Origin of the sequence: Snodgrassella sp. B3837 (genome assembly GCF_026535955.1) — a bacterium.
Taxonomy (GTDB): domain Bacteria; phylum Pseudomonadota; class Gammaproteobacteria; order Burkholderiales; family Neisseriaceae; genus Snodgrassella; species Snodgrassella alvi_E.
In genome coordinates this window covers 1-43,566 of record NZ_JAFNPI010000032.1, presented here as the reverse complement: position 1 = coordinate 43,566, position 43,566 = coordinate 1, and the positions used below count along the sequence as shown (strand labels likewise).

The following is a 43,566-nucleotide window of genomic DNA, read 5'->3' as shown; positions in this document are numbered from 1 at the left end:
CCGGTAATATCAATAATGGTGGTTCCGGTAGCATTACTTTAGATAATGAAGGTAATTCCAGCAGTAATCAGATTAACAATAACGGTACCGGTTTGATTACTATCAATAATAAAGACACTGGTGTAATTGATAGTGCGATTAGTAACTCTTCCACCGGTGCTATTAAGATTGTTAATGATAATGTTCTGGGCGGCACTATTACGAATACTGGGGCTAAAGGGCTTTCTGATACTAATAATATTAATATTATTAATAACAGAAAAATTACCGGCAATATCACTAACCAAGGAACGGGTAGTATTGAGGTTACCAATAGTACTGATGGTGAGCTAGATGGTGATATTTCTAATGAAAGTTCCGGAATGATTTCTCTGATAAACAACGGAAATATTGATAACAAAGCTACAGGAGTCAGCAGCAGTACCGGAAAAATTAACAATTTGAATAACGGCACTTTAAAGATTACCAATAACAATACTATGAGCAGAGCATTTGATAATAATGGTACCGGTACGCTTATAGTAGAAAATAATGGTCAAATGAATGGAAATAAGATTACTAACAATGATGAAGGTACTATAGAAATTCATAATAATCTGAGTGGTCATCTTGATAGCGAAATTACGAATACCAAAAAAGGTAATATCCAAATTACAAACGATGATGTTTTAGGTGGTTTAATAGCTAATTTGGGTGAACGCAAAGGATCAGATGAAAATAATATTGAGATTATCAATAGAAAGACACTAACAAGTACTATCCGTAACGATGCTTCAGGGGCAATCAAAATCAGCAATGAAAGCTCAGGTAATCTCAGCAGTAATATTATTAATAACCGCTCTGGTAAGATCAGTTTTATCAATCAGGGGGTAAGCTCTCCTGCACAGATTACCAACTCTGGAACTGGTGAAGTTTCGGTCATCAATAATCATATACTTCGAACAGATGTAACTAATGATGCAACTAGTTCCGGTTTGATATCATTTAGTAACACCGCTGATTTTGATGGTAATCTTATCAATGCCAATTCTGGTTCAATTATAGGCGTAAACACTGGAAACTTTACCGGTACCACCAGTAATTCAGGTTTTGCCAAAAACGGAAAAATTGATCTTGATAACCAGGGTATTTGGACAAATACCGGCAATTCTGTGCTTACCAATCTGACAAACAGCAAAGGAACGATTAAATTTCCAGAGATTCCTTCAGTAGATGCTGCTGATAAAGATAAATACCATAGCATAACAGTAAAAGGTGACTATACGGGTGGTGGTCAGATGTACGTTAATACGTTCTGGAATAAGGATGGCACCACTTACAGTGACCGTGTAGACATTGCTGGAAATGTAATCGGGAATAAACCGACAACTGTACATACAGCCAATAAAAATGGAATCTATGGTGATGTAACGCAGAAAGAAATACCTATCCATTCTGCTGTCGTTGTACACGTAGACGGACAAACAACAGGAAGTGACTTTACAGGTAAAGCTCCAACTACAAATGCCGGTGAAGCACAGCTTGAAAAAATCAACACCACCCGTGCGGATGGTTCAGCAGGAACAGATTATGCATGGACTTTAAAAGCTAAGGGCAAAACTGCTCCAGACAAACCCAATCCACCTGAAGTATCCATTTATGCAGAACCGGTATCAGGCTATGTACAAATGCCTACAGCAGATATGGAACTAGGCTTTACTACGATCGGTACATTGCATGAACGTCGTAGTGAAAATCAGACTTACAATATCAACGGTACCAATAATACGGCTCTAGGTGAAGACCAACAGCAAACTTGGGCCAGAGTAGTTGTAAAACATCTGGATAAAGATGGTAAGAAACGTTTGGATACTGCCGGAAATCAGTCTGTTCTTCAAATTGGTCACGATTTTATATTGGATGAAAACGATAAAAATGGTACACGCCGACATGTAGGTGGCTATGTAGCTTATGGTCATAATGAAAATGACTTCCGAGATCAATATCGCGCAGAAAACGGTAGAGTTGTAGATGACCACTACAATGGTAAAGGCCGTACGGATGCTGTAAGTGTTGGTGGCTATGGTACATTCTACGGTATTAATGGTGGCTATGTAGATCTTGTAGGCCAGGTAACTTATCTACGTAATAAATATAGTGCACGCTCTAATGAGTCCGAGCATCAAAATGGCTGGGGTGCAGCATTATCCGCTGAAACTGGAAAATCCTTCATTGTTTATGGTAACAACTGGTTTATCGAACCACAGGCTCAGTTGGTTTATCAGTATTTGTCTCTGGATGATTTTAATGACCGTATTCGCCATGTTGATCAGCACGACCCATCTGCATTGCGCGGTCGTGTAGGTATGCGCTTTGGCTATAACGGTGATGTAACGGATAATTTACCACCTTCATCATTCTATGGCGTTGCGAATATCTGGCATGATTTTGTTAATCCAAAATCTGTTGATATTGGCCGCGATAGCTTGAAAGAAGAATATGCTAAAACCTGGGGAGAGCTCGGTTTGGGTATTCAACTGCCAATTACCAAACAGAGTGATTTTTACGGAGATGTACGTTACGAGAAAAACTTCGGTAGCGACAAACGTAAAGGTTTCAAGGGCACAATGGGTTATAAATATACCTGGTTATAAACCTGTAATTGCAAAATTGACAGTATGATGCAATAAGAGGTTCGCAACAGGACAAAACTGCAAAAGGTTTTGTCCTGTTTTTTTAATTTCAGAAAAAATTTTGGCAGAATAGCTTGACCTTACCTACACGTAAAGGTTTAAGCTATTTATTTTTATAGAGGAATTATCATGAACAGACGTGATTTTCTCAGATATTCCACATTATTAGGAGCAGCAGCCGGCCTGCCATGGCCGGCTTTTGCCAAGGGAAATGCAGCCTTACCGAAGCTGATAATCCCGCCTTTGCTGGACACTGCCAAACAAACTAAAATTCAACTTACGGTACAGCAAGGCCAAAGCCAGTTTGGCAAAAATCTGATTACCACATGGGGCTACAATGGTGCTTTACTTGGGCCTGTAATTCGCTTGTACCGAAACAAACCTGTGCAGATTACAGTACATAACCGTCTTAACGAAGCCACTACAGTACACTGGCATGGAATGGAAATATCAGGTATCGCTGATGGTGGGCCACAAGCAAGCATTGAAGCCGGACAAACACGGCAAATCAACCTTACTTCAATACAACAGGCTGCAACCTGCTGGTATCATCCGCATCCGCATATGCATTCTGGAAAACAAGTAGCCATGGGGCTGGCCGGTATGCTTTTGCTAGAAGATGCCAACAGCACCAGCTTGCCATTACCTAAAAACTGGGGAATAGATGATATTCCGCTGATAATTCAGGATAAAAAATTTGATGAGAATGGGCAGATTGATTATCAGCTTAATGTACTAAGTGCTGCTGTGGGCTGGTTTGGCGATACTCTGCTGTGTAATGGGCAGCTGTATCCTCAACATTATGCGCCACGTGGCTGGCTACGACTGCGTCTGCTCAACGGCTGTAACGCCAGAAGCCTGAATCTGGCATGCAGTGATCACCGGCCGATGTATGTTATTGCCAGTGATGGAGGCTTTCTGCCTGAACCGGTAGCAGTGCAGAATCTGTATATGTTGCCGGCTGAACGTTTTGAAGTACTGATTGATACAAGCAACGCACAGGCATTTGACCTACTGACATTGCCAGTAAAGCAAATGGGAATGAATCTAGCTCCTTTTGATCAGCCCTACCCAATTATCCAAATGGCCACCGTATCTACTCGGAACAACGCCACTTTGCCGGAACAGCTTAACAATAAGCTACCTGCCATCCCTTCTGTAGCTCTTCTCACTAATAGACAATTTAAATTGTCTATGGATTCACAGCTGGACACTCTTGGCATGCAGGCTTTACAGCAACTTTCCGGCGACTCATCCATGCATCAAATGCCTGCAAACCACGGAAATATGGCTGTGATGCATCATAATATGCAGGCAAACATGGCTGATTTAGATTTGATGCATGCAAATCGGATTAACGGACAGACTTTTGATATCCACACACCAGCCTTTAAAGCTAACAAAGGACAGTATGAATGCTGGGAAATATCCGGAGTAGGCGATATGATGCTACACCCCTTCCATATACACGGTACTCAATTCAGGATCTTAAGTGAAAACGGTAAAATTCCGCCAGCTCATCGTGCAGGGTGGAAAGATATAGTCAGTGTAGAAGGTGCTGTAAGCAAAGTATTGGTCAAATTCAACAACCCTGCTCCATCTAGTTTTCCCTACATGGCACATTGTCATATACTCGAACATGAGGATACTGGCATGATGCTAAGTTTTACAGTATGAATCAAATAATAAGTTCAAAAAATGGAACAATTTGTACTAGAGTAGAAACGAAAGAACACACAGCTGATAAATATTATTATATCCTCGCTACTCAGTTGCACATACGAGAATAGATTTATTACTGCTGCGATTTTTTCAACAAGGTTTGTTGAATACTCTCGGAAAGCTGCAGGCAATCCGAAACAATTTTTATTTGGTTAGAATAGAAATATCCCTCAAAACAGCAAATTTTGAGGGATAAATAATAAAAAACAGTTATTGTGGTGCACTGGTGCGAATTAGATAATCAAAAGCACTTAAGGCTGCTTTTGCCCCCTCACCGGCAGCAATAATAATTTGTTTATAAGGTACATTAGTGCAATCACCGGCAGCAAAGACACCGGGTACGCTCGTTTTACCATAGCGGTCAATTGCAATTTCATGCATGGGTTCAGTTAACTCAACGGTACCCTGCAAAAAGCTGGTATTGGGCAGCAGACCAATCTGAACAAAAATACCCTCTAAAGCTAAATGATGAGCTGTATTGGTAGTTCTGTCCTGATAATTCAAACCATTAACCTTACCTTCAGCACCGGTAACTTCAGTTGTCTGGGCATTTAAGATAACTTTTACATTGGGCAAACTGTTTAGTTTATGCTGCAAAACTTCATCTGCACGCATTTTATCGGAAAATTCGAGCAAGGTGACGCTCTTCACCACACCAGCCAGATCAATCGCAGCTTCTACTCCAGAATTACCACCGCCTATTACAGCTACATCTTTACCCTTAAATAACGGGCCATCGCAATGCGGACAATAGGTAACACCTTTAGTTCGGTACTCCTGTTCACCCGGTACATTCATCGAACGCCAGTGAGCACCTGTAGAAAGAATTACTGTACGAGATTTCAGCACAGCACCACTTTCGGTATGTACTTCAATCAGGCCACCTTCAGTTTTAGCCGGTACCAGTGCACTGACTTTTTGCAGATTCATAATATCGACATCATAACTGCGGACATGGCTTTCCAGATCACGAGCAAACCGCGGACCATCTGTTGTCAATACCGAAATATAATTTTCAATCTCAAGCGTATCCAGTACCTGCCCACCAAAACGTTCTGCCACTATTCCTGTACGGATACCCTTACGTGCAGCATATACTCCAGCTGCTGCACCCGCTGGTCCGCCACCAACAATCAACACATCAAAGGGTGCCTTGGCATTCAATTCATTTACAACATCACTGGCGGCATTGCTATCCAGTTTAGCTACTATTTCAGCAAGCTCCATCCGCCCCTGACCAAAGGATTCGCCATTCAGAAAAACAGCCGGCACACCCATAATCTGTTTGGCTTCAATTTCATCCTGAAACAGAGCTCCGTCAATTGCTGTATGCGTGATATTCGGATTAAGAATAGTCATCAGATTCAGCGCCTGAATTACATCTGGACAATTATGACATGTAATTGAATAATAAGTTTCAAAGTGATAGTTGCCTTGCAGATTTTTAATCTGCTGCTGCAAAGATTCTGCTTCTTTAGAAGGATGTCCGCCTACCTGTAATAAGGCCAGCACCAGTGAACTAAACTCATGCCCCATCGGGTTACCGGCAAATATCAGTCCGGTATGTGTACCCGGATTGGTAATTTCAAAACTGGGCTTACGTTCAGACTCACCATCAGTGCGTAAGGTAACTTTATCACTAAGTGCTTCAACATCTTGTAACAGTGCCAGCATGTCGCGAGCACCTGCACTTTCATCCAGAGTTGCTATGATTTCAACCGGTCTGGTTACATATTCTAAATAAGCTTTTAATTGGCTTTTCAGGGTGTCGTCTAACATATTACTGCTCCATTACATTAAAAATAACAATCGATATTCTATTTTTGATAGCCTGTATATTTATTTTACTAAAAAGCCCAGATACCGCAGCCGGTATCCGGACTGAATGGCTGCTAATTAACAGCAGATAAGATGTGTGTGTTTAAGTGCTTAAATTTTACCAACCAGTTCCAAAGAAGGAGCCAGTGTTTTATCGCCTTCTTTCCATTTAGCCGGACATACTTCACCCGGATGAGATGCTACATATTGAGCAGCTTTAACTTTACGTACCAAATCAGATGCTTCACGTCCGATGCCTTCAGCAGTTACTTCCACACTCTGAATGATACCTTGAGGGTCAACCAAGAAAGTAGCACGGTCAGCAGAACCTTGACCTTCGCGCATTACACCAAAATTGGTAGCCAGCGTACCATTACGGTCGCCCAGCATAAAATATTTGATTTTAGCAATAGTATCAGAAGTATCATGCCAAGCTTTATGAGTGAAATGTGTATCGGTAGATACAGAGTAAACTTCCACACCCATTTTTTGCAATTCATCATAATGATCGGCTAGATCACCTAATTCAGTAGGGCAAACAAAAGTAAAGTCAGCTGGGTAGAAAAAGAAAACAGACCATTTACCTTTCACATCAGCATCACTGATATCAACAAATTTACCATTATGAAAAGCAGTGGTATTAAAAGGTTTAATTTCGGTATTTACATTAGCAACCATAAGTATCTCCTTAAAAAAAGGTTGAATTAATTAATGAACGTATAGTACACAAAATTCTTTAATAAATATAATCAAATGATTTTATGTAAGCGATAGTTTTTTTTATTTATAAAAATCAAATATTTGGTTTTTTAACACCTGATAATTATTAAAAAGCATTGAGAAAATCATTATTCAATCCATTCTACTGAGCAGATAATGAAAACTGAAACTAAGACGACTTTTGAAATCATTGTTTCTCTGAGTATTTCATTTACAATTAAAACCAGACTATAATAATTAAATCAAGCCTATATATTTGATTACATATTGAAATCTAAGTTTTGATTTCTATTATTACGGGACAGATTTGACTGTACATCCTAACCAGTCATATGCAGGGGCTGAAACCTATGAAAAGTCATATTCTGCAATTAGCCTTATTCCTAGTAGTTTTAGTATGGTCTGGCTATCAGCCACATGACTATCCCACTTGGGGGCTAGAAGTATTTCCGGCTTTGATAGGTGTTGCAATACTTATATGTACCTATTCCCGTTTCCGCTTCAGTGAATTGATGTACTGGGTCGTACTGATTCATGCATTAATTTTATTGATCGGGGGCCATTACACCTATGCACAGGAACCAGTATTTAATTACCTGCGCAGCTTGCTTGGTTGGTCACGAAATAATTACGATAAATTAGGCCATTTTTTTCAGGGTTTCTCGCCAGCCATTATCGCCAGCGAATTACTCTGGGGCTTGCACATCGTACGCCAACGTAGTTGGGTAGTCTTTCTAAGTGGCTGTGTATGTATGGCTATCAGTGCCATTTATGAGCTATTCGAATGGATGGTAGCAGAAATCAGTAATCAGGAAGCTGTCGCTTTTCTGGGTACACAAGGCGATGTATGGGATACTCAGAAAGATATGCTATGGTGTCTAATCGGCGCCAGCAGCATGCTGATTTATCTCTACTTCAGTAAACATCATTTACAGCCAGAGAACGAAGAAAAAACCTTTCACTCCATGCATCAGAGTAAATAATGTTTATTTATCCTAAAATAGTTTATGCCCTATTTTGTTCAAATAAGAGTACAGAAGCAATATCCACTAATCAAAAAAAGTCAAATATTAACTGATGCACTTTTTTCCAGCTTGATTTTGATTTCTTTGATATCTTCTTCAAAAATCATAATCACACCCAGATAAGCCATACCAAACATCATCGCTGTGATAAATGAACTGGCTATAGCCATAACATTCATCCACACCAAACCCAAAGCAAAAACGATAAAGCATAAAGCAAAAATTGCATTAAAATAAAATTTTACCCGTTTAAATTTTTGTTCTTTATGCGTCAGCTGTTCACTTAAATCCTTACCAACTGCAGCAGATTCAGTAGTTTGGTTCATAAGTTCAAACTCCAGTACATGTAAAGCAGAGGAAATCAATTGTAAAATTTAATTACTTAATGGTACTTATTCTAACCTATATTACTTTTACAATGAAGTATCATTCATTTAAATATGATTTTAAAAACAGGCAATAATATATATTTTACTTCCTCATACTGATGATTAAAAATTGTAATAAAAACAGCCTACAAAAATACTAGTTGCTTGAAATCAAAATGTTTAGTATTAATTGATTTGATTGTGATTGTAAAAAATTTATTAAAAATAAATTTATTTCTGATTGCTTGGATATTTTTGAGTAATTAGAGTGTAACACTTGCTGGAAAAAACATTTGAATATAAAAATCAAAAAAGGCTGAAATTAATCCATTTCAGCCTTTTGCATCTGATAGTCTCAAAAATTAGTAAATAAATTCATTTATTTGACAATTTTTAGCCCTTTTTTCCCGCCAGACTGATTACTTTCAGCAGCCGGATTTTTTTCGGAGCTATTTTCCGTATCAAAAGTCTCTTCGGATGTAGAAATCGATGCTTTTTCATCAGTAAGCGGCTCTAATTCGAAACCCATTCCCTCACCAGTTTCCCGAGCAAACAGACTAATAACATGTCCAACTGGAATCCAGATATCATGTGATATACCGTTGAAACGAGCTGCAAAGCTTACCCACTCATTATCAATATTCAGATTATGCGCTGCCACAGCACCGATATTGAGCACAATCTCATTATCTCGAACATACTGAAGAGGGACTTGGGTTTTATCATTTACCCATGCAACAATGTGCGGTGTATAACCACTGTCCAGCGCCCACTCGTACAGAGCGCGTAGAATGTAAGGTTTAGTACTCAGTTTGCTCATTGTGTTCTCCCTTTATCAAGAATGCTTAACGACGCATGGCCTTCTCTGCCGGTGTTAATGCATCAATGAAAGCTTCACGCTGGAAAATACGTTCTGCATATTTCAGCAAAGGTGCTGCCGATTTTGGCAACTTAATGTCGTAGTGATCCAAACGCCATAACAACGGTGCCAGTGCCACATCAATCATGGAAAAATCATCACCAATAATGTATTTATTCTTGCTAAATGCCGGTGCCAGCATAGTCAGCCCCTGTGTAATGGCTTCGCGGGCTTTATTCATTTCTTTATTACTGGATTCTGGATTTTCCAATACCAGTACATGGCTGAACAGTTCCTTTTCCAGCCGATACAAAACCAGACGGCCGCGGCCGCGCATAACCGGATCTGCCGGCATCAGCTGCGGATGAGGAAAACGTTCATCAATGTATTCATTAATAATATTGGATTCATACAGAATCAGGTCACGCTCCACTAGCACGGGTACCTGATTATAAGGGTTCATCACAGCCAAATCTTCAGGCTTATTGTAAACGTCTACATCTTTTATTTCAAAATCCATGCCCTTTTCATACAGGACAAAGCTGCAACGCTGACTAAACGGGCAGGTAATACCCGCATATAATGTCATCATGATTAATTTCCCAGAATTACCGTATAATATCAATACAGTGTGGTGTCAAAAAATTATCTAATTATAGACAAATGACTCTATTTTTACCAGAAAAATAGCTTAAGTTTATGTTTATTAAAATTTTTTCTAAAAAAACTTACTTCTGTACAACTACAACACCTATGCAGGATTGGGTTCATCAAAAAACTGTTGGTGGATGTTAAACTCTGCTGCCAAAGCCTGTGCCAGAGCCTGAATACCATAGCGTTCAGTTGCATGATGCCCGGCAGCGATAAACACAACACCGCACTCCTGTGCCAGATGGTATTGTGGTTCGGATACTTCACCGGTGATATAAGCATCTACACCTGTATCAATGGCCTGCTGAAAAAAACTTTGACCCCCACCAGTGCACCAGCCCAGTTTACTAATCTGCTGTTGTGGCCTGGTACTTAACAGTAACGGTTTTCGACCAAGATTTTGTGCCAGCTGCTCAGCAAGCTCTACCGGAGTTTGTGGATGAGTCAGAGTGCCGAATTGCAGCAGGTTCTGTTCCCCACCACACCCGTCAAGCTGCCAGCCCAAACGCGACCCCAACTGCACGTTATTACCCCAGCGTTGGTGTGCATCCAGTGGCAAATGATAGCCAGCAAGATTAATATCATGGCATAACAGCGTCTGAATGCGACGTTTTTTCCAGCCTGTAATAACCACATTTTCGTTTTTCCAAAACATACCGTGATGTACCAGTAGCATATCTGCTTGCTGAGCGACGGCAAAATCAATCGCAGCCTGACTGGCAGTGACTGCACAGACGATCCTATTCACCTCATTTTTGCCCTCTATCTGCAGTCCATTGGGGCAAAAATCACGAAACTGGTTAATATCAAGTTGCGTAGCACACCAGTCTAAAATCTCATTTCTATTAGCCATGAATTACCTTATATCAATATGAATACGACTTTTTCTTAATTATATATACTAGATTAAACAATTGATTGAATTAAAACCTAATAGCGCTGGCTGGCTATATTGTTCATTTTATAAATTGTACAAACAAATTTCATGTATTAATTTTTAAAATCATGTTTCGAATAACAATTAAATAAATTTCAATACATAGATCTAAAAATACAATTTAAAAAATTCTTGTTTAAAAGGAAATGTAATGGGGTGCATAAATTTTATTTACTTAATAAGTTAAATAATAGCAGTAGCACAGTGCGAAAAAAAAATACTACTGGATAAACTTACTGTGACAGATACCACAACAATTACTATCTACACCTTTTAAACAGTTACAAAAAACTTGCTCTCATTTTGCCTCAATGTTTTTAAGGAAAAACTACTGATTTAAATTTTTGAGTTTTTTATAAAACAAACATATTAGGAAAGTTCGGATTAAACTAGTATGAAAATACATTTAAAAGCGTATTTATAATTAAAAGAAAACACACTGAACACTGTAATCATTTCCTGCTGCAAATCTGGTAAAACAGTTGACCTGACAATAGTATATAAGTCTACCGGTAATTTCGAAAATTCAAACTTGCATGTACAAGCCAATCTTATACATCATGCAGCATTGACAAAAGCATACATAAAAGCTTATTTCAATTAATACATACAAAGCTTTTTCTAGCATTTAAATGCTTTATATATTATGAGAGCTAATTTATTAATTGAACACAAAATAAACCAATATAAATTGGATATGTATAACTTATATTTAAAAGCCATTAACTGTTATAAATACAGCTAATGGCCTTATTCTTTATAAAAAATTATCTGAAATTATGATTTATTTAACACGTTGATGCAGATTCTGAATGCTGTACACTTGGGTATGAGACAACTGGCTGACACCTTCGCTCATGGCCAGCGCGCCTGCAATAGTAGTATACAGAGGCACGCGCATATTGAGTGCACTGCGGCGGATCGAGTGGCTGTCTTGGATGGATTGCATATCACTGCTAACAGTGTTTACTACCAGTGCAATTTCGCCATTTTTGATGGCATCGACTATATGCGGTCTGCCTTCGGTAACTTTGTTAACTACCTGTACATTAATCCCATGTTGTGCCAGAAAAGCTGCAGTACCGCGCGTGGCACAAAGGCCATAGCCGAGTGACTGAAAATTAGTGGCTACCTGCACGACAGAGGACTTGTCTTCATCCCGTACAGCTAAGAAAACTTTGCCGATGGCCGGCATACGTTCACCAGCACCAAGCTGTGCTTTCAGATAAGCTTCGGCAAAAGTTTCACCTACGCCCATCACTTCACCAGTTGAACGCATTTCTGGCCCCAGAATGGTATCGACACCGGGGAATTTAATGAATGGGAAAACGGCTTCTTTAACTGCATAGAATTCTGGAATAATTTCCTGCGTGAAGCCCTGCTCTGCAAATGATATGCCAGCCATAACCCGTGCACCGATTTTAGCCAGTGGTACGCTGGTGGCTTTGGATACAAAGGGTACGGTACGTGAAGCACGCGGGTTGACTTCTAAAACGTAGACCACATCATCCTGTACCGCAAATTGCACGTTCATCAGCCCAACAACTTTTAATTCTTTAGCCATAGCTGCTGTTTGGCGACGAATTTCATCCTGAATGGCAGGCGACAAAGAATATGGCGGAATGGAGCAGGCAGAATCACCACTATGTACGCCAGCCTGTTCTACGTGCTGCATAATGCCGCCAATTACCACCTGCTTCCCATCGCAGACACAATCTACGTCTACTTCGATGGCATGACTGAGGAAATAATCGAGTAATACCGGACTGTCGTTGGATACCTGCACAGCTTCGCGCATATAGGTTTGTAGTTCGGTAGCTGAATGTACCACCTGCATGGCACGGCCACCAAGTACGTAAGAAGGACGTACCACCAACGGATAACCAACTTCTTCTGCTAGCTGCAATGCTTCGCCTTCAGTACGTGCGGTACGGTTTTCCGGCTGACGCAATTTCAAAGTATACAAAATCTTCTGGAAACGTTCTCTGTCTTCCGCTGCATCAATGGCATCTGCCGAAGTTCCGATGATGTTTACACCATTGGCTACTAGTTCATTCGCCAGTTTAAGGGGCGTTTGACCACCATAATGTACAATCAGGCCGTCTGGTTGCTCAGTATGGCAAATTTCGAGCACATCTTCGAGTGTGAGTGGTTCGAAATACAGACGATCGGAAGTATCGTAATCTGTAGACACAGTTTCAGGATTACAGTTAACCATGATGGTTTCAAAACCAGATTCACGCAAAGCCAAAGCGGCATGCACACAGCAATAATCAAATTCGATACCCTGCCCAATACGGTTTGGTCCACCACCCAGAATCATGATTTTTTTTCGCTGACTCGGCTCAGCCTCACACTCTTCTTCATATGTGGAATACAGATAGGCAGTGTCGGTAGCAAATTCAGCTGCACAGGTATCAACACGTTTGTATACCGGATGGAGCTTCAGCTGATGCCGATGCTGTCGCACACTAGTTTCATCAGAACCCAGCAACTGAGCCAGACGTTTATCTGAAAAACCTTTGCGCTTCAGCCTACGCAAGCTGGCGTAATCAATGTTATCAAGCTTCTGGCCAGATAGTTGCTGCTCTTCTGTAATTAAATCAGCAATTTGAGCCAGAAACCATGGATCAATAGCGCATATCTGCTGGATTTCGGTAAGAGAAAAACCGGCTCGGAAGGCGTCGGCGACATACAGAATACGTTCTGGGCCAGGATTAGCCAATTCACGCTGAATCACTGCCCTATCACTACTGCGGCTGGTAAAACCGCTCAAACCTACTTCTAGACCGCGTAAAGCCTTATGAATAGATTCCTGAAAAGTACGGCCGATGGCCATAACTTCACCTACTGATTTCATCTGAGTAGTCAGACGATCATCTGCTGCAGGAAATTTTTCAAAAGCAAAACGCGGCACTTTGGTCACAACATAATCAATTGCTGGCTCAAAGGAAGCAGGAGTTCGGCCACCGGTGATGTCGTTCTGTAATTCATGCAGGGTATAGCCAACAGCTAATTTGGCAGCAATTTTGGCAATTGGGAAACCCGTGGCTTTAGAAGCGAGCGCTGATGAACGGCTAACACGCGGATTCATTTCAATCACTATCATCTCGCCATTATTCGGATTAATGGCAAACTGGACGTTAGAACCTCCTGTATCGACCCCTATTTCACGTAATACAGCCAACGATGCATCACGCATAAGCTGGTATTCTTTGTCGGTAAGAGTCTGTGCCGGCGCCACAGTAATAGAATCTCCGGTATGGACTCCACATGGATCAAAGTTTTCAATCGAGCAAATGATGATGCAATTGTCGGCACGGTCGCGCACGACTTCCATCTCATACTCTTTCCACCCCAGTACGGACTGTTCGACCAACAGTTCATGTGTAGGTGAAGCATCAAAACCGCGTTCACAGATGCTGATAAATTCATCTTTGTTATAAGCGATACCGCCGCCGCTGCCACCCATAGTGAAAGATGGCCGAATGAGTGCCGGAAATCCCACTTGTGTTTGCGCGTCTAGTGCCTGCTCCATACTGTGGCAGATAAAGGATTTCGGTGTATTCAAACCGATTTTATTCATAGCCTCTTTGAAACGGCCACGGTCTTCTGCTTTATCGATCGCATCCTCTGAAGCACCAATCAACTCTACCTGATATTGTTTCAGGATACCATGGTGCGCTAAGTCTAGCGCACAGTTGAGTGCTGTTTGCCCACCCATGGTTGGCAAGATGGCATCCGGACGTTCTTTTTCGATAATTTTTGCGACCGTTTGCCACATAATGGGCTCTATATAAGTAACATCGGCCATGTCCGGATCGGTCATGATAGTGGCTGGATTGGAGTTCACAAGGATGACTTTATAACCTTCTTCGCGTAATGCTTTGCATGCTTGTGCACCGGAATAGTCAAACTCACATGCCTGACCGATTACAATGGGGCCGGCACCAATAATAAGAATAGATTTTAGGTCTGTGCGCTTGGGCATATTGATACCTTTATCAATGATTATCTGTTTAATTTAGCAGTACGGCAGCATTTTTTACTGATAGAGTGCTTCAGTCTATGCTGGCCATCCATAATTTCAGTGCAAACGCCATAAATAACAGTCCGATGCTGGCTACTGCACCCGCAGCCAGTCGCTGATAATGACGAAACCATTTAACCAATGACAATCCGCTGAAAATAAGCATGCTCAGATAGGTCATACTGCATAGCTGCAGAATGATTGCCAGCAGCAGAAAGCTGATTGCAGGATAAGCGTAATGCGGGTCAACAAACTGGACAAAGAAAGCCAAAAAAAACAGTATGGCTTTCGGATTTAACAAGCTCAACAACAGTGCATGCTGAAATACATAGCGTGCTGATGGCGAGGGTTCCGTACAGGTTGATTCATACAATGATTCTCTGAAAGCCGTGGCAGCCTGCCGACGGTGGTGCCATTGTCTGAGTGCCGAACGTAAAAGCTGACACCCCAAATAAAACAAATACACACCACCAACCAGCTTCAGCAACATAAACAAGACAGGAATGGTTTTAATGATGGACGCTGCACCGGTAGCTGAAAGCAGCATAAGCACGCTGTCGCCTAAAAATATACCGGCGACGGCACAATATGCTGTTCTCACGCCATATTTTCCAGCCATGGCCAAACAATACATTGAATTAGGACCAGGAAGCAAAATGATGGCAACAGCACCAACTATGTACGTTCCCAGCTCAGTAATACCAAACACGGGTGTTCCTGTCTATTTATACTAATTATCAATTTTGTAACGAATGAAATTAAATTATTTGCTCTGTCTGGCTGTCTGCATGTGTTCGATAAAACGGTCAAATAAGTAGGAAACATCATGCGGTCCGGGGCTTGCTTCAGGATGCCCCTGAAAAGAAAACGCCGGCTGGTTAATCAGGCTGATGCCCTGCAGGGAACCATCAAACAATGATTTATGGGTGATGCGAACATTGTCCGGTAAGGTAGCAGCATCTACTTCGAAGCCATGGTTCTGGCTAGTAATCACTACACGCCCTGTATCCATATCCTGTACAGGATGGTTGGCACCATGATGACCAAAAGGCATTTTACGCGTCTGAGCACCCAGTGCCAGGCCAAGAAGCTGATGTCCCAAACAAATACCAAATAGCGGCAGTTTATGAACCAATATCTCTTGCACGGCATTGATAGCATAATCACAGGGCTCTGGGTCGCCGGGGCCATTAGAGAGAAATACGCCATCCGGATTCAACGCCAGCACCTCTGCTGCCGGTGTGGTTGCAGGTACAACAGTTAATCGGCATCCACGTTCACTCAACATGCGCAGGATATTAGTTTTAACCCCAAAATCATAAGCAACCACATGAAACTTAGCTGCCGGCGGCTGTGTAAAACCCTGTCCAAGCTGCCATTCTCCCTGTGTAAATTCATACTGAGTAGTGCAGCTTACTTGTTGCGCTAAATCTTTACCTGCCATGCTGCCGAAAGTTCGTGCTAGCTCCAGTGCTTGGTCAATGCTGGTATCATTACCAGTTATAATACAGCCGGCTTGAGTACCTTTATCACGCAGCATACGAGTAAGACGACGTGTATCAATATCGGCAATTGCCACAGTGTTATGACGTTTTAAATAATCAGCCAAACTTTCTTCAGCACGGAAATTACTGTGCAGAAGAGGTAAATCACGAACAATCAAACCAGCAGCATAAATTTGTTTGCTTTCTGTATCTTCACTGTTCACACCGGTATTACCAATATGCGGATAAGTGAGCGTTACCATCTGCTGAGTATAAGACGGGTCAGTGAGAATTTCCTGATAGCCAGTCATGCTGGTGTTGAAGACAACTTCACCAACTGCCTGCCCTGCTGCACCAATGCTGACACCATGAAATACGGAACCATCAGCCAACACCAAAATTGCGTTTGTAGTCATGGATGAGTCCTTTGGTTTAATCAGACTGTTGCCATAGCGACAGTCAGTTTTTATGGGTAATGAATTGTGCTTTCCTTTACCATTTGCAGGCAAAAAAAAACACGCCACTTCACGCAAAAATACGTGAGCTACGTGCTTGAATATGACAGCAGAATCTGCTTCTTACACTGCCATGAAAGCAATGCATTTTAGCTAATCCTTCCTGCTTTGGCAATGCAGGTATCAATAATAAAAGAGAAAATATTTATTAAGTTGCCGGACAGCCCGAAAGCTGTCCTTTACACGAGTATCAAATCTTACAACAATTTGTCAGCGAACATGGTAATTCGGAGCTTCTTTGGTAATCTGTACATCATGTACATGCGATTCGCTCATACCAGCAGCGGTAATTTCCACAAATTCCGCTTTCTCATGCATATCATGAATAGTTTTACATCCTAGATAACCCATGCTTGAACGTAATCCACCTACCAATTGATGGATAATCTGGCTGATAGGCCCTTTATAAGGAACTCGCCCTTCTATACCTTCCGGCACATATTTGTCTGCACTGGATACATTATCTTGAAAATAGCGGTCAGAAGAACCCTGACTCATAGCACCCATTGAACCCATACCGCGGTAAGATTTATAAGAGCGTCCTTGATACAGCTCTATCTCACCAGGGGCTTCTTCAGTACCGGCAAACATACCACCAAGCATCACAGACGATGCTCCAGCAGCTAGAGCTTTGGCCAAATCACCAGAAAAACGGATACCACCATCAGCAATTAGCGGCACTCCCGTTCCGGCCAGCGCAGTGGCCACATTATGAATAGCAGTCAATTGCGGCACACCCACACCGGCTACAATGCGTGTGGTACAGATAGAACCGGGGCCGATACCTACTTTTACTGCATCCGCTCCTGCTGCCACGAGATCGCGTGCAGCGGCAGCGGTGGCAATATTACCACCGATAACATCTACTTCTGGATAATGCTCTTTTACCCAGCGTACACGCTCAATCACACCTTGGCTGTGTCCATGGGCAGTATCCACCACCAGTACATCAACACCAGCCTGTACCAGAGCTGCTACGCGCTCTTCTGTATCATGACCTACGCCTACAGCCGCACCGACACGCAAACGGCCTTCACTGTCTTTATTGGCATTAGGAAAAGCAGTATTTTTCAGAATATCTTTAACAGTAATCAGACCTTTTAATTCCCAGTCAGCATTAACCACCAGTACACGTTCGATTTTATGCGTATGCATTAGTTCACGTGCATCATTGATGCTGGTGGTTTCACTGACTGTAACCAGACGCTCACGCGGTGTCATGATGCTGGCTACTTTTTGTTGTAGATTGCGTTCAAAGCGCAAATCACGGTTGGTGACCAGTCCGACTACTTTACCGTTTTCCAATACCGGTAAGCTAGATACTTTATATTTGCGACCAGGGCCGATTAAATCCCCTATCAACGTGTCTGGACTGATAGTAACAGGGTCTTTAACCACGCCACTTTCATAACGTTTTACATTAGCAACAGCGCGTGCCTGCCGTTCCGGGCTCATGTTTTTATGAATAATGCCAATTCCGCCTTCCTGTGCCATAGAAATAGCCAGTTTAGCTTCTGTTACCGTATCCATTGCCGCAGAAACAAGTGGCAGATTCAGGCTAATATGACGGGTAAGAGGGGTTTTAAGTATAACGTCGCGCGGCAGTACTTCAGAATGAGCAGGTACGAGTAGCACGTCGTCAAAAGTGTAAGCTTTTTCGACTATACGCATTTTAGGGCTTCTTTATTTGAAGAAAGAGGAAGATTCAGATGGAAGAACTGGCGTGCAATTCTAACAAATCCGCGACATACTGGCAAAATATACTTTTACACATTCTGTACAATCTGGTGTATTGGTAATCAAAAAGTTTTTTTATCGTATAATAGTCAAAACATATATTTTCAAACGCGAAGGAAAAGTAAACATGCGTCACAAAATACTGAAAATGTCACTGGCAGTAGTACTGATGGGCAGCACGATTATGGCAGGTGCGGTAGAAGTTTACACCTGGCGTGATAAGAAAGGCGTAAATGAATATTCAGACGCACCAGTACAACTGACTCCGGCCAAAACCCAGCGTTTTAATGTACGCACACAAGTTGTCACCCCGCTGGCTGCACCGCAGCCCAGCGCTCAGGCTGGTTCGGACACCCTAACTGAGCAACAAGCACAACTGAACCGCAAAATTGAAGAACAAAATAAAAAGACCGATGAACAGAATAAGAGAATTGAAGCACAAAATAAGAAAAACCGTGAATCTGCCTGTAAAACAGCACAGATGAATCGCAAAATGGCCGACAGCCTACGTACCAATAACCGCGATGCGCTGATTCAGCGATATGATGAAGATGTGCGGCTGAATTGTAATTAATTTTTTACTCTTGACTATTTCACTCATCATCCATAAGTTGTGTATGCAGCTTATGGACTTTTTTTATGGCTGCACAGTTGCTAACCTGAACGAATCACCACCATGACCGATATTGCTGACACTTCATCCAGCTCTGAAGATAAAAATAAATTTGATATAGCCCTGTTTCTAAAAAACCTGCCATTGGTGCCGGGGGTATATCGCATGTTGGATATTCATGACAAAGTATTATATGTTGGCAAAGCAGTAAATTTGAAACGCCGCGTGAGCAGTTATTTTCAAAAAACCGACCTGTCACCGCGAATTCAGCTAATGGTAAAACAGGTAGCACGAATAGAGGTCACGGCCACTCATTCGGAAACCGAAGCATTGATACTGGAAAATAATTTTATCAAGGCTTTGTCTCCCAAATATAATATTTTATTCCGCGATGATAAAAGCTACCCCTACCTGATGCTTACCGGTCACCGTTTTCCGCAGATGGCTTATTATCGCGGTAATCTGAAAAAACCAAACCAATACTTCGGTCCCTATCCGAATGGCTACGCGGTCAGAAACAGTATCCAAACTTTGCAAAAGGTTTTCAGGCTGCGCACCTGTGAAGATAGCGTATTTGAACATCGTGACCGTGCTTGTCTTCTGTATCAAATCAAACGATGCTCCGGCCCCTGTGTCGGCCATATCAGTGTAGAAGACTACCAGAGTAGCGTTAAAGCTGCTGTTAGTTTTTTACAAGGCAAGACCCGAGAATTAACAGCCACACTACATGAAAAAATGCAGCAGGCTGCTCAGCAACTGGATTTCGAAACAGCGGCGCAAGTACGAGATCAAATTCAAGCATTAGGGCTGATGCAATCCCAGCAATTTATTGACAGCAAGCAAGCTAATCAGAATGATATTGATATACTTGCACTATCTGAAGAAAACGATATTGTTTGTATCCATTGGGTAAGTATCCGCGGTGGCCGTCATGTTGGGGATAAAAATTTTTTCCCAGATACACGCTTCCGTGTCACTGAAAAGCTCAATCATTACGGTGAAGCTTTTGTGGCTCAACATTATTTAGGTAAAAACAAACCAGATATTATAATCAGTAACTTTCAATTACCTAAAAGTTTATGTGATGCACTGAATGCAGAAAACAGCCGGCAAATTCAGTTTATACATAATACTGTCGGAGAAAGACGTATTTGGTTGCAGATGGCAGAACGTAATGCACAAATGGCCATTGAACAATATCGATTGCAACAACATAGCCAACAACACCGTATTGAAGCACTGGCACAATTACTGGATATTGATGCAGAAAGTCTGAATCGCATTGAATGTTTTGATATCAGCCATACACAGGGGGAAGCTACAATTGCATCTTGTGTAGTATATGAGGATGAGGCTATGCAGCCAGCTAAATACCGCCGCTATAATATTACTACAGCAAAAGCCGGTGATGATTATGCAGCTATGCGAGAAGTATTAACCCGTCGCTATGGACGGCTGGCTGATAATGATGACAGCATTGGCACTTGGCCAGATTTAGTATTGATTGATGGCGGTAAAGGTCAGGTACATATGGCTCTAGATGTGTGGCAAGAACTGGGTATTCATATTCCGATTGTAGGTATCGCCAAAGGTCCGGAACGCAAAGCCGGTCTCGAAGAACTTATTATTCCACATCAACAGCGCAATATCCGTGTGGAACCACATAATCCAGCACTTCATTTATTGCAGACAGTACGTGACGAGTCACATCGTTTTGCCATCACTGGCCATCGCCAGAAACGAGCCAAAGCCAGAGTCACTTCTTCACTAAACAATATTCCTGGTATCGGCAGCAAACGCAGACAAGCCCTTTTAACAAGGTTTGGTGGGTTGCGTGGCGTAGTAGCTGCAAGCGTGCATGACTTAAGCCAAACAGAAGGAATCAGTCAGGCACTGGCTGAAAAAATATATGCTGCCCTACATTAATACAAACATATAAATAGTATAGATTTATATTACATAAATAATTAAGTACTTTTTAATTAACAGCCTAATATAGAAATATTGCAAAACACAGAAACCATTACTGGTCAGCAATTTAAATTTATTATCTCATCCGTTATCCATATTGCTTGGTTAGATATGAATAAAATAGTTTCTGTGTCTTTCTGCATCATGTGATTGATTGCTTATGTATCTTTAATTATTGCTGATATACAGTCGAGAATATTTGCAAATTAGCCAATTTTCAAAAATTATAATAATGCATATAAATCCTGAATCAATACCAGCATTTATCCTAAAATATTATCTAATAAATGCTATTAAGCAATCAAAATGATTACTAGCTTAAACAAAAAATCACTTCGTTGTATGGAAGTGATTTGTGTGAACTAAATGTATAGATTCAAAAGAAAAGATATTTTAAATACCCACTTTGCCTTCTTCATCTCTTTTCTTAAATACTTCTTTAGCTACATTAACTGCATTCAGTACTCTAGGAAAACCCACATATGGTAAAGCCTGAATGAAGGTTTCAATGATTTCTTCTCGAGTCAGACCCACATTCAAAGAACTATTGATGTGAAAGTGCAATTGCGGTACTGTATCGCCTTGCGTAAGCAAGCTAGTGATAGTAATCATTTCTCTTTGTTTTAAATCCAGAACCCCACGTTCATAGATGTCACCAAAAGCAAATTCAATGATATATTTACCCACATCTTCATACAGACCTGCTAATGAATCAATTACAGCCTGACCACCAACTTCGTCCACTTTTGCCAGATTTTTTAAACCTGTTTCAAAACGATTTAATTCTGCCATTTTGTTTCCCTTTTAAGTTTTGATTACAGATTTAGGATAAATGCTGGAGTTCACTCCACGTCAACACCATTTTTTTAGTAATTTAAATATTTCAAAATATAATAGCGATTACATAAAGTAATTAAAATATAGATAGCTAATATGCAATATTCAATTGGTCAATTTTCAAGAATGTGTGGTCTATCCATAGATACACTTCGCTTTTACGAAAAACAAGGATTAATATTTTCAACTAGAGATCAAAATAATCGCCGTGTATATACGGAAAAAGATATTGATTGGGTGAAGTTTATCCTCAGACTGAAAAAAACTGATATGAGTATAAAAAAAATGCAGGAATATGCCAGGTTGCGCTATCAGGGAAATAAAACTATACCACAAAGAATAGTTCTACTTTTTGAGCAATTGGATTCTTTACATCAGGAACAGGATAAGCTTAATGAAAACATTAAATTTATCGAACATAAAATTCAAAGTTATCTCGAGGTAACCAAATAAATAAAACTAAGACTGTAAATTCATAATTTTAAAGCATTGATTATTCATTAAATAAAACTGCTACTACAAATGGAAGTTAAACAAATGCGTTAACTTCCCAACTAAGGAGGATACTTTATTAAAAATGATACTGTATATCCAGAATAGCAGATAATATCTATGCATATATTATAAAATAATGATCCATTATTTTGGTGCCTGTCTGGAAATGTTAAAAGCTTATAAAATAGTCAGATGCGGATTGCTGGCCGTAATGGTCAGGTACATATGCCACTGATGAGGGGCAGAAACTCTGTATATAAATTTTGATTGTCAGCCTTTTTATAAGGTATCCAAAAGTAAAACCACTTTGCCAGGATATTTACACATCAACAGTACAATATCCACGATGAATTGCGCTATACGACTCTACAAGTATATTACAGACAATGCATAAAAATTTTATCGAATATTCGCCATCGCCTAAACGAGCTAAACTCAAGTCGCTTTTCCAAAACAATATTCCCATTTTGGCAACAAGACTAGCAAGTAAAGTTGCTACATTTTGGCGGTTTATTTAGAGTATGTATCCAGTGTACAAGATTGAAGCTAGACAGAGATGGCAACAGGCATTAGCTGATCATTTTATATATCTTTACATTAAAATATATTTGCAAATATAATTATTTTTCTAGTTATATTCTTAATAGATAATTATGCCCAAAAATATATTGGCCTTTTTTAACAAAGGAAAACTAGCAAAACAATTACTGATTTTAGTTGCTAGTTATACTTTTTTTATTATTGGTTTATTGGGATGGTATTTTTTCGATACTTGTGATCAGGCCGGCTCTTGTGCGTTTATTGCTATATGCGCACTAATATGTTTTTTTGTCTACCTCATTATTATTAATGTCAGTACTTTCAAAGCTATTTTTTTTCAATCAGAGATGAATCCATCGCCCACTTTAAAAACATTGTCTGTGTGTCTGATTCTGTCTGTCATCCTGCTCTTCACATCTTGGTATGGTGGAAAATATCTAATAATCAGGTCAGGTTTTGAAATCAGCCCAGATTCATTAATAATATTTGTTTTTACAGCAATCCTGTTCTTTTTCTTATGCGCTAGTATCAGTTCTTTTATGCTGATTCTGGCCAAACTTGCTAATACTATTTATCAGCACATTACACATAAATGTCTGCCTCACTAAACTAAAACATACAGCCTGCCAAATTTTATTTGTTACAAACAAACCTATAGTTAATCAACAATCAACATACTTTATAATTCTTATAGTATATTGCATTAAGACAATATACTGAATATAAACCTTTAATGCATAATATTAAAAATTTAATGCTAAATAATTTGAAATTATAATATTTTATATTAGATATTGCTTAATATAATTTTAGTTATATAATGTATTACCTTTTCTTGAAAACATAACTTCAGACTTGTTTGAATCCAGAGAAGGGAAAACAAATTACAAAGGAGAAAATAGAATGTATTCTATTGATTACAATAGTTACCGCTCTGTTGGCGGTTTTAACCAGCGCGTACGCTTTCTAGTATTACACTATACGGCAGAAAATTTTGCAGATTCTGTGAAATCTTTGAGTGGCTCAGCTACCAGTATTCATTATCTCATACCTGATGATACTGAACTCAGCTATCAAGCAGCAGGTTTTAATGAAATGCGGATTTTTAATCTAGTCTCAGAAACAGACCGTGCATGGCATGCTGGAGTTAGTAGCTGGCAAGGACGTAATAATCTTAACGATACATCAATTGGGATCGAAATAGTTAATTTAGCTACTGATAATAACGGCATTTTTACTTTTCCACCTTATAAGCTCAATCAGTTTAAAGCGATTAAAGAGCTTTGTTTGAACATTCTGCAGCGTTATCCGGATATCAGTCCGACGAATGTTGTTGGTCACTCCGATATTGCACCTCAACGTAAAAGCGACCCCGGGGCAGCTTTCCCATGGAAAGAACTGTACGAAGCCGGTATAGGCGCATGGTACGAGACAAAAACAAAATTACATTTCGAAACTCGGTTCAGAAAACAAGGTATTCCAGACAATTCAGAAGTATTAAAACAGTTAAGCCGCTATGGCTATGATATTACCGGAGCAGATACCAATGCAGAACAGTTCAGTAAGTTAATCCGAGCTTTCCAGCTTCACTTTCGCCCAAAAAAATATGACGGAAAACTAGACTGTGAAACAGCAGCTATTTTATATGCACTGGTAAATAAGTATTTACCTGCACAATAAGCCATTGCTGTATAGAAAAAAACGTTAAAAGCAATTATTTTTATTCCACGAACCGCTAGGTATGGTTCGTGGTTTTTTTAATAATTCTGCAACTTTTCTAAATTTTAATCCCTACTTTACAAGCGTGTTACCGATAATACGCCTTTAACATCACTTAAACTGCTCAACACGCGCGGTAAATCATTTACCTGATGTACTTCAACAGTAAAACGCAACTGAGCTTCAAGATCCCGTGAAAGGGTTTGTACAGCGGTAACATTAAGACGGTTCCGTGCCAGTGTTTCTGAAATATCACGCAGTAGCCCACTGCGATCACGTGCACGAATTTCAATATCGATAGCAAAGACCTGATTAGCTGAATCATTGGCCCAAGAAGCAGGTAATACCTTATCAGGTGAAATTTGCGCCAGATACTGAAATGAAGAGCAGTTACTGCGATGAATGGAGATACCTCGTTCACGAGTCACGAAACCGATAATGTCATCTCCAAAGGCTGGTTTGCAGCATTTGGCGAGTGTGGTATAGAGACCGGCCTCACCATCCACCAGCACACCACCGAAATTGTTTTTAATTTTACTGCGTTTGACCAGATGGTTTTCTGTAACCGGTGTTTCCGGTTTTTCCATCATGGTATCAACCGCTTTCTGAATCATGCGGCCGGAAACCTCTCCATGCCCCATAGCCAGATATAAATCATCTACACTGCTAAATCCAAGCGCTTCCGCCAATTTGTGCGTGTTGGGCTGTACCTGTAGTTTAACCAGCTGCTTTTCCAGTGCTGTACGACCGGATTCGCGTATCGATTCTCCATTCTGCTGACGGATAAACGCCCTGATTTTGCTAATAGCTTTATTGCTCTTCACCCATCCGTCATGCAACCAGTTTACAGAGGGCTTACCTTCACGTGCAGTGATGATTTCCACGCGTTGGCCATTTTCAAGCGGTGTGGATAAAGGCACAATCTGTCCGTCCACTTTTGCGCCCCGGCAGCGATTACCGATATCAGTATGCAAAGCATAGGCAAAATCAATCGGGGTAGCACCGGCAGGTAAAGAAAATACTTTGCCATGCGGCGACAGCACATAAATGGTATCGTTAAAGAGTTCTGTCTGAAATGCACGAGACAAGTCTTCACGATCGTTGCCGTTTTCGGCTAAATTTTCACGCCAATCGAGTAGCTGACGCAGCCAGGCAATTTTGTGCTCGTAAGCCTCATTGCCTTTACCACCCTCTTTATAGCGCCAGTGTGCAGCCACGCCGAATTCGGCATAGCGGTGCATATCAAAAGTACGTATCTGGATTTCCACCCCTTTGTCTTCCGGCCCCACCACAACAGTATGCAGGCTCTGATAATCATTGGGTTTGGGATGGGCAATATAATCGTCAAACTCGCCCGGAATAGGCTGCCACAGGCTGTGTACGATACCCAGCGTTGCATAACAGTCGGCTACAGTATCGACAAGAATACGCACAGCACGAATATCATACAATCCGTCAAAACTTAGTTTCTTCTTTACCATTTTGCGGTAAATAGAATAGATATGTTTCGGCCGGCCCGCTACTTCAAAATGCATATTCAGGCGACTAAGCTGTTGTTTAAGGGTATCTACAAAGTGCTCAATATAATCCAGCCGCTCAGTGCGCTTTTCATCTAGCAAACGTGCAATTTTTTTGTATTCGTCTGGATTCTGATAACGGAAACTTAAATCCTCAAGCTGCCATTTCAGTTGCCATACACCAAGCCGATTGGCCAGTGGAGCAAATACGGTCATGGTCTCCTTGGCCACAGCCTTTTTCAACGCTTCATCGGTTACCTTGCTCAGATAATTCATGGTCTGCGCACGCATTGCCAGCTTAATCAGCACCACGCGAATATCAGATACCATTGCAAGCAGCATCTGGCGCATGGCTTCTGCCTGCTGCTGGCGCTCTTCCGTTGTAGCCAGCGGGCTGATACTGACAAAATAGGTTAGCTTCTGCACCTGATACAAACCAGCCACCAGTTGCATTACACTCTCACCACACTGCTCTTTTACGATGGTTTTCCAGTCAGTCACGTAGTTGGGCAGGCAACTCAGTAAAGTAGCGGCCACTGCATCGGCCATTAAATCCATATCCGCTACGCTTTTGGCGGCTATCATCAGATTGCTGCACAAGTTTTCGCCACAAAAGGTAACTGCATTCTGCGGATACCCACTATCCATCAAAGCCTGAGCATGCCGTAGCATTGTCGCCATAGCTGGAGGCAAAGTGGCAATATATTCATCTAACCAAACACATGGCGCATGGGCGGGTGTGGCGAGAAGAGTATCAGGCGTGCTAACCATGTTATCAACCTGTTGATTTGTGTAAATTATGCTGGCAATTGTACCAAAAGCCACAAGTTTCTGCTTCAGTATGGGCTGTAGAAAAACTCGAATAGTGATATTATGCGCACCTTTCGCATACACTATATGCAGATAACCTCGCTCGTCCTGCGTTTATAGCTTTCGCATATAGTCTTTATTTTTAAAGGATTTATAATGCAGACTCACCCTGAAGTCATAGGTGTTGAAGCGCTGGCTGCAAAAATTCGCAAAATTCCAAACTGGCCGCAGGAAGGAATTTTATTTCATGACATTACACCGGTATTGCAAAGTCCGCAGTATTTCCGCCTACTGGTTGATTTAATGGTCTATCGTTATATGGATCAGAAAATTGATGTAGTAGCCGGTCTGGATGCACGAGGATTTATTATCGGTGCAGCATTAGCTTACCAGCTTAATGTTGGGTTTGTTCCCATCAGAAAAAAAGGCAAATTACCTTTCACAACGATTGCTGAAAGTTATGAGCTGGAATACGGCCATGCTACTATCGAAATGCATACAGATGCTGTAAAACCCGGTACTCGAGTACTGCTGGTTGATGATCTGGTAGCTACCGGCGGCACCATGACTGCAGGTGCCAAACTCATTCGCAAACTAGGTGCAGAAGTTGTTGAGGCTGCAGCCATAATCGAATTCACTGATTTACCTGGTGGAAAAAGAATCCGCAATGAGGGTGTTCCTTTATTTACCCTGTATCAGAATTCAGGTTCTGTGGAGCAATAAATTTTTAAGCCAGTTTTACTGAGATGCAAAAAAGCAGAGATAAATATCTCTGCTTTTTTATTGATATATGATCAATCAGTTAATCTCAAGTACAGGCATAGTTTTTACTAATTCATCCACCGCTTTAACCTGAGCCAAAAATGGTTCCAGCATGTCTAGCGGCAAGGCACTCGGACCATCACAACGTGCTTTATCTGGATCAGGATGAGCTTCAAGAAATAATCCAGCCAGCCGTGTGGCCATACCGGCCAGAGCCAAATCCAGCACTTGACTGCGACGACCACCAGAAGCAGCTGCATCTGCCTGCCGTTGCTGCAACGCATGGGTAACATCAAATATAATCGGCAGATCGGCACAGACTTTTTTCATCACCCCAAAGCCAAGCATATCTACCACCAGATTGTCATAACCGAAGTTGCTGCCTCGTTCACACAGGATCAGCTGCTGATTGCCCGCTTCGTAGAATTTATCAACAATATTCTTCATCTGGTGCGGACTCAAAAACTGCGGCTTTTTGATATTCACCACTTTACCCGTCTGCGCCAGTGCCACCACCAAATCAGTCTGGCGAGCAAGAAAAGCCGGCAACTGCAAAACATCTGCCACTTCTGCTACCGGTGCAGCCTGATACGGTTCATGTACATCCGTAATTACTGGAACACCAAATTCTTGTTTTACCGCGGTAAAAATTTTCATACCTTCATCCAAACCCACACCACGGTAGGAATGAATCGAAGAACGATTGGCTTTATCAAATGATGCCTTGAACACCAGCGGAATGCCCAGTTTCCGAGTTACCTCAACATAATGCGCACAAGTACGTAAAGTCAAATCCAGATTTTCCAGTACATTCAGGCCACCAAACAGCACCAGTGGCAAATCATTGGCTACTGAAATATTACCAACATGAACAATCTTGGTCACAATCAATCCTCACTCAGGTTCCGGTACGTGGACATCAGTGCCCAGACCAACATAAACCCGCATTCTACAAAATAGTTTGCTCAGCGTCCAAATCTCATTAACCGCGATAATCATTAACTGAATTCAAAATTAAAATACAAAAATAATGTTAATTTTACGTTTTCATAACATCACCACCGTTTTCAGTATAGGTTTGACTACTATTTTCGCGCTACAATAGCTAAAATAACCGGCCAGTAATCACCCGACATACCTTTTATCTTTAGAAAACGCCGCACTAAACATAACCCTACAGGATTAATCTTGATATATATCTCGCAGAAACGCCTGCACGGGCTGCTACAGAGTATATTGCTCACCACCCTTACCTCAATGGTATGGGCGGCCAGTCTGCCAGCAGACAGCGATGATATAGAAGACGACATTCCACCACCGAAAACTGGCTTACTGCACCGATTACTGCATCCGCACCAGTATCGCGAAGAACACAAGCATCAACCGCCGAAAATTCCGCGGGTACCTGTCACTATTGATGTCAATAATTCTGCGCTGCAAAAATTAATTACAGACCATCTGCCACTGATTACTCAGCAATTGATCGAAGACCTTGATGATGAGCAGCTTGGATTCTTGGCGGAGGAAGCACCTCAGCAAACGCAGACCATGCTTGAAACAGAGGGATATTTCAATGCAAAAGTCAATCTCGAAAAACAAAGAGATGGCTATCTGATACATATCGACCCTGGCCCCCGTACTCAAATTGAAAATGTCAATATTTCGTTGAGCGGCAACGTTACAGCAGATGACGACCTGACCAATTACTACAAAAGCGCCGTTGACAACTGGGTACTACCAGTTGGTGACCCTTTTACTCAGAGCAACTGGTCAGCCAGCAAATCTTCGGTACTCTCCGCCATCGTGCGTAAAAAATATCCATTGGCCACCATCAGTGCCAGCAGCGCCACTATTGATCCGCAAAAAAATTTGGCTGACCTTTCACTTACTGTAGACAGCAAACAGCCTATCTATTTCGGCGATATACAGGTAAGCGGCAACGAACGCTATCCGGTCTCTATTGTTACCGGAATGGCCGGTTTCGGCTCCGGATCACCTTATGATCTGGACAAACTGCTTGATTATCAACAAGCGTTGGAACAAGACAGCCATTATGGCAATGCCGTGGTCAGTGCCGATTTTGACCACATGGTAAATGACCATGTACCTGTACTGGTAAAAGTAAGCGAAATGCGTCGTCAGAAACTGACCTTTGGTTTACGTTACGACACCAAAAATGGTCCCGGCTTCCGCGGTGGCTATGACCATTACAATGTGTTCCATAAAGGCTTTGTCGGCTCCACCTTGCTAGATACCGACCGCTACGAAACCACCTTTGGTTTTGGCCTGAGCCAGCCGCGCAACAGCCGTGGCCATTACTGGACCAGTAATCTCAACTATACCTACTCTACCGTACAGCATCTGGAAAGCCGTGCCCTGTCTAGCGGCATCTGGAAAGTACGAGATCGCAACGGCATAGACTCCCGTATTGGCGTTGAATATATTACTGAAAGCAGCAAAATCGAAGATGGTCCTGAGCTTGGTCATAGCTATGCCACTATGCTTACCGCTTCTTGGAAGCGTCAGAATATTCAGACCCAGCTAAGGCCAGCCAATGGCTATTATCTGGAAGGGAAAATCGGCACAACGCTGGGAAAACTATTGGCATCCGCTTCCATGCAGCGGGTAACGGCCAGCGGTGGCTATTACTACACACCGGAAAACAAAAAATACGGCACCTGGGTGCTACGCAGTCAAATTGGCTATGTGCATACCGGTGATGCTGTCAATGTCCCTTCCATTCTCATGTTTCGTGCCGGTGGTGCCGGCAGCGTTAGAGGCTATGAGCTCGATAGCATTGGTATCAAAAGCTCACATAATTCCGTATTACCCAACCGTACACTGGCCGTAGCCAGCGTGGAATACCAAATTCCGGTGTACAAAGATTTTGCTCTGGCTCTATTTCACGATGCCGGTTCAGTGTCCAAAAATTTCAGCGACATGCAATGGCGTCATGGCTCTGGTTTAGGCGTACGCTGGTTTAGCCCCGTCGCCCCCTTTGCCTTCGATATCGCCTACGGCCATCATGATAAAAAATGGCGCTGGTCTATCAGTTTGGGAACAAAATTCTAATGGCTGAAACCATACTTCACTCAGGCGAAACTTCAGCCAAACCCGCAACCACTCCACAGCCACCGCGCAGGCCACGTTGGAAAAGCTGGCTAAAAGCCAGCCTATTCACCCTGCTTGGCCTCATAATCATCATCATCGCCTTAATGTGCTGGCTGGCCGGCACCGAATCCGGTCTTCGCTTCAGCGTTCATACCGTACCTAAATGGTTTGGTGTACACATCAGCACCCAAAAACTGAACGGCACAATTTGGCAAGGCTTTGCCGGTTCAGACATCCATGTCAGCCATCGCGATTTTGATTTAACCATTGATAAACTCCAGCTAAACTGGAACAACCGCGAATTATGGCAACGACGATTTCACGTGCAGCTGCTGGATGTTGGCAAAATCAACTACACCGACCACAGCGTCCCCACACCGAAACCAGTTCCCACACTGCCCAATAGCATCAATCTGCCTTTACAAATTCAAATTGATAGCATCCAGCTTGGCAGCTTCACCCTCGGCAAAAAACAGACTCCGGTTTTGCTTAATAGTCAGGCCAGCTATACATATGATTATCGCAAGCATCAGCTTGTCCTCAACCAACTGAATACTCCATGGCAGAACCTCCAAGGCAATATTGCCATTGCCACTCAAACACCGTTTGCACTGAACGGTCAACTAAATGGCAACGGCACGCTTGATAAAACCGCTGTAGAAAGTGCCGCCTTGATTAAAGGCAGCCTACAACAGCCCGACTTATTTGCCCGTCTGGATGGCGGAGATATCCATTTTCGCACTCATGCCATTCTCAGACCTTACGCCTTACAGCTCAACCGCAAAATAGTCAGCTTCAACCTACAAAGCCGCCATATCAATCCTGCTGCCTTTAGCAGCAGCCTTCCTTTTGCTGATCTTAATCTCAACTTAGACCTCACTCCCGTTAAAAACAGCCAGAACCAACTGGCCGGCCACATCAAACTAGGTAACGAACAGCCACGTGCCTATAATGATGCTAAAAGCTCCGGTTTACCTATCCGCAGTATTGAAGGCGATATCAACATCGACAGTAATGGCAAGCTTCAGTTACCTGCCCTGACCACACGCCTGCTTCGGCAAGGGCAAATCATCACCCGCGGCAGCATAGACAGCGCTGCTAAACAGCTGGACATCAATAGCCAGTTGTTACGAATCTATGCAGATGACGCCTTGACTACACCATTGCCTGGTTCGCTCAATGGACACATCCGCGTATCTGGCAGCTTCAACGGCTTAAACACCCAATGGCTGCTGTCCAGCGAAAAAGGCAGCAGCGATGGTTCCATTCAAATCATTACCGATGAACAAAAACATCAACAGACCTTGATACTCGACAAACTGAACCTCACCCCGAATAAAGGTGGTAGCTTTAGTGCCAAAGGCAGCCTAGCACTGTATCAAAATCAAGCCCTGCAACTGGCTATAAATAGCAATAATTTCAACCCGTCCAAAGTCAACTCCAGCTTTCCTGCCGGCAGCATCAACGGCCATATCAACGTCAGCGGTCAGCTGGCACAACAACCGGCCATTAAAGCAGACATGCTGTGGCACAACAGCATACTCTCTGGAGCAGCACTTTCCGGCAAAGCCATAATCCGCTATCGCAACCAGCATCTGGAACAAGCCAACATCAATCTCAACGCTGGCCGCAACCGTATACTCACCAATGGCAGCTTCGGCAAAACCGGCGATAAACTCAATCTCGATATCAACGCTCCTGATATCGGTCTTTTTGGATTCGGCCTCAAAGGACTACTCAACACCAAAGGCTTTATTGCCGGTGAACCGAAAAAAATTACCGCCAACCTTAGCGGTGCAGCCCGTAACCTACAAATCGCAAAACTGCTTAACATCAGCCAACTGGATTTCAAAATTATTGGTTCTCCCGATATTACCCAGCCATTACAGCTAAACATGGCTGCAGACCACATATACATAGCCGGTAGCAACGGCAGCAAACCAACTACAATCAACAACACCGACATCAAAATTAACGGCCGCGGCAACCAGCATCAGCTACAAGGCAACAGCAGTCTGTCACTCAATGGCAAATCCTATCATCTAAGCATTAATGCCCATGGCGGAATGGATAAAAATTATCAGTGGCGAGGCCGTGTCAACGCACTAGATATCAACGGTGCCCTCAATCTCAAACTGCTCAGCCCCATTCAACTTGAAGCCGGAGCTGAACGCGTCAATATGCAGAACGCACGTTGGGCAGCACTGGGTGGCAGCCTCAGCCTCAGCAACCTCAATTGGGACAAAAACAAAGGGCTGATTACCCGCGGCACAGCCAGCAATCTCGCTTTGCGCGAGTTACATAGCATCGTCGAATTGCCCGTCGAACAAAACCTGATAATTGGTGGCGACTGGAATTTCAGCTATAGCCGCAACATGCAGGGCTATCTGAAACTGTATCAGCAGGGCGGCGATATCATTCTACCGCAGCACCAGCAGAAACTGGGTCTGCAAAATGTCCGACTCGATACCCGTTTCCAGAATGGTCACATCGATAACCACCTCAGCGGCCTCACCCGCTATGGCACCACCGATGCCCTACTCATCATTACCCCTGCCGCCAACGGACAAATTAGTAATGCGCCCATCAGCGGCCATATTAAAATAGACAGTCCTGATCTCAGCAGCGTACGCAATCTACTGCCCATTGGCATGCAACTCAATGGTAGCATGCACACCAACGCAACCATCAGCGGCCATCTGAACGAACCATTACTAAACGGCACACTCATCGGCAACAACCTTTATTATCGTGATCAGTCTAATGGCACTATTCTCGAAAATGGCAGTCTTAGAAGTCATTTTCAGGGTCGTCGCTGGCTTATAGACAGCCTCACCTTCGCCCGCCGCGACGGTACTATCAAACTCAGTGGTGTCGTTGACATGACCAAACTTACTCCAGACATTAACGTCACCGCCCATTTTGACCACTACAACATCTTTGACCAGATAAACCGCCGTCTTACCCTCAGCGGCAATACGCAGCTGCTGTATACCATCGCCCATGGCATCGTCCTGAATGGCAAACTCAAAGTAGACAAAGGTTTATTCGGCATGCAGAAATCCGGCATGCCACAACTAGATGACGACGTATTTGTTCTAGGCCGTGAAAAAACCACCGAACAGCAGCGCGCCACACCCATCCGTCTCAATCTGGATTTAGATATGAACAATGCCTTCAGATTCAGCGGCGAAGGATTAGATGTTTTATTAGGTGGTCAGCTCAACGCCAGCGCCAATCCCGGAAGCACCATCCAGATTGTCGGCACTGTGAATGTCGTGCGCGGACAGTATAAAGCCTACGGACAAGATCTGGTCATTCAGCATGGCAGTACCATTTCCTTCGTCGGTCCGATGGACAACCCCAACCTGAAAATCCGTGCCAAACGCCGATATTCTCAGGTGGGAGCAGGAGTTGAAGCACTGGGTCGCCTCGACAGCCCACGTATCAACCTTATCGCCAACGAAGCCATGAGCGAAAAAGACAAACTGTCATGGCTGATACTTAACCGTCCCAGCAGCGGCAGCGCCGGCGATGAAGCGGCCATTGCCGCAGCTGCCAGCGCATGGCTGGCCGGCGGTCTCAACGATAAACTTGGCCTGCTGGATGAAATTGGCCTAACCAGCCAGCAAACCCGCAATAGCCAAACAGGCGAAATGAATCCGGCCGAACAAGCCATTACCATTGGCAAACATCTTTCCAACAACCTGTATATTAGTTATCTTTACGGAATCGAAAGTGCTACGCAAACAGTTAGCATTACCTATCAGATCAGCCGAGCTCTGCAAAGCATCATACGTGTAGGAACAGGATCTGCAGGTGGCGAAATTAGATATACACGACGTTTTGATTAATTATTAACTTAAATTAAAGTTAAATTTATGCCAAAATTAAACTGCTTACTTAGCATCGAATTGCGTTATCCATCAAAAATTATAGTATATTAATATAACCTTCAAATTTGATTTCAAGGGCACATTATTTATTATGTTAAAAAGACTAGATTTACATAATCAAGATAAAAATTTTTGGATTATGACCTTAATAAGCGCTATGTTGAGTATAGTAGCCATATATTATGCTACTTATTATTACAGAGTTCATATACATGGCATAGAAACCTCAGCCACTGTAGAAACCGTTTATATTTATAAATATCCAAAAAAAGAAAAAGATTATTATGAACTAACAGCAAAATATCTCGATAAAAACAATAATGTTGTTATTAGCAAAGATATTAAAACCCGGATTAATGTTCACGAAGGAGAGAAAATCAAAATTCTTTATAATAGATATTCTCCTGAAATTGCAGATATTAAAGACAACAATCTAACTAAAATAAATTTTTGGTTGTATTTTGCTAGCGCAATTTTTATGAGTTGCTGCACTGCATATGTATATAGGGAAAACAAACAAAAACATAATTAGTTTCTACAAACATTCAAATATAGACACTAAGCCTCAGTAAACACCAGTATGAAAAAACTTTAATCCCAGATCACTAAAATATTAAATTTTTAAAAGCCACTCTATAAACAAGAGCAAGATTAAATAAAATATCCTATTGAAATATAAAATTATCTCAAATATTTACAAAAATCACCATAGTTCATAATTACGTATTTATATACTAGTTAAATATTCTGTCTAAGCCAAACCTACTAGCCAAACAGAATATTTATGAACCAATCATAGCCAGATAGTCAAAAAGCCGCCTACTTTAAAAGTGATTTAAACCGGTTATCTAGCGCCAGCCGCCCGCCACCAGCCATAAAGAGAAACAAAAAAATAAAACAATATAATACTGCCTGCTCCCCATTATTTAACTGAGGAGTAAGTAAAGTATGCAAACCAGCAGACCGCGTATGAAAAAACAAATAAGCTACCGCCATCTGTCCACTCAGAACAAAAGCAGCTGGCCTCACAAACAAACCCAATAGCAACAAAACACTGCCCGTTAATTCCAGAACACCGGCCGCTCCCATCAGCGAAAACAGTGCCACAGACCCATGACCGTCAGTCATGGATAACGGCCACTGCCAAAATTTTGCTGTAGCATGCTGAATATATAAAAAAGCCGTAACCAGACGCAACACAGTCAAAGCATAACCATTGAAATCAGTATCAATTGTTTTCGTATTAATCATGGCCACTCCATTACTCATTTATTGAAAAGATAACGACAGTGTATTGAATTTACCATTGAGAAACGATATCATTTTTATAGAATAATTATTTCCTGTAAAGAAACTAAATGGACACCTTACAAAGCATGTGGGTATTTCGCTATGTCGTCGAACTCGGCAGCTTTACCAAAGCGGCTGAATTCATGGATATTTCCACAGCCATGGCGAGTAAGCACCTACATCATCTTGAAAAAAGCATCCAGGCCAAACTGCTCAACCGCACCAGCCGCCGCATCAGCCTCACTGAAGCCGGTCAAGAATACTATCATCGTTGTGTAGAAGCACTAGATACCCTTTCCGAAGCAAAACACATCGCACAGGCTGGCACCATCAAACCTCAGGGGCTACTTAAAATCACCGCTCCGAACTGGTGTGCCTCTCGCCATTTCGGAGAAATGCTAGCAGAATATCGGCGCCAATATCCCGAAGTCAGCCTGTCTATAAATCTCGACAGCCGCCGCGCCGATTTAGTAGCCGAAGGAATAGACCTTGCACTGCGAGTAACCAATAATCCTGAACCTAATCTAATAGTCAAACCCATCACCAAAATCGATTTCCTATGGGTTGCCAGCCCGCAATACCTGAAAAAATATGGTACGCCGCATACCATGGCCGACCTCAAACAGCACTATGGGCTACTGCCCCAATACGTACATCTCGATCTACCCCTGATACCGGCCTGTACCAGCAACAGTGCCCTGCTCATCCATCAAATGGCACTCAATCATATGGGACTAGCCTATTTACCAGAGTGGATGGTTAAAGAAGACATCGAAAATCAGCGCCTCCAAACCATCGATCACATCGCCTGCCCTGAAAGCCACACTCTGTATGCCGCCTACATGAATCGTGAATTTCTCAGTGCCAAAGTACGCAGCTTTATCGATTTTCTGGCACAGAAATTTGCAAATGAAAAAAACCACTAACATTTATATACAAAGGGGAAATAATATGATTAAAAACGACCAGGCCATCAGCTTTCTACAGCAGCTTTTTCAGTACACCGTGCAAGAAGCCAGCCCAATAAATAAAATGAAAGCATGGTTACCAGCACAAAAACCTACGGGCAAAGTAATAGTAGTCGGTGCCGGCAAAGCTGCCGCCGCCATGGCTGCCGAGTGGGAAAGAATCTGGCCAGAAAACTATCCACCCCTATCCGGAGTGGTTGTAACCCGTTATGGCCATAGTGTACCTACCAAACACATTCGAGTACTGGAAGCCAGCCATCCTCTACCTGATTCCGCAGGGCAGGCGGCTGCCGAAGCATTACTGCAAGCTGTAAGCGGACTAAACCCAAAAGATCAGGTCTATTATTTAGTATCAGGTGGTGCTTCCGCGTTGACCACATTACCGATTGCCGGTATCTCACTGAAAGACAAACAAAACATTAACCGCCAACTGCTTACTCACGGCGTTCCTATCGAAGCCATGAATACCCTGCGCAAACATCTGTCACGCATAAAGGGCGGGCGCCTTGCAGAAGCTGCCGCACCAGCTCACATCACCACACTGGCTATTTCCGATGTGGTTGGCGACGACATCAGCACCATCGGCTCTGGTGCCGCCGTAGCCGATCCCACCACAGTTGCCGACATAAAACAAATCGTCACCCAATATCAGCTCGAACTGCCGCCAAGCGTAGCCACCTATCTAAATTCACCCACAGCAGAAACCCCCAAAAAGCTGGACAACAGTAGCGCTCATATCATCATCACCCCGCATCAGGCATTTAGCGCAGCACAAAAACAGGCACAGAATCAGGGTATCGACGTACTCTATCTGGGCGACCGCATAGGAGGTGAAGCACGCGAAGTAGCTCAGGTAATGGCCGGCATTGCCCAGTATCATCACCAGCAGCCACATAGAAAACCGCTGTTAATTCTCAGTGGCGGAGAAACCACTGTAACCCTCAAACATCAAGGACGCGGCGGACGCAACAGCGAATTCCTGCTTGCACTGGCTATTGCACTGAATGGCGCCTCCGGTATCTACGCATTGGCCGCTGATACCGATGGAATTGATGGCAGCGAGGACAATGCCGGCGCATGGTTCACTCCTGAGAGTCTGCACCATGCGCGAAAAATCGGCCTCAATCCCAATGAATTGTTGCAACAGCACCGAGCTTATGATTTTTTTGCCGCCACCAAACAATTACTGATTACTACCCCTACCCGCACCAACATCAACGACTTCCGCGCCATACTCATACTCTAAAAATAAATCCAGACAAAATTTAGCCCGCTCCAGCATCGATTTAATAATAATTAATTAATAATCAATCTAGCAATACAAAAAGTTAATTATTATAAATCAGTTATTTATATAAAAAATTACTCGCTACAATGAATTATCGGTATATGCCGAATTTTTCTGGAGTAAATGATGCAAACCAATAAAGAAATTGTCACAGCGTTTCACCAACAGGTATTCGTAAATGGTGATTTATCCAACATAAATAAATTTGTCAAAGAAGACTACATTCAGCACAACCCGGAAGTAGCAAATGGCCGTGAAGGCTTCGTCAAATTTCTACATACCTTGTTGCAGCAAAAACTGCAATATGACACCAAAAACATCAGCGCCGATGGCGATATGGTATATGTATTCTATAAAACCACTGATGAACAAGGTCATCAAAGCAAAACCTGTGATATTTACCGGTTAGAAAACGGCCAGATAGCCGAACACTGGGACGTAATAGAAGAAAATATCGAAAAAATAAAATCGGTCAACGGCAACAGTGTTTTTTAATTATTAACACCTGCCGCTAATCCATCAGGCCATACTGTATGAAATAGTATGGCCTAAAAAGTTAGATAAATACTAAAAGCAAAAACCACATACCTGTGTATACACTAAATTCTCCAGACCTTAGCAATCTAATTTTTTCTGAATTCACTTTTGTGCACACTGCATCGCCAAATGGATGGCAAACTTAGCCAGCGATTTTTTTCCAATAGCAACTAAGTAAAAGAGCGAGTTATTCACCCGCTCTTATTCACACCGATAGTTAGAACCATTGCCCGAAACGGCGAATATACCAGCGCTTCACCGTCTGCGTCACTACACAGTAACACCCCAGAGTCAACACCAGCCATGGGAAATATTGCCATGGCAATGGCGTCAAACCAATCCAGCCACTAATTGGTGAAAATGGGATATAAATACCTACAGCCATAATCAGCACTGTCATCAATAATACCGGTAAAGAAGCGGTACTTTGCACAAACGGTATTTTGCGCGTACGCAGCATATGCACCACCAGCGTCTGTGAGAGCAGACCTTCCACAAACCAGCCAGAATGAAACAAATTCTGCACTTCCGGTGCATTGGCATGAAACACAAACCACATCAACGCAAACGTACTGATATCAAAAATAGAGGAAATTGGGCCAATAAACAGCATAAAACGGCTGATATTAGAAACATCCCATTTGCGCGGTTTGCGTAAAAATTCCTCATCCATTTTGTCCCATGGCAGGGAAAGCTGAGAAAAATCATACAGCAGATTCTGTATCAGCAATTGAATCGCCAGCATCGGCAGAAACGGTAAGAAAGCACTGGCAAACAATACTGAAAATACATTACCGAAATTGGAGCTCGCCGTCATATTCAGGTATTTAATAATATTGCCGAAAGTCTCGCGCCCTTTAATGACCCCTTCTTCCAGCACCATCAAACTTTTTTCCAGCAGAATAATATCCGCAGATTCCTTAGCAATATCAGTAGCCGTATCCACAGAAATACCCACATCGGCATCACGCAAAGCCGGTGCATCATTAATACCATCGCCCAGAAAACCAACCGTATGCCCATTTTCCTGCAACAAACGAATAATACGCGACTTCTGCAACGGCGTTAGCTTAGCAAACACAGTATGCCGTTCCAGCAGCGGTTTCAGAGCCTCATCGCTCAAAGCTTCTATTTCATTACCCAGTAGTGGCTGGCCAGCTTCAATACCCACCTCATGACAGATTTTGCGCGTCACAATAGCATTGTCACCCGTCAGCACTTTCACCGCTACGCCATTTTCACTTAAAGCAGCAATCGCCTGTGCCGCACTGTCTTTTGGTGGATCAAGGAAAGTCAGAAAGCCGTATAAAGTTAGCTCAGTTTCATCTGCCACCGCATACTGTGCCTTCTGCTCCCCTTCTGAAATATACTTTTTACCAATAGCCAGTACGCGAAAACCTTCCTTATTGTAGCTTTCAGCCAGTGCCAGCAACTGTTCACGTCGTGCAGCATTCAATGTCAGATGTTTGCCCTGTTCATACACACAGCTGGAAATAGACAACATCTCTTCCACTGCACCCTTGCAAATCAGCACATGACGCTGCTTATCATCACGTAGCACAACAGACAGACGCCGGCGTACAAAATCAAACGGCAACTCATCAATCTTACGATAACCACCATCGTTAATCACTGCACTGTTTTCTGGTTCCTGCGCAAAGCGCACAATGGCCTTATCCATCAGATTTTTCATACCACTCTGATAGGAGCTGTTCAGCCATGCCAACTGTAATACTTCATTATCATTATTACCGTTAATATCAGTGTAATGTTCGAGGATGATTTTATCTTGTGTCAACGTACCGGTTTTATCAGTACATAATACGTCCATAGAGCCAAAATTCTGAATGGCACTCAGACGCTTCACCACCACTTTACGCCGTGCCATTGCCATCGCCCCCTTGGCCAGATTGGCGCTGACAATCATTGGTAACATTTCCGGTGTCAGCCCCACAGCCACAGCCAGAGCAAACAAAGCAGCATCACCCCAGTCACCTTTGGTAAAACCATTAATCAACAGCACCACCGGTACCAGAATCAGCATAAAACGAATCAGCAAATGGCTGACACTGTTTACACCGCGGTCAAAAGCAGTCTGGCTGCGAGTACCCACAATCGATTTAGCCAGTGAGCCAAAATAAGTATCACTGCCCGTGGCAACCACCACAGCTTTAGCGTTACCACTGACAATATTGGTTCCCATAAAGCAGATATTTTCTGCATCCAGCGGATTAGCAGAGACAGGCTTGTCGGCTGCCACCGTGCCATGCATATTCACCGTATCGGATTTTTCTACCGGAATAGATTCACCTGTCAGCACAGCTTGACTAATAAACAAATCGCGAGACTCAATTAAGCGCACATCGGCAGGTACCATATCCCCAGCAGAAAGCAAGATAATATCCCCTGGCACCACTTCCTTAATAGGTACTTCTAGCTGCTCAGTACTGATATCACGGTGGCTACGGCGCAATACCGTGGCAGTAGTACTGATCATGGATTTCAGCGCCTGCGCAGCCTTATTAGAACGATATTCTTGCCAAAAGCTCAGCAAACCACTCAGCAGCACCATCACCACAATAATAAAAAGGCCACTTAAACTGGTTTCTTCACCATGACGCAAAGGAATCAGATAATCAGTAAAAAAGCTTACACCAGCCAGCGCCAGCAAGACGAAGATAAAAGGATTTTTAAATGCCAGCAACAATTGCAGATACGCAGACGGAGCTTTATCGTGCACCACATCATTGCGACCAAAATTGGCCAGCCGTTCCTTAACGTCATGCTCGGTCAAACCACTCAGACTGGTCTGTAAATTAGACAGCGTACCATCAAGACTGTTGCGCGACTCCAGCACAGCCTTAATATCCACTGGTTGAGAAATGATTTTTTTTAATTTTTTCATAAACAGTACCTCACCGGCCATGCAGTTTCCCGGTCGGTAGATACTGTAGACTAACCCGGAAACCTCAACGGCCTAGTTGCAGTTGTGGTATCAATAAAATAAACGGTCGACTCGAATCTTCTTCCATTGTTTTATTCCCGGTTAAATAATCAGAAACTCAATGCATCGCATTAAGCTCAGCAAATACTAAAACATCCATCTCTTAAGCATTATGCCTTTTGCGTATAATTACTTAAAAGACAGAAATATTTCAGCAAGATAGCGTTTATACGGATTTGCAATGATAGCGTCAACAAAATTTACGCTATTCAAAACAAAAAACAATATTATTCACACTACACAAAATTCATTACAGTATATTCACCCAATCCAAACATACATAAAAATAAGTATGACCACCCTTTATTACAGAGAAACCCTAAAACCATCAGATTAAAACAGACTGTTTTGCACTGCATTCAGATAGCTGTGCAATGGTTTAGGAATACCATAAACAGCCAGATTTTCTGGTGCCACCCACTCACCTGCTATCCTTGCCGATACCGGCGCTTGCTCACCAGCCACAGCTGTGAACGGCAGAATCATCAACTGCCGGTGCGTCAGACGATGTTTAATTTCTGTGCCTTCAGTCAAATCTTCCGCCTGTATACCGAAATCACAGGCAAGTGCATACAAATCATCCAGACTCTCGCTACAGGGTACACACCATAAACCACCCCAGATCCCTTTAGCCGGCCGCTTAGTTAAAAACACCGCTCCAGCACGATTACGCAATACTAGCCAGTAAAGCGCCACATCCTTAACTGCTACTGCCGCTTTCCTACGTGGCAACTCAGCCGTGCGGCCTTGCAGATGTGCCAGACAAATATCATTCATCGGGCAAACAGCACATACCGGTTTCAATCGTTTACATACCGTAGCACCTAAATCCATCAACCCCTGAGTATAAGCCGGCATATCTGCAGCATTCCGTGGCAGCAGAGCTTCAGCCGTTGTCCACAGTTTTGCCTCAAAAGCTTTATTGGCCGGATCACCATCCAACGCAAACAAACGGCACAACACCCGCTTTACATTGCCATCTAAAATAGTTTCCCGTGCATTAAAACAGAACGCAGAAATTGCCGCTGCAGTACTTCGCCCCACTCCACAAAGCCTTTCCAACTCAATTCTTTCAGATGGAAACACACCACCAAACTCATTTACCACCTGTTGCGCAGCTTTGTGCAAATTACGGGCACGGCTGTAATAGCCAAGTCCCTGCCATAGACCCAGCACCGCGTCTTCTTCTGCAGTTGCCAAGGCCTGCACATCGGGAAAAGTAGCCACAAACCGCGGGTAATAATCCAGCACCGTCGCCACCTGAGTCTGTTGCAACATAATTTCCGAGAGCCATACCCGATACGGCTCCCGCGTCTGCCACGGTAATCCATGCCGGCCATGTTGCCGCTGCCATTGCACCAACCGCGGAGCAAATTCAGACTTCAAAACTTCCTCATTACACATACAGCCGAATCTTAAAATTTATCTATCAATTAATGAAATATCAATCTCACACCTTAGACCACCTATATTGGTTAGCCATAACCCCAAAACAAGCAGCCATATCTGAAAAAGTAAATTGATTACCTTCACCACCACAACATTACAAATAAAGAAAAAACAACATAAGAACAGCAAACCAACCATATACCAACACCATTCTTATTTATACATAATATCAAACATGATAAAATGTAATTAAACGTTAATTTAACAATGCATTTTACAGC

Annotated in this window: 30 protein-coding genes; 14 read left to right on the top strand and 16 right to left on the bottom strand. The window is 42.5% G+C overall.

From position 1 onward, the window contains the following. A partial coding sequence (locus J3U67_RS08905; RefSeq protein WP_267404812.1) for an autotransporter outer membrane beta-barrel domain-containing protein occupies window positions 1–2,633 on the top strand: 2,633 nt, incomplete at its 5' end. A gap of 168 nt (window positions 2,634–2,801) precedes the next feature. Continuing rightward, window positions 2,802–4,349 carry a multicopper oxidase CueO gene (gene cueO, locus J3U67_RS08900; RefSeq protein WP_267404810.1) on the top strand — a complete coding sequence of 516 codons (1,548 nt, stop codon included), beginning with the start codon at window positions 2,802–2,804 and terminating at the stop codon, window positions 4,347–4,349. A 255-nt stretch (window positions 4,350–4,604) separates the two neighbouring features. Here the strand turns inward: cueO and ahpF are convergent, their stop codons facing one another. Together ahpF and ahpC are read right to left on the bottom strand one after the other, a co-directional pair. Continuing rightward, window positions 4,605–6,173 carry an alkyl hydroperoxide reductase subunit F gene (gene ahpF / locus J3U67_RS08895; RefSeq protein WP_267404808.1) on the bottom strand — a complete coding sequence of 523 codons (1,569 nt, stop codon included), beginning with the start codon at window positions 6,171–6,173 and terminating at the stop codon, window positions 4,605–4,607. Window positions 6,174–6,323: 150 nt separating this feature from the next. Continuing rightward, the gene (ahpC, locus tag J3U67_RS08890; protein WP_100141220.1) at window positions 6,324–6,890 is read right to left on the bottom strand and encodes an alkyl hydroperoxide reductase subunit C; all 567 of its coding nucleotides are present in this window, start codon (window positions 6,888–6,890) and stop codon (window positions 6,324–6,326) included. A gap of 392 nt (window positions 6,891–7,282) precedes the next feature. On the opposite strand from ahpC, the gene J3U67_RS08885 reads away from it, so the two are divergent. Next, entirely contained in the window at window positions 7,283–7,915 is a 633-nt protein-coding gene (locus J3U67_RS08885; protein WP_267404805.1) for a DUF2238 domain-containing protein, read from the top strand. Between the two features lie 80 nt (window positions 7,916–7,995). Here J3U67_RS08885 and J3U67_RS08880 read toward each other — a convergent pair whose 3' ends face one another. The 8 genes from J3U67_RS08880 to guaB form a co-directional block, all read right to left on the bottom strand. Then, complete coding sequence (locus tag J3U67_RS08880) at window positions 7,996–8,283, bottom strand: hypothetical protein (RefSeq protein WP_100141218.1); 288 nt, start codon at window positions 8,281–8,283, stop codon at window positions 7,996–7,998. A gap of 421 nt (window positions 8,284–8,704) precedes the next feature. Next, entirely contained in the window at window positions 8,705–9,145 is a 441-nt protein-coding gene (locus J3U67_RS08875) for a ClpXP protease specificity-enhancing factor (protein WP_100151947.1), read from the bottom strand. A 25-nt stretch (window positions 9,146–9,170) separates the two neighbouring features. Continuing rightward, window positions 9,171–9,776, bottom strand: a complete 606-nt coding sequence (locus J3U67_RS08870) for a glutathione S-transferase N-terminal domain-containing protein (protein ID WP_100141216.1) — start codon at window positions 9,774–9,776, stop codon at window positions 9,171–9,173. Between the two features lie 159 nt (window positions 9,777–9,935). Beyond that, window positions 9,936–10,688: a Nif3-like dinuclear metal center hexameric protein gene (locus tag J3U67_RS08865; protein ID WP_267404799.1), complete on the bottom strand. Its 753-nt coding sequence runs from the start codon at window positions 10,686–10,688 to the stop codon at window positions 9,936–9,938. Window positions 10,689–11,556: 868 nt separating this feature from the next. Beyond that, window positions 11,557–14,763, bottom strand: a complete 3,207-nt coding sequence (gene carB / locus J3U67_RS08860; RefSeq protein WP_267404797.1) for a carbamoyl-phosphate synthase large subunit — start codon at window positions 14,761–14,763, stop codon at window positions 11,557–11,559. Window positions 14,764–14,833: 70 nt separating this feature from the next. Then, a complete protein-coding gene (leuE, locus tag J3U67_RS08855; protein WP_267404794.1) occupies window positions 14,834–15,511 on the bottom strand; it encodes a leucine efflux protein LeuE in 678 nt (225 codons plus the stop codon). 54 nt (window positions 15,512–15,565) lie between these two features. After that, a complete protein-coding gene (gene carA / locus J3U67_RS08850; protein ID WP_267404791.1) occupies window positions 15,566–16,702 on the bottom strand; it encodes a glutamine-hydrolyzing carbamoyl-phosphate synthase small subunit in 1,137 nt (378 codons plus the stop codon). A gap of 309 nt (window positions 16,703–17,011) precedes the next feature. Continuing rightward, a complete protein-coding gene (gene guaB / locus J3U67_RS08845) occupies window positions 17,012–18,472 on the bottom strand; it encodes an IMP dehydrogenase (RefSeq protein ID WP_100141211.1) in 1,461 nt (486 codons plus the stop codon). Between the two features lie 193 nt (window positions 18,473–18,665). Here guaB and J3U67_RS08840 point away from each other — a divergent pair, with 193 nt between their 5' ends. Both J3U67_RS08840 and uvrC read left to right on the top strand, forming a co-directional pair. Further along, on the top strand, window positions 18,666–19,112 hold the full coding sequence (locus J3U67_RS08840) for a DUF4124 domain-containing protein (protein ID WP_267391943.1): 447 nt from the start codon (window positions 18,666–18,668) through the stop codon (window positions 19,110–19,112). Window positions 19,113–19,214: 102 nt separating this feature from the next. Continuing rightward, window positions 19,215–21,077: an excinuclease ABC subunit UvrC gene (gene uvrC / locus J3U67_RS08835; RefSeq protein WP_267404789.1), complete on the top strand. Its 1,863-nt coding sequence runs from the start codon at window positions 19,215–19,217 to the stop codon at window positions 21,075–21,077. Window positions 21,078–21,515: 438 nt separating this feature from the next. Here the strand turns inward: uvrC and J3U67_RS08830 are convergent, their stop codons facing one another. Further along, on the bottom strand, window positions 21,516–21,914 hold the full coding sequence (locus J3U67_RS08830) for a carboxymuconolactone decarboxylase family protein (protein ID WP_100141208.1): 399 nt from the start codon (window positions 21,912–21,914) through the stop codon (window positions 21,516–21,518). Between the two features lie 141 nt (window positions 21,915–22,055). Between J3U67_RS08830 and J3U67_RS08825 the strand changes: the two genes are divergently transcribed. Both J3U67_RS08825 and J3U67_RS08820 read left to right on the top strand, forming a co-directional pair. Continuing rightward, window positions 22,056–22,412: a MerR family transcriptional regulator gene (locus J3U67_RS08825; RefSeq protein ID WP_267404786.1), complete on the top strand. Its 357-nt coding sequence runs from the start codon at window positions 22,056–22,058 to the stop codon at window positions 22,410–22,412. Between the two features lie 1,485 nt (window positions 22,413–23,897). Continuing rightward, on the top strand, window positions 23,898–24,674 hold the full coding sequence (locus tag J3U67_RS08820) for an N-acetylmuramoyl-L-alanine amidase (protein WP_267391948.1): 777 nt from the start codon (window positions 23,898–23,900) through the stop codon (window positions 24,672–24,674). Between the two features lie 116 nt (window positions 24,675–24,790). On the opposite strand, the gene J3U67_RS08815 is transcribed toward J3U67_RS08820, so the two are convergent. After that, window positions 24,791–27,001: a RelA/SpoT family protein gene (locus J3U67_RS08815; protein WP_267391949.1), complete on the bottom strand. Its 2,211-nt coding sequence runs from the start codon at window positions 26,999–27,001 to the stop codon at window positions 24,791–24,793. Window positions 27,002–27,196: 195 nt separating this feature from the next. On the opposite strand from J3U67_RS08815, the gene J3U67_RS08810 reads away from it, so the two are divergent. Continuing rightward, complete coding sequence (locus J3U67_RS08810; protein WP_100141203.1) at window positions 27,197–27,763, top strand: adenine phosphoribosyltransferase; 567 nt, start codon at window positions 27,197–27,199, stop codon at window positions 27,761–27,763. A gap of 75 nt (window positions 27,764–27,838) precedes the next feature. Here J3U67_RS08810 and kdsA read toward each other — a convergent pair whose 3' ends face one another. After that, on the bottom strand, window positions 27,839–28,678 hold the full coding sequence (kdsA, locus tag J3U67_RS08805) for a 3-deoxy-8-phosphooctulonate synthase (protein ID WP_267391961.1): 840 nt from the start codon (window positions 28,676–28,678) through the stop codon (window positions 27,839–27,841). 381 nt (window positions 28,679–29,059) lie between these two features. Here kdsA and J3U67_RS08800 point away from each other — a divergent pair, with 381 nt between their 5' ends. The 3 genes from J3U67_RS08800 to J3U67_RS08790 all read left to right on the top strand — a co-directional run bounded on the left by J3U67_RS08800 (window position 29,060) and on the right by J3U67_RS08790 (window position 35,341). After that, on the top strand, window positions 29,060–30,874 hold the full coding sequence (locus tag J3U67_RS08800; RefSeq protein ID WP_416384684.1) for an autotransporter assembly complex protein TamA: 1,815 nt from the start codon (window positions 29,060–29,062) through the stop codon (window positions 30,872–30,874). Continuing rightward, on the top strand, window positions 30,874–34,767 hold the full coding sequence (locus J3U67_RS08795) for a translocation/assembly module TamB domain-containing protein (RefSeq protein WP_267404780.1): 3,894 nt from the start codon (window positions 30,874–30,876) through the stop codon (window positions 34,765–34,767). Before J3U67_RS08800 ends, J3U67_RS08795 begins: the two co-directional genes overlap by 1 nt. 133 nt (window positions 34,768–34,900) lie before the next feature. Continuing rightward, entirely contained in the window at window positions 34,901–35,341 is a 441-nt protein-coding gene (locus J3U67_RS08790) for a DUF3592 domain-containing protein (protein WP_267404777.1), read from the top strand. 287 nt (window positions 35,342–35,628) lie between these two features. On the opposite strand, the gene J3U67_RS08785 is transcribed toward J3U67_RS08790, so the two are convergent. After that, window positions 35,629–36,060: a DoxX family protein gene (locus tag J3U67_RS08785; protein WP_267391953.1), complete on the bottom strand. Its 432-nt coding sequence runs from the start codon at window positions 36,058–36,060 to the stop codon at window positions 35,629–35,631. Window positions 36,061–36,167: 107 nt separating this feature from the next. Between J3U67_RS08785 and J3U67_RS08780 the strand changes: the two genes are divergently transcribed. The 3 genes from J3U67_RS08780 to J3U67_RS08770 all read left to right on the top strand — a co-directional run bounded on the left by J3U67_RS08780 (window position 36,168) and on the right by J3U67_RS08770 (window position 38,850). Then, window positions 36,168–37,025 carry a LysR family transcriptional regulator gene (locus J3U67_RS08780; protein WP_267404774.1) on the top strand — a complete coding sequence of 286 codons (858 nt, stop codon included), beginning with the start codon at window positions 36,168–36,170 and terminating at the stop codon, window positions 37,023–37,025. Window positions 37,026–37,050: 25 nt separating this feature from the next. Beyond that, window positions 37,051–38,313, top strand: a complete 1,263-nt coding sequence (locus J3U67_RS08775) for a glycerate kinase type-2 family protein (RefSeq protein ID WP_267404772.1) — start codon at window positions 37,051–37,053, stop codon at window positions 38,311–38,313. Between the two features lie 165 nt (window positions 38,314–38,478). Continuing rightward, complete coding sequence (locus tag J3U67_RS08770; RefSeq protein ID WP_100151935.1) at window positions 38,479–38,850, top strand: nuclear transport factor 2 family protein; 372 nt, start codon at window positions 38,479–38,481, stop codon at window positions 38,848–38,850. A gap of 259 nt (window positions 38,851–39,109) precedes the next feature. Here the strand turns inward: J3U67_RS08770 and mgtA are convergent, their stop codons facing one another. Together mgtA and mutY are read right to left on the bottom strand one after the other, a co-directional pair. Continuing rightward, window positions 39,110–41,818, bottom strand: a complete 2,709-nt coding sequence (gene mgtA / locus J3U67_RS08765; RefSeq protein WP_267404767.1) for a magnesium-translocating P-type ATPase — start codon at window positions 41,816–41,818, stop codon at window positions 39,110–39,112. Window positions 41,819–42,229: 411 nt separating this feature from the next. Then, window positions 42,230–43,300: an A/G-specific adenine glycosylase gene (gene mutY, locus J3U67_RS08760; RefSeq protein ID WP_267404765.1), complete on the bottom strand. Its 1,071-nt coding sequence runs from the start codon at window positions 43,298–43,300 to the stop codon at window positions 42,230–42,232. Window positions 43,301–43,566 lie beyond the last annotated feature (266 nt).

Coding starts and splice junctions, on each gene's coding strand:
- cueO (WP_267404810.1), top strand. CDS start 2,802: ATGAACAGACGTGATTTTCTCAGATATTCCACATTATTAGGAGCAGCA.
- ahpF (WP_267404808.1), bottom strand. CDS start 6,173: ATGTTAGACGACACCCTGAAAAGCCAATTAAAAGCTTATTTAGAATAT.
- ahpC (WP_100141220.1), bottom strand. CDS start 6,890: ATGGTTGCTAATGTAAATACCGAAATTAAACCTTTTAATACCACTGCT.
- J3U67_RS08885 (WP_267404805.1), top strand. CDS start 7,283: ATGAAAAGTCATATTCTGCAATTAGCCTTATTCCTAGTAGTTTTAGTA.
- J3U67_RS08880 (WP_100141218.1), bottom strand. CDS start 8,283: ATGAACCAAACTACTGAATCTGCTGCAGTTGGTAAGGATTTAAGTGAA.
- J3U67_RS08875 (WP_100151947.1), bottom strand. CDS start 9,145: ATGAGCAAACTGAGTACTAAACCTTACATTCTACGCGCTCTGTACGAG.
- J3U67_RS08870 (WP_100141216.1), bottom strand. CDS start 9,776: ATGATGACATTATATGCGGGTATTACCTGCCCGTTTAGTCAGCGTTGC.
- J3U67_RS08865 (WP_267404799.1), bottom strand. CDS start 10,688: ATGGCTAATAGAAATGAGATTTTAGACTGGTGTGCTACGCAACTTGAT.
- carB (WP_267404797.1), bottom strand. CDS start 14,763: ATGCCCAAGCGCACAGACCTAAAATCTATTCTTATTATTGGTGCCGGC.
- carA (WP_267404791.1), bottom strand. CDS start 16,702: ATGACTACAAACGCAATTTTGGTGTTGGCTGATGGTTCCGTATTTCAT.
- guaB (WP_100141211.1), bottom strand. CDS start 18,472: ATGCGTATAGTCGAAAAAGCTTACACTTTTGACGACGTGCTACTCGTA.
- J3U67_RS08840 (WP_267391943.1), top strand. CDS start 18,666: ATGCGTCACAAAATACTGAAAATGTCACTGGCAGTAGTACTGATGGGC.
- uvrC (WP_267404789.1), top strand. CDS start 19,215: ATGACCGATATTGCTGACACTTCATCCAGCTCTGAAGATAAAAATAAA.
- J3U67_RS08830 (WP_100141208.1), bottom strand. CDS start 21,914: ATGGCAGAATTAAATCGTTTTGAAACAGGTTTAAAAAATCTGGCAAAA.
- J3U67_RS08825 (WP_267404786.1), top strand. CDS start 22,056: ATGCAATATTCAATTGGTCAATTTTCAAGAATGTGTGGTCTATCCATA.
- J3U67_RS08820 (WP_267391948.1), top strand. CDS start 23,898: ATGTATTCTATTGATTACAATAGTTACCGCTCTGTTGGCGGTTTTAAC.
- J3U67_RS08815 (WP_267391949.1), bottom strand. CDS start 27,001: ATGGTTAGCACGCCTGATACTCTTCTCGCCACACCCGCCCATGCGCCA.
- J3U67_RS08810 (WP_100141203.1), top strand. CDS start 27,197: ATGCAGACTCACCCTGAAGTCATAGGTGTTGAAGCGCTGGCTGCAAAA.
- J3U67_RS08800 (WP_416384684.1), top strand. CDS start 29,060: ATGGTATGGGCGGCCAGTCTGCCAGCAGACAGCGATGATATAGAAGAC.
- J3U67_RS08795 (WP_267404780.1), top strand. CDS start 30,874: ATGGCTGAAACCATACTTCACTCAGGCGAAACTTCAGCCAAACCCGCA.
- J3U67_RS08790 (WP_267404777.1), top strand. CDS start 34,901: ATGTTAAAAAGACTAGATTTACATAATCAAGATAAAAATTTTTGGATT.
- J3U67_RS08785 (WP_267391953.1), bottom strand. CDS start 36,060: ATGATTAATACGAAAACAATTGATACTGATTTCAATGGTTATGCTTTG.
- J3U67_RS08780 (WP_267404774.1), top strand. CDS start 36,168: ATGGACACCTTACAAAGCATGTGGGTATTTCGCTATGTCGTCGAACTC.
- J3U67_RS08775 (WP_267404772.1), top strand. CDS start 37,051: ATGATTAAAAACGACCAGGCCATCAGCTTTCTACAGCAGCTTTTTCAG.
- J3U67_RS08770 (WP_100151935.1), top strand. CDS start 38,479: ATGATGCAAACCAATAAAGAAATTGTCACAGCGTTTCACCAACAGGTA.
- mgtA (WP_267404767.1), bottom strand. CDS start 41,818: ATGGCCGGTGAGGTACTGTTTATGAAAAAATTAAAAAAAATCATTTCT.
- mutY (WP_267404765.1), bottom strand. CDS start 43,300: ATGTGTAATGAGGAAGTTTTGAAGTCTGAATTTGCTCCGCGGTTGGTG.